General features: G+C 53.7%; 53 protein-coding genes and 1 pseudogene (2 of these 54 running past the window's edge). 35 read left to right on the top strand and 19 right to left on the bottom strand.

Going from position 1 to position 57,671, the window contains the following annotated elements; all coding sequences use genetic code 11:
* From fliP to fliF, 11 genes and pseudogenes are all read right to left on the bottom strand, one after another.
* Positions 1 to 686 (bottom strand): annotated as a pseudogene (gene fliP, locus HVE01_RS06670) (flagellar type III secretion system pore protein FliP); it reaches 83 nt to the left of the window's first position.
* Between the two features lie 8 nt (positions 687 to 694).
* Positions 695 to 1,147 carry a flagellar biosynthetic protein FliO gene (fliO, locus tag HVE01_RS06665; RefSeq protein ID WP_125744797.1) on the bottom strand — a complete coding sequence of 151 codons (453 nt, stop codon included), beginning with the start codon at positions 1,145 to 1,147 and terminating at the stop codon, positions 695 to 697.
* A complete protein-coding gene (gene fliN, locus HVE01_RS06660) occupies positions 1,144 to 1,662 on the bottom strand; it encodes a flagellar motor switch protein FliN (protein ID WP_146943097.1) in 519 nt (172 codons plus the stop codon). The genes fliO and fliN overlap by 4 nt, the downstream gene beginning before the upstream one ends.
* Positions 1,659 to 2,714, bottom strand: coding sequence for a flagellar motor switch protein FliM (gene fliM / locus HVE01_RS06655; RefSeq protein ID WP_125744801.1), 1,056 nt, complete (start codon positions 2,712 to 2,714; stop codon positions 1,659 to 1,661). Before fliM ends, fliN begins: the two co-directional genes overlap by 4 nt.
* A 20-nt stretch (positions 2,715 to 2,734) precedes the next feature.
* A complete protein-coding gene (gene fliL / locus HVE01_RS06650; RefSeq protein WP_125744803.1) occupies positions 2,735 to 3,211 on the bottom strand; it encodes a flagellar basal body-associated protein FliL in 477 nt (158 codons plus the stop codon).
* Between the two features lie 168 nt (positions 3,212 to 3,379).
* Positions 3,380 to 5,002, bottom strand: coding sequence for a flagellar hook-length control protein FliK (locus HVE01_RS06645; protein WP_146943095.1), 1,623 nt, complete (start codon positions 5,000 to 5,002; stop codon positions 3,380 to 3,382).
* A gap of 23 nt (positions 5,003 to 5,025) precedes the next feature.
* The gene (gene fliJ, locus HVE01_RS06640) at positions 5,026 to 5,478 is read right to left on the bottom strand and encodes a flagellar export protein FliJ (RefSeq protein WP_146943093.1); all 453 of its coding nucleotides are present in this window, start codon (positions 5,476 to 5,478) and stop codon (positions 5,026 to 5,028) included.
* Between the two features lie 2 nt (positions 5,479 to 5,480).
* Positions 5,481 to 6,869 carry a flagellar protein export ATPase FliI gene (gene fliI / locus HVE01_RS06635; RefSeq protein WP_146943091.1) on the bottom strand — a complete coding sequence of 463 codons (1,389 nt, stop codon included), beginning with the start codon at positions 6,867 to 6,869 and terminating at the stop codon, positions 5,481 to 5,483.
* Positions 6,870 to 6,926: 57 nt separating this feature from the next.
* Positions 6,927 to 7,697: a flagellar assembly protein FliH gene (locus HVE01_RS06630; RefSeq protein WP_146943089.1), complete on the bottom strand. Its 771-nt coding sequence runs from the start codon at positions 7,695 to 7,697 to the stop codon at positions 6,927 to 6,929.
* The gene (gene fliG / locus HVE01_RS06625; protein ID WP_089040071.1) at positions 7,690 to 8,697 is read right to left on the bottom strand and encodes a flagellar motor switch protein FliG; all 1,008 of its coding nucleotides are present in this window, start codon (positions 8,695 to 8,697) and stop codon (positions 7,690 to 7,692) included. The genes HVE01_RS06630 and fliG overlap by 8 nt, the downstream gene beginning before the upstream one ends.
* The gene (fliF, locus tag HVE01_RS06620; RefSeq protein ID WP_146943087.1) at positions 8,690 to 10,453 is read right to left on the bottom strand and encodes a flagellar basal-body MS-ring/collar protein FliF; all 1,764 of its coding nucleotides are present in this window, start codon (positions 10,451 to 10,453) and stop codon (positions 8,690 to 8,692) included. Before fliF ends, fliG begins: the two co-directional genes overlap by 8 nt.
* 257 nt (positions 10,454 to 10,710) lie before the next feature.
* Here fliF and fliE point away from each other — a divergent pair, with 257 nt between their 5' ends.
* Positions 10,711 to 11,037 carry a flagellar hook-basal body complex protein FliE gene (fliE, locus tag HVE01_RS06615; protein WP_125744815.1) on the top strand — a complete coding sequence of 109 codons (327 nt, stop codon included), beginning with the start codon at positions 10,711 to 10,713 and terminating at the stop codon, positions 11,035 to 11,037.
* Between the two features lie 129 nt (positions 11,038 to 11,166).
* Here fliE and HVE01_RS06610 read toward each other — a convergent pair whose 3' ends face one another.
* Complete coding sequence (locus HVE01_RS06610) at positions 11,167 to 11,535, bottom strand: flagellar protein FlaG (RefSeq protein ID WP_125744817.1); 369 nt, start codon at positions 11,533 to 11,535, stop codon at positions 11,167 to 11,169.
* A 230-nt stretch (positions 11,536 to 11,765) separates the two neighbouring features.
* Here HVE01_RS06610 and HVE01_RS06605 point away from each other — a divergent pair, with 230 nt between their 5' ends.
* The 27 genes from HVE01_RS06605 (at position 11,766) to HVE01_RS06475 (ending at position 41,274) form a co-directional block, all read left to right on the top strand.
* Complete coding sequence (locus HVE01_RS06605; RefSeq protein WP_146943085.1) at positions 11,766 to 13,457, top strand: HD domain-containing phosphohydrolase; 1,692 nt, start codon at positions 11,766 to 11,768, stop codon at positions 13,455 to 13,457.
* A gap of 196 nt (positions 13,458 to 13,653) precedes the next feature.
* Positions 13,654 to 14,070 carry a flagellar export chaperone FliS gene (fliS, locus tag HVE01_RS06600; protein ID WP_125744821.1) on the top strand — a complete coding sequence of 139 codons (417 nt, stop codon included), beginning with the start codon at positions 13,654 to 13,656 and terminating at the stop codon, positions 14,068 to 14,070.
* Positions 14,071 to 14,078: 8 nt separating this feature from the next.
* A complete protein-coding gene (fliT, locus tag HVE01_RS06595) occupies positions 14,079 to 14,480 on the top strand; it encodes a flagellar protein FliT (RefSeq protein WP_146943083.1) in 402 nt (133 codons plus the stop codon).
* A gap of 758 nt (positions 14,481 to 15,238) precedes the next feature.
* A complete protein-coding gene (gene fliK / locus HVE01_RS20155) occupies positions 15,239 to 15,691 on the top strand; it encodes a flagellar hook-length control protein FliK (RefSeq protein ID WP_422822483.1) in 453 nt (150 codons plus the stop codon).
* A complete protein-coding gene (locus HVE01_RS06585; RefSeq protein WP_125753376.1) occupies positions 15,675 to 15,968 on the top strand; it encodes an EscU/YscU/HrcU family type III secretion system export apparatus switch protein in 294 nt (97 codons plus the stop codon). Before fliK ends, HVE01_RS06585 begins: the two co-directional genes overlap by 17 nt.
* A gap of 103 nt (positions 15,969 to 16,071) precedes the next feature.
* Positions 16,072 to 16,404, top strand: coding sequence for a flagellar transcriptional regulator FlhD (gene flhD / locus HVE01_RS06580; RefSeq protein WP_125744828.1), 333 nt, complete (start codon positions 16,072 to 16,074; stop codon positions 16,402 to 16,404).
* The gene (gene flhC / locus HVE01_RS06575; RefSeq protein WP_125744830.1) at positions 16,401 to 16,925 is read left to right on the top strand and encodes a flagellar transcriptional regulator FlhC; all 525 of its coding nucleotides are present in this window, start codon (positions 16,401 to 16,403) and stop codon (positions 16,923 to 16,925) included. Before flhD ends, flhC begins: the two co-directional genes overlap by 4 nt.
* A 226-nt stretch (positions 16,926 to 17,151) precedes the next feature.
* A complete protein-coding gene (gene motA / locus HVE01_RS06570; RefSeq protein ID WP_125744832.1) occupies positions 17,152 to 18,021 on the top strand; it encodes a flagellar motor stator protein MotA in 870 nt (289 codons plus the stop codon).
* Positions 18,018 to 18,938 (top strand): flagellar motor protein MotB, encoded by a 921-nt coding sequence (motB, locus tag HVE01_RS06565; RefSeq protein WP_125744834.1) that lies wholly within the window; start codon positions 18,018 to 18,020, stop codon positions 18,936 to 18,938. Before motA ends, motB begins: the two co-directional genes overlap by 4 nt.
* A 43-nt stretch (positions 18,939 to 18,981) precedes the next feature.
* Positions 18,982 to 21,102 (top strand): chemotaxis protein CheA, encoded by a 2,121-nt coding sequence (cheA, locus tag HVE01_RS06560; RefSeq protein ID WP_146943079.1) that lies wholly within the window; start codon positions 18,982 to 18,984, stop codon positions 21,100 to 21,102.
* Positions 21,099 to 21,605: a chemotaxis protein CheW gene (gene cheW, locus HVE01_RS06555; RefSeq protein ID WP_146943077.1), complete on the top strand. Its 507-nt coding sequence runs from the start codon at positions 21,099 to 21,101 to the stop codon at positions 21,603 to 21,605. Before cheA ends, cheW begins: the two co-directional genes overlap by 4 nt.
* Before the next feature lie 102 nt (positions 21,606 to 21,707).
* Positions 21,708 to 23,021 (top strand): methyl-accepting chemotaxis protein, encoded by a 1,314-nt coding sequence (locus HVE01_RS06550; RefSeq protein ID WP_125744841.1) that lies wholly within the window; start codon positions 21,708 to 21,710, stop codon positions 23,019 to 23,021.
* Between the two features lie 58 nt (positions 23,022 to 23,079).
* Entirely contained in the window at positions 23,080 to 25,242 is a 2,163-nt protein-coding gene (locus tag HVE01_RS06545; protein ID WP_146943076.1) for a methyl-accepting chemotaxis protein, read from the top strand.
* Positions 25,239 to 26,111, top strand: a complete 873-nt coding sequence (locus tag HVE01_RS06540; RefSeq protein ID WP_125744845.1) for a CheR family methyltransferase — start codon at positions 25,239 to 25,241, stop codon at positions 26,109 to 26,111. Before HVE01_RS06545 ends, HVE01_RS06540 begins: the two co-directional genes overlap by 4 nt.
* A gap of 88 nt (positions 26,112 to 26,199) precedes the next feature.
* Positions 26,200 to 27,261 (top strand): protein-glutamate methylesterase/protein-glutamine glutaminase, encoded by a 1,062-nt coding sequence (locus HVE01_RS06535; RefSeq protein ID WP_089040054.1) that lies wholly within the window; start codon positions 26,200 to 26,202, stop codon positions 27,259 to 27,261.
* A gap of 38 nt (positions 27,262 to 27,299) precedes the next feature.
* A complete protein-coding gene (locus HVE01_RS06530) occupies positions 27,300 to 28,985 on the top strand; it encodes a methyl-accepting chemotaxis protein (protein ID WP_125744847.1) in 1,686 nt (561 codons plus the stop codon).
* Positions 28,986 to 29,116: 131 nt separating this feature from the next.
* On the top strand, positions 29,117 to 29,506 hold the full coding sequence (cheY, locus tag HVE01_RS06525; protein ID WP_125744849.1) for a chemotaxis response regulator CheY: 390 nt from the start codon (positions 29,117 to 29,119) through the stop codon (positions 29,504 to 29,506).
* A gap of 42 nt (positions 29,507 to 29,548) precedes the next feature.
* Positions 29,549 to 30,244, top strand: a complete 696-nt coding sequence (cheZ, locus tag HVE01_RS06520) for a protein phosphatase CheZ (RefSeq protein WP_125744851.1) — start codon at positions 29,549 to 29,551, stop codon at positions 30,242 to 30,244.
* 117 nt (positions 30,245 to 30,361) lie between these two features.
* Positions 30,362 to 31,528: a flagellar biosynthesis protein FlhB gene (gene flhB, locus HVE01_RS06515; protein ID WP_146943075.1), complete on the top strand. Its 1,167-nt coding sequence runs from the start codon at positions 30,362 to 30,364 to the stop codon at positions 31,526 to 31,528.
* A complete protein-coding gene (flhA, locus tag HVE01_RS06510; RefSeq protein WP_125744854.1) occupies positions 31,525 to 33,609 on the top strand; it encodes a flagellar biosynthesis protein FlhA in 2,085 nt (694 codons plus the stop codon). Before flhB ends, flhA begins: the two co-directional genes overlap by 4 nt.
* Before the next feature lie 52 nt (positions 33,610 to 33,661).
* Positions 33,662 to 35,866 (top strand): flagellar biosynthesis GTPase FlhF, encoded by a 2,205-nt coding sequence (gene flhF / locus HVE01_RS06505; protein WP_146943074.1) that lies wholly within the window; start codon positions 33,662 to 33,664, stop codon positions 35,864 to 35,866.
* Positions 35,863 to 36,441 carry a hypothetical protein gene (locus HVE01_RS06500; RefSeq protein ID WP_146943073.1) on the top strand — a complete coding sequence of 193 codons (579 nt, stop codon included), beginning with the start codon at positions 35,863 to 35,865 and terminating at the stop codon, positions 36,439 to 36,441. Before flhF ends, HVE01_RS06500 begins: the two co-directional genes overlap by 4 nt.
* Positions 36,442 to 36,508: 67 nt before the next feature.
* Complete coding sequence (locus tag HVE01_RS06495; RefSeq protein ID WP_146943072.1) at positions 36,509 to 36,949, top strand: flagellar protein FlhE; 441 nt, start codon at positions 36,509 to 36,511, stop codon at positions 36,947 to 36,949.
* Between the two features lie 26 nt (positions 36,950 to 36,975).
* Positions 36,976 to 37,677: an RNA polymerase sigma factor FliA gene (locus HVE01_RS06490; protein ID WP_125744861.1), complete on the top strand. Its 702-nt coding sequence runs from the start codon at positions 36,976 to 36,978 to the stop codon at positions 37,675 to 37,677.
* Positions 37,678 to 37,716: 39 nt separating this feature from the next.
* Positions 37,717 to 38,532, top strand: coding sequence for a motility protein A (locus HVE01_RS06485; protein ID WP_089040047.1), 816 nt, complete (start codon positions 37,717 to 37,719; stop codon positions 38,530 to 38,532).
* A 4-nt stretch (positions 38,533 to 38,536) separates the two neighbouring features.
* A complete protein-coding gene (locus HVE01_RS06480; protein ID WP_125744863.1) occupies positions 38,537 to 39,208 on the top strand; it encodes an OmpA/MotB family protein in 672 nt (223 codons plus the stop codon).
* Positions 39,209 to 39,231: 23 nt separating this feature from the next.
* Positions 39,232 to 41,274, top strand: a complete 2,043-nt coding sequence (locus tag HVE01_RS06475; protein ID WP_146943071.1) for a sensor domain-containing diguanylate cyclase — start codon at positions 39,232 to 39,234, stop codon at positions 41,272 to 41,274.
* Positions 41,275 to 41,283: 9 nt separating this feature from the next.
* Here the strand turns inward: HVE01_RS06475 and HVE01_RS06470 are convergent, their stop codons facing one another.
* The gene (locus tag HVE01_RS06470) at positions 41,284 to 41,772 is read right to left on the bottom strand and encodes an invasion associated locus B family protein (protein WP_240645184.1); all 489 of its coding nucleotides are present in this window, start codon (positions 41,770 to 41,772) and stop codon (positions 41,284 to 41,286) included.
* Between the two features lie 277 nt (positions 41,773 to 42,049).
* On the opposite strand from HVE01_RS06470, the gene HVE01_RS06465 reads away from it, so the two are divergent.
* Positions 42,050 to 44,161: an adenosylcobalamin-dependent ribonucleoside-diphosphate reductase gene (locus HVE01_RS06465; protein ID WP_146943070.1), complete on the top strand. Its 2,112-nt coding sequence runs from the start codon at positions 42,050 to 42,052 to the stop codon at positions 44,159 to 44,161.
* 74 nt (positions 44,162 to 44,235) lie between these two features.
* A complete protein-coding gene (locus HVE01_RS06460; RefSeq protein WP_125744869.1) occupies positions 44,236 to 45,033 on the top strand; it encodes a ribonucleoside-diphosphate reductase in 798 nt (265 codons plus the stop codon).
* A 127-nt stretch (positions 45,034 to 45,160) separates the two neighbouring features.
* Here the strand turns inward: HVE01_RS06460 and HVE01_RS06455 are convergent, their stop codons facing one another.
* The gene (locus HVE01_RS06455) at positions 45,161 to 45,901 is read right to left on the bottom strand and encodes a Crp/Fnr family transcriptional regulator (protein WP_125744871.1); all 741 of its coding nucleotides are present in this window, start codon (positions 45,899 to 45,901) and stop codon (positions 45,161 to 45,163) included.
* A gap of 185 nt (positions 45,902 to 46,086) precedes the next feature.
* Complete coding sequence (gene uvrA / locus HVE01_RS06450) at positions 46,087 to 48,936, bottom strand: excinuclease ABC subunit UvrA (RefSeq protein ID WP_146943069.1); 2,850 nt, start codon at positions 48,934 to 48,936, stop codon at positions 46,087 to 46,089.
* 171 nt (positions 48,937 to 49,107) lie between these two features.
* Here uvrA and HVE01_RS06445 point away from each other — a divergent pair, with 171 nt between their 5' ends.
* From HVE01_RS06445 to HVE01_RS06430, 4 genes are all read left to right on the top strand, one after another.
* Complete coding sequence (locus tag HVE01_RS06445) at positions 49,108 to 50,487, top strand: MFS transporter (protein ID WP_146943121.1); 1,380 nt, start codon at positions 49,108 to 49,110, stop codon at positions 50,485 to 50,487.
* 169 nt (positions 50,488 to 50,656) lie between these two features.
* A complete protein-coding gene (locus HVE01_RS06440; RefSeq protein WP_125744875.1) occupies positions 50,657 to 51,316 on the top strand; it encodes a single-stranded DNA-binding protein in 660 nt (219 codons plus the stop codon).
* Positions 51,317 to 51,374: 58 nt separating this feature from the next.
* Positions 51,375 to 52,265: a sugar nucleotide-binding protein gene (locus tag HVE01_RS06435; protein ID WP_146943068.1), complete on the top strand. Its 891-nt coding sequence runs from the start codon at positions 51,375 to 51,377 to the stop codon at positions 52,263 to 52,265.
* A complete protein-coding gene (locus tag HVE01_RS06430; protein ID WP_125744879.1) occupies positions 52,262 to 52,996 on the top strand; it encodes a lysophospholipid acyltransferase family protein in 735 nt (244 codons plus the stop codon). The genes HVE01_RS06435 and HVE01_RS06430 overlap by 4 nt, the downstream gene beginning before the upstream one ends.
* Positions 52,997 to 53,086: 90 nt before the next feature.
* Here the strand turns inward: HVE01_RS06430 and fabB are convergent, their stop codons facing one another.
* Together fabB and fabA are read right to left on the bottom strand one after the other, a co-directional pair.
* Positions 53,087 to 54,304, bottom strand: a complete 1,218-nt coding sequence (gene fabB, locus HVE01_RS06425) for a beta-ketoacyl-ACP synthase I (protein ID WP_125744881.1) — start codon at positions 54,302 to 54,304, stop codon at positions 53,087 to 53,089.
* Between the two features lie 12 nt (positions 54,305 to 54,316).
* Positions 54,317 to 54,832: a 3-hydroxyacyl-[acyl-carrier-protein] dehydratase FabA gene (gene fabA, locus HVE01_RS06420; protein ID WP_038480285.1), complete on the bottom strand. Its 516-nt coding sequence runs from the start codon at positions 54,830 to 54,832 to the stop codon at positions 54,317 to 54,319.
* A gap of 274 nt (positions 54,833 to 55,106) precedes the next feature.
* Here fabA and HVE01_RS06415 point away from each other — a divergent pair, with 274 nt between their 5' ends.
* A complete protein-coding gene (locus HVE01_RS06415) occupies positions 55,107 to 56,948 on the top strand; it encodes a putative bifunctional diguanylate cyclase/phosphodiesterase (protein WP_146943067.1) in 1,842 nt (613 codons plus the stop codon).
* Positions 56,949 to 56,964: 16 nt separating this feature from the next.
* Here HVE01_RS06415 and HVE01_RS06410 read toward each other — a convergent pair whose 3' ends face one another.
* Both HVE01_RS06410 and HVE01_RS06405 read right to left on the bottom strand, forming a co-directional pair.
* A complete protein-coding gene (locus tag HVE01_RS06410) occupies positions 56,965 to 57,483 on the bottom strand; it encodes a DUF2878 family protein (protein ID WP_146943066.1) in 519 nt (172 codons plus the stop codon).
* Positions 57,484 to 57,671, bottom strand: the end of a protein-coding gene (locus tag HVE01_RS06405; protein ID WP_125744887.1) for an SAM-dependent methyltransferase. It continues 1,081 nt past the right edge of the window; the window shows 188 of its 1,269 coding nt (coding positions 1,082-1,269); its start codon lies off the right edge, out of view — the gene reads right to left on this strand; the stop codon is at positions 57,484 to 57,486. It abuts the gene before it with no gap.

The following is a 57,671-nucleotide window of genomic DNA, read 5'->3' as shown; positions in this document are numbered from 1 at the left end:
GCAGTGAAATCGTGATCGGTGGCACCATCATCATGCCGAGCGCCATCAGCGTGCTAGCGACCACTAAGTCGATAATCAGAAAAGGAATAAAAATAGTAAAACCAATCTGAAAGGCAGTTTTAAGCTCACTGGTAACTAAAGGCAGGCAGTAAGACCCGCATAGGTAGCTCTTCGGGGCCTTGCATGGGGCCTACCTCCGCAAGACGCACAAAAAGCGCTAAATCAGGCTCGCGGGTCTGGGCGAGCATGAATTCACGAAATGGTTGCTGAGCCTGCAGTAAGAACTCTTCAAAATTGATCGTTTCATTAGTAAGCGGCACCCAAGCGATGTCGTACACTTGGTTTAAGACAGGCGACATAATAAAAAACGTCAAGAACAACGCGATACCTAATAAAACTTGGTTTGGCGGCGTGGCCTGGGTACCCATGGCTGTTCTGAGCAAACTAAGAACAATAATAATGCGCGTAAAGCTGGTCATCATGAGCAGCATGGCTGGCAGAAAAGCCAGAGAGCTTAAAAATAGCAGCGTTTGTAACGACAGCGACCACTGCTGACCACCATTATCTAAAGGTTGAGATACCAGTCCAGGAAGCTGCTGCGCATGAGCAGGTAGAACAAATAAGCAGCAGGCGATCGTGGCAAGTATTAGCCACCAACGCCGCCCATAAGGCCAAGCGAAGTGCATCTCGAATCTCATGGTGTGTGGTTTGAATCGGAAGCGGTGGGGGGCTCGGCATCGCGTTTGCCCTGGCTGGTGGCTAGGGCCTGGGCTAAACGCTGAGAAAACCGCGAAGGCGCCTCGGCGGGTGACGCAGTGGGGCGATCTGTCGGCGCAGGACGTTCGTGCAGTTTGGTGATCCGCCCATTGCTAACGCCGACGACCAGCCACGTATCCTCTATCTCAACCACGACGATACGCTCGCGATTGCCTACCGCGGTATTGCCCACAATTTTTAAGTGAGCACCATGTTGATAGCGGGCGGTTTGCCAGCGTTTGAGTACCGCTGTGCATAGCAGAATAATGGCAATGACCAGAGCGAGTGCCGCGGCCGTTTTGCCGAGTGCTGCCATGCCGATTAAGGCATCACCGCTACCGCTAATGGCATCCAGTGAGGTGCTCGATGAAGAAGAGGAAGCGACGCTCATCGGTTGAGTTTATGAATGCGCTCAGAGGGGGTAATAATCTCTGTGATGCGAATGCCGTATTTATCTTCCACCACAACTACTTCCCCTTGGGCAATTAAATAGCCATTGATCAAAATATCCATGGGCTCACCAGCGAGGCCTTCCAACTCAATCACTGACCCCTGGGCAAGTTCAAGTAGTTGTTTGATGGTTAGCTTGGTGCGGCCTAACTCCACCGTAAGCTTGACCGGGATATCCATGATCATTTCCAAGTCGCGAGACTTGGCATGGCCACTTTCAGCACTTAGCGGGCGAAATACTTCATCGCTTGCTGGTTTAGCAGCAGGGGCTTCTGGCTCAGGCTTGCTGCTTGAGTCGTCTGCTTCCTCGGCGGCTTCTTGCTCGGCCATGGCCGCTGCCCATGGGTCTTCCTCGCCTGCGGCATCGGCACTCGAACTGGGCTCTTCTTGCTCTGACATGGCGTCCGCCCAATCATCATCAGAGACCTTTTGATCGGGTTTATTTGGATCAGTCATGCTTTGGGTTCCTTGGCTTTCTGTCGCGTTGAACCTTTAATAAAGTCCTTGGACGATAGGTTATTCATAGCGGCATGGTCGATCATACGTAGCACGCGTAATGCGCGTTGCTGCTGTTGGCTCCCGTACTCGCACTCCATCACCGGGACACCGTCGACGCGAGCGGTGATCGTATTGGGAATATCCATGGGCAACACATCGCCCTTTTTAAGCCCCATTACTTGGGCAATGCGGCTGGGTATTTGGGCAAATTCAGCGACTAACTCAACTTCTGATTGGCGAAGCTCGTTCGCCATGCGCCGTGACCATGTGCCATCGTGGTCATGGTTGCTGTCATTAATCGGATTGGCGAGCAAATCCCTAAGCGGCTCAATCATGGCGTAGGGCATACAAATCTGAAAGTTGCTCGACAGGTTGCCCACTTCAATATTGAACTTGGTGTTCACCACAATCTCATTGGGCGAGTTGGTGATGTTGGCAAACTTGGATTGCACTTCGGAACGTAAAAAAAACACCTCTAACGGATAAACAACCTTCCACGCCTCTTGGTAGGCATCAATGGCCAAGTTGAGCAGGCGCTGGATAATACGCTGCTCGGTATTAGTGAATTCGCGGCCATCCGATTTGGTTACGAAACGACCATCGCCACCAAACAAGTTATCCACCACCATAAACACCAGGTTAGGTGGAAAGACCACGAGTGCTGATCCGCGCAGCGGCTTCATTGATACAAGGTTCAAGTTGGTGGGTACTGGAACATTGCGCGAAAAGTCGCTAAAGCTCTGATAACGCACCGACTCAACGGTGATATCGGCACTGCGCCGTATCAAGTTGAATAGACCATTGCGGAAGTAGCGTGCAAAACGCTCATTGATAAAGTCTAACGCGTGTAAGCGCTCACGAATCACTCGATGCTGTGTCGCGGGATCGTAGGGGCGAACGCGCGCTTCCTCTTGGGTGGACGATGACGGAGCCGCAGGCTCATCATCGCCACTGACGCCCTTTAGTAAGGCATCAATTTCTTCCTGGGACAGTAGATCGTCCTGTGACATGAACGGCTCCAGTTCCCGGGTTATTGCACAATGAATTCGGTAAACAGCACTTCCCGTAAGTCTAGTGGAGGCTGGTTTTCGGTAAGCGGGACGTTCAAGCGGTTGATAATTGCTTGGGCCAGCGCTTCTTTCCCCTCAGTGGAGGTTAGCTCATTCGCCTGTTTGCCGGATAATAAAATCAGCAAGCGGCTACGTACCTGGGGCATGTGTTCTTCAATAATCGCCTTACTTTGCTCGTCGCCAACCCGAAGCGTAATGCCGGTATAAAGCAAACGGGAGCCATAGCGATCATCTGCCAGGTTGACAGTAAATGGGTCAATACGTGTAAAGACAGGCGGTACATGCTCAATTTTTTGCAGTGTTTCGTCGTGTTCAGCATTGCCGCCGCGCTGATCCAGCACCAAATAGATAGCTGCCGCTGCACCCGCTGACGAAAGCAGTACCAATACAATCATTATCCAAAGCAGTTTTTTAGACCCGCCGCTTGCTTCTGCCATTTGCTGTTCCCATAAATTTCACCCGTAACACTAGCCAAGCATTATGCCTAACGCTGTTACAGGTGATGAAATGAACAAGCTCATTGGATGAGCCTATCTTTTGGTTTAGTTACCTGATGGCGTGAGTATCAGAGCCGTCACACTCAACGCTAATGTCGGAATTAAGCATTAAGCATAGAGATCGACACGGCCATCTTGGCTACTTTGGTCATTCACCTCGGTAAGTGAAGGGGCGCTATCGTTACCTGACTCACCGCCTCGATTACCAGCGGATTTTCCTGGCGTTTGCTGGGCAAAAGCCTGTTCGTTCGGGGTCTGCTGCTCACCTACAGAGGTCTCACCGAGTGAAATGCCCTGTTCAGCAAGTGCTTCACGTAGTTGAGGAATGGCTTGCTCAAGGGCCTGACGAACAGGGGCATGTGACGATAAAAAGTGTGCCTGTGTGCCCTGTTCGGTCACCTTAAGCGTGATCGATAATGGCCCTAGCTCAGCAGGGTGAAGCTGCATTTTAACTTGGTGTTCGCCGCCACGCTGAGCAAACTGAATTAACTGCTGCCCTAACTGGGAAGGCCAAGCGGGGCTGGTCAGCGGCGTATTTAAGGTCGCTGTCGCTGGGCTATTAGGCATGGCTTGGCTTTGTGATGTCAGCGCTGCAGGTAATACCTGCTCACTGCCTTTGCTTGCACTACTGGTGACACTCACCGTCTCTGCCTCAGCGAACAAGCTGGCCACCGCGTCAGCATTCACCGTTGGCGTCAGTGCAGTATTTAGCGGGGACAGCGCATGCATGCCTGGCTGCATGGTCGTAAACGGTTGGGCAGGAATGGTTTCCAGCGATGCCGCAAGTGTCGGGGTGTTAACAGGCGTGGTCGCTGCTTCTGCTGGCAACGCCTTAGCACTTGATGCCGTTGGGCGCGAGGCGCCAATCGCTTGCTGTGCTGTGGCTGCCAATGCACTGGTTAGCGAGGGGCCAACCGCTGACTGAGCCAGCTCACCCGTATTGTTGGGTGGAGCCGTGGCTGAACCAGTGGTAGGCAGCAGCGCTATTGTTGATGCAGCAGCGTTAGCTGGCGTTTGTGTTGCTGTTCGTGGTGTTTCTGCAACCGCTCTTTCGCCGGCTAGCGCTACCTGCCCATCAGGTGGTGCAGCGCTAGCGAGGGCCGTGCTTGCAAGTAAAGCGACGGTGGCAGGAGAAGCGTTGCTGGGCGCAAGGTTACCGGGTGGTGTTTGGACCGTTGCCTGACTTAAGCTTGCTGCTGAGGGCGTCGCAGGGTGTGCACCGGAGCCCGCAGGGTTTGCGGTTGACGGCGTAGAATATGACGCGATGAGGGCTAAACGCGACGCGACTTCTGCGATAGTCATCTGCGTGGTTGTCTCGACCGTCTCAGTGCCTTCAGCAGGCGACGAAGAAGCCTGTTCTGGTGCCCAGGCTGGTTCTCGCGCTGCTGATGCCGTTTCTAGCGTTTGAGCAAGCGCAACGCTATCAGTACCAGAAGAGAGCATGTCGGTAGCCTGCCCCTGAGCGCTTACGGTGGCCACTATGCTCGACAGTGTTTCCTCATCCAGCTCACCATCAAGTGATGCTAATTGTTCAACAATATCGCTCAGTGAAAGTTTGGGGGCGCTTTCTGCCTGGGCGCTAGTGAAGGGGCGGGCCTGCTGGCTGGCAGCCTGCGTAAACGCCTGTAGGAACATGCCTTGCGCTGCACGCGGAGAGCCTGGGGCTGCAGAAGAGCTTGATGACGAGTTAGCTCCCTGGCCCTGCATTGTTAGCAATAGCTCAATAGTCATAAATACAGCTCCTCGGCGTGGCGCTAATGCGCCTTATCATTCGGCTGGCGGGCTAAACGGTTCGTTACAAAGTCATCGCTTGATTTTTGCTCGTAACGTTCTTGGCGGCGATGCTCTTCGGATAAACGTCGTGATGTCAGCGTATCGTAGGAGGAGAGCTTGCGCTGTTCCTGTTGCCAATGCTGTTGGCTTTGCTGTACACGTTTTTGCTGGGCTACAAGCGCCTGCCGTGCCCGGCTGAGGGCGGCATCCAGCGATGCCAGAAACTGCTGATAGTTGTACATGGTGGCGGGGTCGATGCCGTCGCGCATCGCCTTCTGTAAACGCTCGGCATACTCCACGCGATAGCGGCTAAGTGATTGCAGCTGCGCTTCTGTTTGTTGCTGCGTTTGTCGTTCTTCTGCCAATAATTTCCCGGCTTTATCCCGCGCATCACGGGCTAAGCCTGTCAGCATGTCGAGCTGTGAATGACTCATCGCTAACCTCCCACTACCGCGTGCAGTGCTTGGCGTGATGCTTCAAGCGTTGCACACTCATCAATGTTTTGCTGAAGGAACCGTTCCAATGACGGGAAGCGGTTCACCGCCTCGTCCAGTCTTGGGTCGTGCCCTGGGCTATAAGCCCCTACGCTGATCAAGTCACGATTGCGCTGATAGCGTGAAAAAAGCTGTTTAAAGGTGCGGGCTTCTTGAAGCTGTTCAGGAGAGCTAATGGCAGTCATCGCACGACTGATTGAGGCTTCAATATCAATGGCCGGGTAGTGGCCCGCTTCGGCCAGCGTGCGTGAGAGCACGATATGGCCATCAAGAATTGCCCTGGCTGAGTCGGCAATAGGATCCTGTTGATCATCGCCTTCGGTCAGCACCGTATAAAAAGCGGTGATTGAGCCGCCGCCGCGCTCAGCGTTTCCAGCACGCTCGACAAGCCCGGGTAGCTTAGCGAACACCGAAGGTGGATAACCTTTGGTGGCGGGCGGTTCACCAATTGCGAGCGCAATCTCACGCTGTGCCATGGCGTAGCGGGTCAGTGAATCCATAATCAGCAGAACGTCACGCCCTGCATCGCGAAAACCTTCGGCCAACCGCGTCGCGTAAGCGGCTCCTTGTAAGCGCTGGAGTGGTGAGGTATCCGCGGGCGCTGCCACGACCACAGCACGCCTGCGTCCCTCAGGCCCCAAGATGTTGTCGATGAAGTCCTGTACCTCACGACCACGTTCGCCGATGAGTCCCACTACGATGACATCCGCCTGGGTATAGCGAGCCATCATGCCGAGCAGTACGGATTTACCTACCCCAGAGCCAGCAAAAAGCCCCATGCGCTGCCCCCGGCCAACGCTCAGTAATGCGTTGATGGCGCGGATGCCAACGTCAATCTGGGCATCAATAGGCGCTCGGGAAAGCGGATTAAGTGGCGTCGCATTAAGGGTTGCGCGAGGCGTATCCTCAACACTTTCACGGTCATCTAACGGGTTGCCATTGCCATCGAGCACACGCCCCAGCAACTCATCGCCAATTGGAAAGCGTCGGGCGCTGTGGCCACTGCCATCACTAAGTGGAGAGACTCTGGCCCCCGGCATCAGGCCCGAAATTTCTTCTAGCGGCATAAGAAACAGCTTGTCGCCAGCAAAGCCAACCACTTCGGCTTCCGCATGTTTGTCGCTATCGTTCAGCCGCCCATCTGCACCAGGTAATTCAATGCGGCAAGCACTCCCCACCGCTACGCGTAACCCCACTACCTCAATGACCATGCCCGTGGCGCGTATCACACGGCCACTGGTGCGGTAGTTAGGCAACTGACTAACGCGCTGCGTTGTACGGTGCAGTGCTTTGCGCCAGCGGTAGAGGTGCGGACAGGTCGCCTCGCTCATTGGATTACCTGTTTCATCGCATTACCTGTTTCATCAACGTGTGCATTTACCTTTGTGTTACTGGGTAGAGGATGGTGAGTCACTGTTGTGATGGCGTTTGCGTAACTGGGCAACAGCTGCCTGCCAGCGACTTTCAAACGTCGCGTCCAGCTCTCCTTGAGCGCTGGTGATCCGGCATCCACCACGTGCGAGCTGATCATCTGGCTGCAGTGACCAACTGGCTGCTTGTAGCTCGCTACCGAGATGCTCTTTAACCAGCGCGTGGTCTTGCGGATTAAGCCAAAGACGTTGCTGGCCTACGAGCGGTGGCTCGGTGTGGAGCAGCTCACGAACGACCTCAAGAATTTGCTCAGGACGCTCTTGTAGCGCATCTGCGGCTAACTGCTTGCCGGTTGCCAGCGCGAGTTCGGCGAGGTCATGTGCCACCGTCTCATCAATACGCTCTAGTGCATCAGAAAACTGTTTTGCCAGTGAGCGTAAGGGCGCCACGGTTTTGCGTATGTGTTGTTCAAGCTCGCTCTCTGCTTGGGCACGCCCTTCGCGAAGGCCTTGTTCAAGACCTTCTTGATGGCCTCGGGCCAAACCATCCTGATAGCCCGCTTCCTCAGCTTCTTGGCGAACGCGTTCGTAAAGCGCCTGGCGTTCCTGCTCTTCACGTTGGCGTGCCTGCTCGGCTGCTTTTTTGGCTGCCGCGACTTTGCGTTGCTGGGCGGAAGGCGTTGGTATGCCGTCCGCTTGTGAGCCGCTGGTCTGCTCAGCTAACTCATCCATTTGCCAGCGTCGCCAACTACCGTGACGGTCAAATTCAGGCGTTTTGGCGTTAGACATACTCATCGTCCCCGCCAGCTAAGACGATTTCACCGGAATCCGCTAAGCGGCGCACCACCTGCAAAATAGCTTTCTGCTCGGTTTCTACCTGTGAAACGCGAATAGGGCCTCGGGCTTCCATGTCTTCGCGAACAAGATCGGCAGCTCGCTGGGACATATTGCGTAGGAACTTGTCGACCAACGCCTCCTGAGCACCCTTGAGGGCCACCACCAGAGAGTTGGTTTCGACTTCTTGAAGCACCATCTGAATAGCGCGGTTGTCCAGGTCGAGTAGGTTCTCGAATAGGAACATTTCGTCGATAATTTTTTGCGCCAAGTCTTCGCTGTGAGAGCGCACGGTTTCGATGGCGACTTCTTCTTGAGACGAATTCATTAAGTTGAGAATTTCGGCGGCCGTTCTTACGCCACCCATCTTGCTGCGCTTGAGGTTTTGGCCATCCAGCATGCTGGTCAGCACTTCTGTTAACTCTTGCAGTGCGGCTGGCTGAACGCCGCTGAACGTCGCGATACGCAATACCACATCGTTACGCAGCTTCTCTTCAAACAGCTCAAGAATATCGGCCGCCTGGTGCCGATCCAGATGAACCAGAATAGTGGCGATAATCTGCGGATGTTCGTCACGAATCAGCTCAGACACCATGGAGGCTTCCATGAGATTCAGTGCATCAATGCCGGAGTTGCCGCCCGTGGTCTCGAGAATATCTTCGATAAGGCTGGTGGCACGTTCGCTCCCCAGCGCTTTGGTAAGTACCGAACGAATATGCTCACTAGAGTTGAGGTTTAGCGCCACAAACTCTTCGCTTTCTTTATGGAAGGCTTCCAGCACTGCTTTCATGTCTTCGTGTGAGACTTGATGCAAGCGAGCCATTTCCAGACTGATGTCTTGTACTTCGCTGGCGCTGAGGTACTTAAAGACCTCCGCCGCGCTATCTTCGTCCAGCGCAAGCAAGAGAATGGCGCTTTTGCGTGCACCGGTCATCTCGGCAATCGGGCTACTCATGAGTGTTCATCCAGCTGCGGATAATCATTGCGACCATACGGGGATCTTCCTGGGCCATTTCACGCAGGTCGTTAAGATTGTGTTCGTACAGCGAGGTTTTGCGCCGCCGTTTGGGCTTATTGCTGTAGGTATCGTCGTCTTCACCAGACGCAGATGCCTCGTTCTCTTGCTCATCTTCTTCGCTTTCGCCTCCAACGCTGGCGCTAAACGTACTGCCAGGCATGGCGGCAGCCATCACCGGTGGCTGGGTATAGCGTTTGATCAGTGGCCGTAGAATCAGCAAATAGAGCAATAGCGTTGCCAGGGCGACAAGCAGATAGCGGCCCAAGGTTGATGCAATCGACAGCGTCTCCGGCTGTTGCCACCAAGCGACGTCAGACGCGCTGTCATCGACACTGACGAACGGCGTGTTGACGACTTCCACCTGATCGCCACGCGCTTGCGAAAAGCCCATGGCCTGTTGAACCAAGCGCTCCAACTGAGCAACCTCTTCTGGGCTTAGGGCGACTTGCTCTGCTTCGCCCTCGTCATTGATAACCTGACGGAAGTTCACGACAACCGCTGCCGATAGGCGCTCTACCTGGCCAAGGCGGTGCTGAATATGTTCAATGCTGCGGTCAACTTCATAGTTCACCACGTCATCTTGACGCAGGTTCTGCAAGGCGTTGTCAGGTACTTCGGCATCCTCTTCATCCGCGTCGGGCTGATTGATTGGTGATGGCGCAACACCGGGCGGGGTATTGCTTAATGCCCCTGGAATACCTGTCGCCAGAGGATCCTCACCATCGTACGACAGGCTAAGCTGACGGCTGCGAACCGCGGACTCATTGGGGGCTTGGTTGGGGGCGTAGCGCTCAGAGGTCTGTTCACGACGAGAAAAGTCGATCTGTGCCGCTACCTGGGCGCGTACGTTGTCATTGCCAAGGATGGGGGTCAGGATATTTTCGATACGGCGCTGATAGGAGCGTTCGACTTCTGCGATGTAGGCCAGTTGAGAGCCGTCCAGGTCGTTGCCTTGTGACGCTGTAGACGAAAGCAGGCGACCATTTTGATCCACAATGGTGACGTCTTCCGGAGCTAGCTCAGGAACACTGCTGGATACCATATGGACAATAGCGCTAACTTGCCCCTCGCCCAGCACACGTCCAGGCAACATCGTTAGTACAACGGACGCTTTGGCTGGCTCACGATCACGAATAAAGACTGACGGCTTGGCCATCGAAAGATGAACGCGAACCTTATCGACGGGGCCTAGTGATTCAATGGAGCGAGACAGCTCGCCTTCAAGGCCGCGCTGAAAGTTAACTTGTTCAGCAAACTGGCTGATACCAAAGGCTTGATTCTCCATCAACTCAAAGCCCAGGTTACCGCCACGGGGGAGCCCTTGCTCAGCAAGTTGTAACCTTAGCGTGTGCACCTGATCGCTGGGTATTAACAGCGCTTGGCCGCCCTGGCTGAATTGATAGGGAACGCCGCGGCTATCCAGCTCCGCAATGATACGCCCACCATCGGCTTCATTCAGGTTGCTATACAGAACCCGATACTCAGGGCTGCTAGCCCACATGAAAAGCGCAGCAACAATCGCAATAGACGCTGCAGCCGCGATCAGCAGCACAACCAACGGGTTGCCACGTAGCTGTTTTAACGTGCGCTGAGCCGTTGAGAGGCCTTTGGTGTCATTGTCTGCCGTTCCGCTGCGGGGGGCATTTTGTGTCGTACTGTTCTGACGGCCTGCCGTAGCACCAGTTTCGCTCATGCGTGCCCCCACGAGGACAGGCAAAACTGATGACGGCTCAGGCGCATCACCAAAGAAGGCATAGGCTAATATCCGTCAATCGCGATTATCCGCTAAAAAGATGAAGCGGAATTGTGATGGACGCCATTATCCTGGGGCAGGTCGAGCATAAATGAACGAACAGGTTGGCTTTTAATGCGTATTTGTACGTATGAGTGTTGTACTACCAGTGATAGGCTTTTGGTATTACTCCACTTTCCTCCGGACGAGTCGTACTTATGAGTTCACCTGCCATACAGTCAACGCTGCAGCAAATGCAAGGTTTAGCTACCCAGGCAGCCCAGCCAATCAAGGGTGAGCATATTGCCACGGCGGTGGGTCAGGGCAGTTTTGGTAGTGAGTTGCAGGCGTCTATTCAGCGTATCAATCGCTTACAACAGGCTGCTAACGCAAAAGCGACGGCTTTTCAGGCAGGTGAGCCGAATGTTGAACTGAACGACGTGATGGTCGACATGCAGAAAGCGAGCGTTGCTTTTCAGATGGGCCTTCAAGTGCGTAACCGCCTGGTAACGGCCTATCGCGACGTAATGAATATGCAGGTCTAGATAGCATTATTCGTTGGCGTCGAAAAAATGAGCCACAAGCGCTAGTGAGAATAGTGAAGAATTGACTGGCTAGTAGTGTAAGCAAGAGAGATCACTGGTCATGACGAAGTAACCTCTCCTATCGCTCGATCAGGCTTCTAGAGAAATAATTCGTCCTTGTAACTCTCCCAGTCGCTCTGCGACGAGCAACACCTCTTCGGCGGGTATTTGACGAATAACATCACCGGTTTCGCGGTCGATGACTTTCGTAATGACGCGCCCGGATTGCTCGCTTAGCTCAAACTCCAACCCCCGTGGCCGAAAGGCTTCGTTGATCCGCTGTATCGGTGCCGTAAGTGACTCTTTGCTTACGCTGAGGAGTTCGGGCTGTTCTCCGTCAACGCCTGCGACGCCAGGTGCCTGCGGTGACGATGTGTTTGGGGTGGCTGATTGGGAAAGTGTTGGTGGGTAGGGAGTTGTTGCTATCGAGATTAGCTCATCAATTAACAAGGGGCCCATAGACGGAATCCTTTAGAAAAAAGCCACGCGGCGTGGTGGCAATAAGATGGTAAGGCCATCGAATCGTAGCTATAGGCCTCTTCACTGTTATCGGCAAGGGGGCTAAAAACTTTATTGTTGTATAGCGAAGGGGTGTGGTCGTTAAAACGGCAGCCCAAAAGCTGCTGATAGGCTCTGTTGCCTTTTTTTGGGTGTGACGTAATAACAACGTGGTAGCGAGCGAGACGAGAATGTCAGTCCAACAAGATGAATATGAAAGAGTTACCAGTCCAACCGCAGTAAGCTCCCTGTTAAATACCATGATCGAAGGTGGCGGAGTGTCGCTTTGTTTGGCCTCCGCTGATGCGCGCCCAGAACCTATCGTGTTGATGGAGCAGTACGCCGGCAAGACGTTAGTGATGGACTTATCCTCGGTCGATCATTTGCTAGATTGCTTACAGCAAGGTGAGCTTTTTTTCCTGCGCGGCTACTCCCAGGGCAAAGTGGTGCGCACGCCGTTTCTGTCATTAACCGAAACCCGCCATGTGGGTGGGCGCTTTTTATGTTGTAGCGACTATCCGGCGACTCTGGAGGTGCTCCAGCGTCGCGAATCGTTTCGCGCTGAGCTGCGTTTAGGCATGGTCGTGCCCGCTTCAATATGTGGCGAAGGCGAGGATAGGGTTTACGGAGAGCTGCGCGATCTTTCCCAGGATGGCTGCCAGATAGAGCTGCCGCTGACTGCTAGTGGGGTGTTGGCTGATGCTGACCTGCCGCTAACGCTGGCTTTTACGTTTCCAGATGGCACGTATTTTGAAGTGCAGGGCGTTCCGCGCCATCAAAAAACCGATCCTGAGCGGCACCTATTGCGCGTAGGCTTCCGTTTTATGAACTGCGCCTCGGAGCAAGAGCGGCAAATTTGGTATTTTGTCTGTGAAATCGAGCGCGAAGCCGCCCGTTATAAAAAAGAAGTGCAGGATGATCGTCAGCCATCGCCGCTATTCGAGCAGCCTGGCAAACGTACGGCAGGGGGGGAGCATGTTGGGCGGCGTGATATTCGGCGCTATGCAACACCCATGGCGCGGCGCTTGGTGAAAGTAGCGGCTTATTTGGATGCTCAACTGCTGCTTTTGCAGCAAGGCAGCGACATCGATTCTCGCCAACTATCGCGTAATGCCGACCGCCTTTTGCTGCTTCATGAAGAGGACCGTGAAGCACTGCTATTTGCGACACGCTGCATGTCGCCGGAGCCGCTTCTCGTTCGCCATGGGATTGCAGTCGCCGTGCACTTGCTCGATTTAGTGGGTGCCAATATGCCCCGTGATGTGCGCAAAGCGATTGTAGCGAGTGGTTTAGTGCATGATCTTGGTAAAGCCCTCGTTCCGCAAATACTGTTCAAAGCGCCGCAATTCGAAGCCGTTCATCGCCAAGCTATGAGCGAGCATGTGGCGTTGTTGTTAGATCGTCTTCAGCACTGTCAGTGGCTTTCTACTGCCGTTGCCCAAGCGGTGATTGGCGGTATTAACGAACGGCTGGATGGGAGTGGCTACCCTGATGGCTTAACCGGTAGTGATATTAACGAGCTAGCCAAGGCGAGTGCTGTGGTCGATGTGATAGAGGCGATGCGCCGTGATCGAGCTGACCGGCCCGCTAAAACGGTGCAGCAAATTTATCGTCACTTGTTGAGCCATCCTCATCAATTTGATCCCCGCTGGACCAAGCGTTACATCGAGCATTTCAAGCCCCTGCCGGTGGGGGCGCTGGCGCATTTTTCCAGCGAGCAAATGGCTTGGATTGTTCGCCTTGATGCACAGGGGGCGCCGGCTGAAGTCGTGCTGACTCACCAGGCGACGTCACCCATGCGTGAAACGTTGGGCGATACGCTGCGGGGTGACGTTCTAGAAAGGCTGGGTAAGCCAATGCGTGAAGTAGCGGTGTCTACATAGCCATTTACTGCTTGGCAAAGAGAGCGAAACTTTCTGAGCGAAAAGTAAGTTAAACATTAAAGTCTATTAGTCAGGCGCCGATAATAGTTATAGCCGAGCCAATAAACTCGATTTTGAACGCGAAACAGTTAACGTGGAACAGCGCGCGTCGCTGCTTGTGTGGCTGTTACTCACATTAATAAAGGAGAGCCCGCTTATGACATACTCTCGCGGTGGCGCCGCTTATGGCCGAGGTGCCAATGCCTACGCCCGCGTTGGCGTGGAAAGCGGCGTTATGTCAGCTGATCCTCATCAGCTTATTGTAATGCTGTTTGATGGTGCTCAGGCGGCCATCCGTGCGGCGCGTATTCATATGCAGGCAGGTCACACGGCCGAAAAAGGAAAGTCGATTTCCAAGGCGCTGGATATTATTAACAACGGCTTGGTTGCTGCGCTGGATCAAGAGAAGGGCGGTGATATTGCTGAGCGCTTGGCTTCTCTCTATGACTACATTTCCCGTTTATTGTTAGCCGCAAACCTTCGAAATGATGAAGACAGCCTCAACCAAGCAGAACGTTTGCTTGAAGACATCGCCTCTGCATGGCGTGAAATCGGTCAACAGCAAAGTGCGTGAGGCAAAGCATGTCGGCTTCTGAAACTGCTCGTGAAAATGCCCAGCAAGCGCTTATTGAAGCGTACGCCAAGCTACTCATCTGTGTGACAAAAATGCACGAGCTCGCGAATGCGGAGCAGTGGGCAGAGCTTATCGAACAACGTACTCACTATGTGATGTCCGTTGAAGCGTTGCGTAAACATGATGAAGAGACCGTGCTTGATGATGATGGCCGGAGGCAAAAAACAGAGTTACTGGAAAGCATTCTTGAGCACGATGTTGAAATTCGTCGCCGTTTGGTGGCTAGGCGAGATGAGCTAGGCAAGCTGATAGGTGTTTCTCAACGTCAACGAAGTTTGCATCGTGCTTATGCGCCTCAGCAAGCGAATGCGACGCTTTTCGATAACGATCAGGAAGAGGAAGCTACGTGAGTGGCATTACGCCACTTATTGATACGCTCATGCACCAAGTGCTTGGGCGTAAGGGCGAGCTGTCCCAGCGTCCTCTTAACGCGCCCGTGCAGCCAGTGCCACCGGGTGAGGGGCCGCGCGCACTGCAAGGCGATGCAAGCCTGGATGGGCGCCCGCTATCGTCACCTCTTGATGACCTTAGGCGTCTGCCATCTACGCTTGATGGGCAACGGCTGCCCGCCGCTAAGGGAGAGACAGCCAATCCACTACTAGGCTCAACGCAAACTCACTTTAGCCCAGCGGCGCGCACCATCGCCGATGTCTTGTTGCGTTTTCCTGCGCCACCAGCAATGGTGCGCCCCCAGGCGCCGCTGATGGGATCGGCGGAAGCGCCCTCTGCGACGGCACTGGCGAGTCGGTTAGAAGGCAGCATTCGGGATAGCGGGCTGTTTTACGAGTCGCATTTGAAGCGATGGTTTCAAGGCGAGTTTTCCCGGCAGCAGTTGCTGCGAGAACCGCAGATGCAGACAGGTTCGCGAGTAATGTTGCCTGCCAGTATGGCCTCGTTTGTAATGCCTCCTTTTGCGCCAAGTGCCGCATTAGGGAAAAGTCATACAAACGTTGCCATATTGCCGAATTCGCTGCTGATACCTGTGGCAAGTGAGCAAGCTAATTTGATCCGCCCTGCCGCGCTTATGCCAGGTAATACCCTGCCAACAGGCGCACAGCCTGAGCGTGTGTCTGCCAATGTCTCTGCAAGCGCTGCCGTCAGCATTGATATGGCGATGGAAGAGAGTTCGCTAGCGCGCGGTGGCCGTGAGATTGTGCATGAAAGTTTGCAGAGCTTAGTGCGTCAGCAGCTCGATATGCTTGTGATGCCGGTTCTTCGCTGGGAAGGGGATGTGTGGGCCGGTATTTTCATGGCATTAGTCATTCATATGCCCACTCGGGAAGGGGAGCGCGAAAGCGCCCAGCAAGAGGCGGAGGAGGATGGTGTCTGGCAGTCAGATATGCAGCTCGACGTGCCTAACCTGGGAGCGTTCAGCGCCTCCATCAGGCTTTACCAGTCAGCGTTAAGCATCGATCTAACCACAGATACGGCGTCGACATACCAGTCTTTAGAGCTGGGCAGTGAGCGATTAGAAAAACGTCTGCAGGCGTTAGATTTTCGCAGTGTTCAGGTGCGAGCACATTATGCCGCCTTGGAGGGCCATGATGACGACCTCGGGTGAACATCGTCGCCAAGCTGTCGCGCTAGCCTATCAAGACAGAGATCAGGCACCGAGAGTGATCGCAAAGGGTTACGGCGAGCTGGCGGAGCGGATTATGGCGGAGGCTCAGCGCCAAGGTATTTATGTGCACGATGCACCTGAGCTTGTAGCACTGCTGATGCAGTTAGATCTCGATGCCGAGGTTCCGGCAAATTTATATCAGGTGATTGCAGAGCTTCTTGTATGGGTTTTTGAGTTATCCGAAGAAGGGTTAATTCCTCGTCAAGAGCGCTGGTAGCCAATACAAACGTTGTATGTAACCATGACAGAGGAATGTTAAAAACCTTTAAGGCGTCAGTATAAAGCCATAACGAAACGCCCATGTCGTTCGATGGAACACTATGAGTCAAACAAGCTTTCTCGATGAAATTCAAGAAATTAATTTAGCGTATTTACTTCTCGCGCAGCGTTTGTTGGTCGAAGACCGAGAGGCAGCGATGTTTCGCCTAAAGGTAGACAGCGAGCTTGCTGATCTGCTGGTGTCTCTGAATGCTCGGCAGTTGACGAAACTGGCGCGCAATAACCAGCTGATCTGCCGGCTAAGCCAAACGAGCGTCCATCAACTGCGCAAAATTACTCATAACCCTCGGGATCAAGGTCTTTCAGGGTTACATGCTTCTTTGTTGTCGGCTTGTGAAGAGTTTGAGGTGTTTCCGGTAGGAGAGTCAGAGTGAGTCAGAAAAGCTTGGTTGATGAAATGCACCAAGTGCAACTGGCCATTGAGCTGATTGAATTGGGTGCACGTTTACAAGTACTAGAGACCGAAACAGACCTAAGTCGCACGCGCTTGATTAAGTTGTACAAAGAAGTGCGGGGGATGTCGCCGCCTAAGGGGATGCTGCCTTTTTCAGCGGACTGGTTCGTGACGTGGCTGCCAAACGTGCATTCGTCGCTGTTTTATAACATTTATAACAGTATTCAAAATAATACCTGTTGCGAGCGTATTGATGCCTTTGTCAAAGCCTACCGCCTGTATGAAGAGCAGATAAACCTCGAAAACGTTGAGCCGGTGCTTGGGCTTACTCGGGCGTGGACACTGGTACGGTTTTTTGAAAGTGACTTGTTGCAACTCAACAGGTGCACGCGCTGTGGGGGGCACTTTGTCGCGCATGCGCATAGCCCCACTCATGATTATGTTTGTGGTATTTGTCAGCCTCCCTCGCGAGCCGGCAAAACGCGCAAGGCGCGGCTATGAAAGATTAAAACTGTCTTACCCACAGCGGGTAAGCATATAACCAAAAAAGTGCGTCTTTAACGCATAGATAGCACCAAAAGGGGTGGGTACTTTTTCATTAGAACTGCCTACGCCTGCGTATGCTATGGCTAAGAAACGCGTGGAGCGGGACTTTTCTGTGTCTTCTTTTTGAAACACGGCAATCGCGCTCCTATGAGATAAAACTGATACCGCAAGGACACTGCTTGTGCTGATTCCTCTGGGTTATTTGGTCGTACTGCTATCTGTCTTTGGCGGTTATGTGATGGCAGGCGGTAGCTTGGGCCCCTTGTTCCAACCCCTGGAGCTGCTGATTATTGGCGGTGCAGGCGTTGGCGCTTTTATTGCTGCCAATAACGGCAAAGCGATTAAAGCCACGTTTAAAATACTTCCCCGGCTCAAGCGCACCAAAAAATATAATAAAGCACTGTATATGGAGTTAATGGCGCTGCAATACAAGATCCTCTCTAAAGTGCGTCGTGAGGGGATGTTGGGCATTGAGCGTGACATTGACAACCCCCAGGACAGCCCGCTGTTTCAAGAGCATCCCACGGTGCTTGCAGACCCTCATATTATGGATTTTTTAACCGATTATCTGCGGTTGATGGTGAGTGGTGGCATGGAACCGATGGAAATCGATGAATTAATGCTTCACGAAATCGAAGTATTTGAGCAGGAAGCCCATATTCCCGTTGATGCGATTGCCAAAGTAGGTGATGCAATGCCTGCGTTCGGGATCGTCGCCGCGGTAATGGGGGTTATTAAAGCATTGACCTACGCAGATGCCAGCCCTGAACAAATGGGACAAATGATTGCCATGGCACTGGTAGGTACCTTCCTGGGGATTTTAATGGGCTATGGGTTTATCAGCCCAATTGCGAGCTATGCCGAGCGGCAAGCCAAAGAAGCAGAAAAAATGCTCCAGTGTATCCGTGTCACGCTACTGGCGAGCCTGCATGGTTATGCTCCCCAGTTAGCTGTCGAATTTGGTCGGAAGGCATTACACAGCACCGAACGTCCCAGCTTCGCAGAGCTTGAAGAGTACGTTCGCGACGCTAAAAAGGGCGGTAATGCATGAGTAAGGGGGGCGATAAGCGTCCGATTGTTATTCGGCGCAAAAAAGTGGTGCATGCCCACCATGGCGGTGCGTGGAAGATCGCCCTTGCTGACTTTATGACAGCTCTGATGGCGCTGTTTTTGGTCATGTGGATTTTAAGTGTTTCCGACGAAGAAACCCGTCGCAGTGTTGCAGAGTACTTCAGTACGCCATTGATCTCGGCAATGACCAGTGGCGATCGGTCAGGAAGCACCCAGGTGATTCCAGGCGGCGGCCCAGACCCGACCCACACCGATGGCGAACGAGCTCGGATTGATATCCTGCAGCATAGCCGTCCCAGTGTTCAGGAGCGGCGTTTCTTTAACGATTTGCAAGAGCGCATTGAGCGGGCCATTGAGCAAGACCCGGAGCTGCGCCACCTACGTAGCCAAATGCGCTTTGATTTAACCCGTGAAGGGCTACGGATTCAGCTGCTCGATACGGAGCAGCGGCCTATGTTCGAGTTAGGCAGTGACCAAGTGGCTCCCTACATGCGCAACCTGCTCCGTACGATGGCACCGCTACTTAACGAATTACCCAATGACTTAAGCATCAGCGGCCACACCGACAGCGTGCCTTATGCAGGTGGCTATCGAGGCTACAGCAACTGGGAGCTGTCCAACGACCGAGCGAATGCCTCTCGGCGTGAATTGGTTGCGGGTGGACTTGATCCCGATCAACTGCTGCGCGTATCGGGCTTTGCCGATCGTGTCAGGCTGCCTGACACTGCGCCGACAGACCCGGTTAATCGTCGCATTGAGCTTGTTGTCTTATTGCCAGAAATCGCTGAAGCGATTCGTAATCCAGGCGTTATGAGTTTTGATTCCTCATTGCCTGAGGAAGATGCGCTTTTAGAAGCGCTGCCACAAAGCGCGTCTCAGAGCGATGAAAGCGAATGAGCAGGGCTTATCACAACACTAAGACGTTTATGTGGAGCGGTGCATGGATATAGCGGATTTTTTTGACACCTTTTTTGAAGAAGCTGAAGAGCTGCTGGCCGATATGGAGCAGCACCTGCTGGAGCTGGATGTCGATGATCCGGATAGCGAGCAGCTAAACGCTATCTTCCGCGCTGCCCACTCAATAAAAGGCGGCGCGGGTACCTTCGGCTTCAGTGTGTTGCAGAAAACGACGCACATCTTTGAGAACTTGTTAGATCACGCACGCAAAGGTGAGCTGACATTGCGAGCCGACCTCGTTGATACTTTTTTAGAGGCAAAAGACATCATGCATGAGCAACTCGATGCCTATCGCAACGAGGAAGAGCCCAACCAAGAAGCCTACGAGCGGATCTGCCAGACACTGCAGCAGATCGCGCTAGAAGAAATTGGCCAGACGTTGGATGCACCAGCGCCCCCCGCGCCAGCGGTTGAAAAAAAACCATCAGCCAGCGCCGTGGCTGCCGAATCCCCCGCGCCAAGCGAGCGCCATCTGTTGGTTGCGCTACTGAATGTTAACGAAAAAGATCGCACGCTGCTGGTAGAAGAGCTTGAGCAACTGGGTGATGTCCAGTCCCACTCGGGTGATGAAAAACGTTATGAAGTCACGCTGACGGGTGACGTCAGTGCGGACGATATTGAAGCGGTGATGTGCTTCATTATCGAGCCTGAGCAGATCGAAATTAGCCAGACAGCGGTTGAAAAAGGCCAAGGTGCCAGCGCTGCGTTAGACGCGCCAGCAGCCGTGTCGACTGATGTTGTTGAGTCTACTGCTAGTGTTGAGCCTCCTAATAGTGTTGAGCCAGCGGCGCCAGCGGTGGCTAAACCTGCTGACAAAACACCCTCGCCAGAAAAGCCAGCCAAATCCGCCCCCAAAAAAGCGGCCGCCGAGTCTGCCTCGATCCGTGTGTCGGTAGATAAAGTCGACCAGATCATCAATTTGGTGGGCGAGCTGATTATTACCCAGTCGATGCTGGACCAAACGGTCAGCGACCTTGGTGATCAATCTGTTGGCAATAGCTCGCTGCAAAATGGCATGAGCCTGCTCCAGCGTAACGCACGCGATCTTCAAGAAGCGGTAATGTCGATCCGCATGATTCCGATGGAATTTGTGTTTAGCCGATTCCCCCGTGTTGTACGTGATACCGCCGGTAAATTGGGCAAAGAAATTGAGCTGATTACCGAAGGCAAGTCCACCGAGCTGGATAAAAGTCTGGTTGAGCGCATTACCGATCCGCTAACGCACTTGGTACGTAATAGTTTGGATCACGGCATCGAAATGCCGGATGAGCGGGAAGCGGTAGGTAAGCCCCGTGTTGGCAAGCTCGTGTTATCAGCACGCCATCAGGGCGGCAATATTCTGATTGAAGTGCGTGACGATGGCGCGGGCATGGATCGTGATCGGTTGTTGGCCAAGGCGCGTGAGAACGGCTTGAGCGTTTCCGACAACATGCCTGACGAAGAAGTCTTCCAGCTGATTTTTGCACCGGGTTTCTCCACCGCAAAAGAAGTCACCGACGTTTCTGGCCGTGGTGTTGGCATGGATGTGGTCAAGCGGAATATTCAAGGCATGGGCGGCCGGGTTGAAATCCAGTCCAAGAAAGGTGAAGGCACCAATACGCGCATCGTGTTGCCGCTGACACTGGCCATTCTTGACGGTATGTCGATCAAGGTAGGTGGTGAAACCTTTATTTTGCCACTCTCCACAGTACTTGAATCGTTGCAGCCTGCCAAAGGCGATATGTATGCCATGGCGGGTGATGATGTGGTGCTTAAAGTGCGCGATGAGTACCTGCCGGTCATTGCGATCCATGAAGTGCTCGATGTGGAAAATGCCATTACCGACCCAACCAAGAGTATTGCCGTGATCGTGCAGGGGGAGGGGCGCCGTTATGCCATGTTGGTCGATGAACTGATTGGCCAGCAACAGGTGGTTGTCAAGAACTTAGAAGATAACTACCGCAAAGTGCCGGGGGTTTCGGCGGCGACCATCCTGGGTGACGGTAGCGTCGCGCTAATTCTCGATATTACAGGTTTACATCGGTTAAGCCGTGCCAAGAAAGAAGCCGGAAAACAGGTGAGTTATCCCCATCTCTCTTATTACCAGGAGGCCGAGCCGTCATGAGCCAGGCAAACAATGGTGCGGTGCTGTCCGCCGCAGAAGCCGATAATCGCGAATTTTTGGTGTTCTCTTTGGGAGAAGAAGAGTATGCCATTGATATTCTTAAGGTTCAGGAAATACGCGGCTATGAAAACGTCACGCGTATTGCCAATGCCCCTGATTTTATTAAAGGGGTGACCAATTTGCGTGGCGTCATTGTGCCCATTGTCGATCTACGCATTAAATTTCACCTAGACAGCGTGGAGTACGGTGGTCAAACCGTTGTGATCGTGGTCAATGTCGCCGATCGCGTGGTTGGTATTGTGGTGGACGGCGTTTCCGATGTCATGACGCTAACACCCGAGCAAATCAAGCCAGCGCCTGAGTTTGGCGTCACGCTCTCCTCTGATTTCTTGAGCGGCTTAGGCAGTCTTGAAGACCGCATGTTGGTGTTGGTTGATATCGATAAGCTGCTGACCAGCGAAGAAATGGCCTTGGTCGATAGCACCAGCAACCGCAACCGCTAACACCTGTGTGACTGGGCACAGGGAGAGTGCCTTCTTAAGCCAAAAAAACAGCCCTCTCTGGTGCTACGGATAGCATCGGCTACTACGGTTGTGTTTGGAGTAATGCGTGTGACACCGCTACTGCGTCAAATGATGAGCAATATGACCGTGCGTCTCAGTTGGGGGCTGGTATTAGCCACTTTCTCAACCTTGGTGGTGGTGGCCTGTGGTATAGGCCTTTATGCACTCCACCACGGTGCCGCTATTGTGCAGGCATCGAGTGATTTGCAGGCGCAGCAAGCGGCGTTTAGTGAGTTTGCGACGCGCATTCGCTGGGTGCTGATTGGCGTGGTCATTATGACCGGCGTAACGGTCGCGGTGGTGGTATGGGGGGTGACCGTTAATGTGTTGCGCCCCTTGGATCGTCTGGTCGGTTACTTTGAGAAAATGGCCCAGGGCGATCTAAGTCAGCAAATAACCTCACCGGGCAATAATGAAATTGGCAGGCTGTATAGTGCAATGGCGCATATGCAGTCTTCACTGTCTGAAACGGTTGGCGTAGTACGCCAAAGCGGTGCGTCGATTTTTGAGCGCTCTCAACATATCGCCAGTGGCAATAACGACCTCTCCTCACGCACTGAACAGCAGGCCTCTTCGCTAGAAGAGACGGCCTCAAGCATGGAGCAATTGGCCTCTACCGTTGGACACAATGCAGACAATGCACAACAAGCCAGTCAGCTCGCCAATGAAGTAACGCTAACCGCCAGACGCAGTGGCGAAGAAGTTGCCAATATTGTTGAAACCATGCAGGACATTAGCGCCAGCTCCCACCAGGTTGCCGACATTATTACGGTGATCGATAAGATTGCCTTTCAAACCAATATTCTCGCCTTAAATGCCTCGGTAGAAGCCGCCCGTGCGGGTGAGCATGGCAAAGGGTTTGCGGTTGTCGCGCAGGAAGTTCGCAGTCTCGCTAGCCGCAGTGCGAATGCAGCTAAAGAAATTCGCACGCTGATCGATACATCGCTTGGCAAAGTGGATGCGGGTACCCAACGGGTGAACCACGCGGGAAAAACCATGCAGGACCTTGTCGCCGCGGTGCAGCGGGTCAACGACATTATGGATGAGATTGCGGCTGCCTCCGAAGAGCAAAGCAACGGGATTGGGCAAGTGAATCAAGCGGTTGCCCAAATGGATCAGGTTGTTCAACAAAATGCCCAGTTGGTTCAGCAGGCGGCACGCAGCGCCAACGAATTAGAGAGCGAAGCGGCACGTCTTAGGGAAGCGGTTGAGCGCTTCCAGGTGACGCCTGCCCTGGCAGAGAAAAAGTTTGCCATGCGGCCTCAAGCGCTTCAGCCAGTACCTATCGCCCACAGCACGGCGACCAAAAAAACACCTGCGCGCAACACGGCAGTCGATGAGTGGGAAGCGTTTTAGGTCTTGCGGTTTAGGCTCATGACTTCCTCGGCTTCAATACTAAAAATAAGGTAGGCGGATGCGTAATAACCAGCCAGTCACTCAGCGTGAAATTGAACTACAGAGCGATGATTTCCTCGTTTCGCGCACGGATCTTAAAGGGCGCATTACCTATGCCAACCCAGCGTTTATCGAGATCAGTGGTTTTCAGTACGAAGAGCTGATAGGTGCGCCCCATAACCTGATTCGACATCCGGATATGCCGCCAGCAGCATTTGAAAACCTGTGGCAGACCGTGAAAAGCGGTGAAACATGGCGAGGACTGGTTAAAAACCGTTGCAAGAATGGTGACCACTACTGGGTGAGTGCCAGCGTAACGCCGATTATTGAAGACGACCAGGTCGTTGGCTATGCCTCGGTCAGGGTACAGGCAACCCGAGAGGCGATCGCCCAAGCGGAACAGGCCTACGCTGAAATCCGTGAAGGCCGTAACAAACAGCTCTATTTAGACAAGGGGAAGTTGCGCAAGAAAGGCTTAACTCAAGGTTTAAAGCGGATACGACTGGATACTCTGCGCGCTAAATTGGTTGGCATGATTGTCGTCGCTGGCGCACTGCTGCTGGTGAGTGGAGGCCTTGGGTTGTATGGCCTTAATGTCGCAGGAGAGCGGCTAGCGACGCTAAATCATGATGGCCTGCAAGATGTTATTCGCTTACAGCAAATTGACCAGACCATTGCGCAAACACGCCAGGCCATGATTGAACCAGAGCGCATGGAGCTGATTCAACAGCGCTTCGAGATGGGCGACATGATTGCCAATAGCGCGGCGACGATCGAGTCCGCTTGGCAGCAATACTACTCCCGAGATGTCAATACGACAGCGCTAGCCAGCTCCTTCAATACTCAGCTGCAAAGCTTTTTAGACAATGGCATGTTCCAGGCGGAAACCGTCTTGCAAGCAGAAGACACGTATCAAGTGTTTACCGGTTTGGACGCAGTCATCAGTGTGATGAATAACGAAGGGCGCGAACTCTCAACGATGGTGAACCAGCTCATCGCTGAAAAACAGGTGGCTGCGGAGGTAATGGCTGCTGATGCTGAGCAAGGTCAAACCCGCATGCTAAGCGCTCAGGCCGCTGTACTAGGTGTTGGCGTGCTGGCGCTTATCCTGCTTGGGGGGCTGATGTTACGTTCGATTGTTCGGCCGCTTAAAAGCGCGTCTCGCTTTACCTTGCAAATTGCGGGCGGAAACCTAGCCGCAAAAGTGCCCCCCCACCAGCGGGATGAAGTTGGGATGCTGATGGAGTCGCTGAACACTATGCGGAAAAGTTTGAGCAGCATTATCAGCGATGTAAAAGGCGGTATTAATGTGGTTACCCCAGCCGCTCGAGATATTGCCAGCGGCAATGAGGCGCTATCGTCTCGTACCGAGCAACAGGCCGCGTCGCTCCAGCAAACCGCATCCAGCATGGAAGAAATGACCACGACTGTGCGTCAAAACAGCGATAACGCTCAAGAAGCGCGTCGTCTTGCCGATAATAATGCTAAGCAAGTCACCCAGACTGGGGAGCTAATGTCGCAATTGGTCGAGAATATGCAGCGAATTACCCAAAGCTCGCAAAAAATGACTGACATCATCAATGTAATTGACTCGATTGCTTTCCAAACCAATATTCTGGCGCTCAACGCATCCGTTGAAGCCGCCAGGGCTGGTGAGCATGGGCGTGGGTTTGCGGTGGTTGCGGAAGAAGTGCGCAAGCTAGCCGGCAGAAGCGCAAGCGCCTCTCAAGAGATTCGCGTGTTGATTGATGGTTCTAATCAAGAAGTCAATGTGGGCGCTGGGCTGGTCAAACGAGCCGAAGTAGCAATTAGTGAGGTGGCCGACGCGGCGCGCAATGTTACCCAGATCATGCATGACATTTCGTCAGCGTCAGCAGAACAGAGCCACGGTATCGCTGAAGTGAACCAAGCCGTTGCCGAAATGGATCAAGCGACACAGCAGAATGCCGTTCGTGTTCAGGAAACAGCGCGCGCCGCCGTGGCATTGGAGCAGCAAGCGAGCCTATTGGCCCTGTCGGTTGAAGCGTTTCGTTTGAATCATCAGAACTCGCCAAAAGCAGCGCTTAGCCCAGCACCGACTGCTTCTCGGTCGCCAGCACTGCTCCCAGATAGCCCAACTAAACCGCCTTCATCGCCAACCACGCGGCAGTTGGCCGCAGTAGAGGAGTGGGAAGAATTTTGATCGACCAACGCGAGCGGGGAGTTGACGTCGGCCAGTGGGCATCGGGAGGGCAGATCGAACGTGATCTGGTGCTAACCGATGCTGACTTTGCGCGTATACGAGAATTGATTTACCAGCGCGCCGGAATAGTGCTTGCGGAGCATAAGCGTGAAATGGTCTACAGCCGCTTAGCCAAGCGACTGCGTCACCACGGTATTACGCGTTTTACCGACTATTTATCTCGGTTGGAGCGCCAGCCGGACGCTAGAGAGTGGGAGGCGTTTACCAACGCTTTAACCACCAACCTCACTGCTTTTTTTCGTGAGGCGCACCACTTTCCGCTATTAGCTGAGCACATTAAGAAACAGCAAAGTCCGGTGACTATTTGGTGCTCAGCGGCGTCCACCGGGGAAGAGCCCTACTCGATTGCCATGACGCTGCTAGAAACCTTGGGGCCAAAAGCCGCCCAGGCCAAAGTCATTGCCACCGATATTGACACCGATGCACTCAGTAAAGCGCGTGCCGGTATCTATCCGCTTGAGCAGGTACGTAAATTAGATGAAGGGCGGGTTAAGCGATTTTTCCAGAAAGGCACCGGTGGTCATGCCGGCTTGGCACGTATAAGGCCGGAAGTATCATCGTTGGTGGAGTTTTTGCCGCTTAATTTGCTGGCGCCCCAATGGCCGGTAAAAGGCCCTTTCGATGCCGTTTTTTGCCGTAATATTATGATTTATTTCGATAAAGATACCCAGGCCAAGATACTAAAACGGTTTGCCCCGCTAATGAAGTCAGACGCCTTACTGTTTGCGGGACACTCGGAAAATTTTTCGTATATCAGCGATGCATTCAAGCTGCGTGGGCAAACGGTTTATACCCTCGCAAAAAAATAAATCGGTTACGTGCGTTGACTCCTTTTGGCAATCGCCTTAGCGGAGTGGGATGGCACACAGGTGGCTACCGTCATAAAGGAGGCGTGCTTTGAGCGCAGCCAAAATCAAAGTGTTGTGCGTTGATGACTCGGCGCTGATTCGTGATTTGTTAACGGAAATAATCAACTCTCAGCCGGATATGGAAGTCGTCGCCGTCGCGCCAGACCCGATTGCTGCAAGGGATCTGATCAAACAACACAATCCTGATGTGCTGACATTGGACGTAGAAATGCCGCGGATGGATGGTCTTGATTTTCTGGAACGGTTAATGCGGCTGCGTCCCATGCCGGTACTTATGGTGTCATCGCTGACCCAGAGCGGCTCAGAGATTACTCTGCGTGCATTAGAGTTAGGCGCATTGGATTTTGTGGCCAAGCCCAGCTTGGGTATTCGCAGTGGCATGATGGAGTATGCAACTGAAATTACCGACAAGCTGCGCGCTGCTGCCCGCTCGCGTCCTCGCCAGGCCCGTCATAAAAATGCGCCGCCACCCACACAGCTAAAAGCACCCATGGTGTCGAGTGAGAAGCTGATTATCATTGGCGCTTCTACCGGCGGCACAGAGGCAATTCGCTCAGTGCTCGAGCCACTGCCGGCCAATGCACCGGCCATCTTGATTACTCAGCATATGCCCGGTGGCTTTACCCGCTCTTTCGCCGAGCGGCTAGATCGGCTGTGCCGAATTAGCGTAAAAGAAGCCACCGATGGCGAGCGGGTCTTACCGGGCCATGCCTATATCGCGCCGGGCGATCAACATCTAGAGCTTGTCCGTAGTGGTGCCAACTATGTTGTGCGCTTAAATGATGGCCCGCCGGTGAATCGTCACCGTCCCTCTGTCGATGTGCTGTTTCACTCTGCTTCCAAGCATGCGGGTAAAAACGCCATTGGTGTGATTTTGACCGGCATGGGCAAGGATGGCGCTGCAGGTCTTCTTGAGATGCGTGAAGCCGGGGCAGCCACCATTGCGCAAAATGAGCAAAGCTGTGTGGTGTTTGGTATGCCAAGAGAAGCCATCGCCGTCGGGGGAGCAGTCGAAGTGGTTGCGTTAGATGATATTCCATCGCGGTTGATGGCCTTAATTGCCGCTTCAGGGCGTGCTCAGCGGGTGTAACACCCCGTTACGCATCAATAAGAAAGGGGAACAAAAAAATGACACGCTCATTGCGTCATATCAGTATTCACTCTGCCGTTATTGCCGCGTTGGCTAGCTTTGTCATGCTGATAGTGGTGTTAGCTGGTATTAGCTTTATGGCAGACCGTAATGCCCAGGCTAACCTGGCAACCTATAGCCTCATCAGCAATAGCCAGCTCAACGAGATTAATCGCGCTGACTCGTTGCTTAACCAAGCGATGCTGGCCATGGAAACAGCGTCCAACTTTTTGATGGTCGGCCAAACACGCCAATCCAATGACCAGGTCGACATTGCGCTGGATCGCATTGGCCGTGCCGAACAGCGTTTTGAACGCTTCGCTGCGACGACAAACGACGCATTGGGCGAGGCATTGATAGACGACTTTCGCGCAGTGCTGGCCTTGGTCAAACAGCAGCATGCGACGTTCGAAACCATGGACATTAATGCTTTTAATCGGCTTCGCGGCGAGCTGGTTGAGCCTTTGAGCAATTTAGCCAATAGCGCCACTGCTTTTGTGCAGCATGGTTTTCAGCAGGTAGATAGCATTCGTGGCGACGCTGAAGCGCAAGGCGATCTGTTTATGCTAGTCAATGCGATTGCCGTGGCAATTGCGCTATTGGTGACGGTGCTAATTTATATCGCTCTACGCCGTACGGTCATCGCGCCGTTGAATGATGCCGTAAGACGACTGGACAAAATATCTCAGGCTGACTTAACGGAGCCTGTTCCCGCATCAGGCAAAAACGAAGTGGGGCGTCTTTTTGCAGCGATGGGCACGATGCAGCAAAACCTGACGGCGATTGTGACGCGGGTTCGTGAAGGCAGTAGTGAAATCCATTACGGCACGCGAGAGATAGCCAGTGGTAATGCGGATCTGTCATCACGCACTGAGCAGCAGGCTGCCTCGATCGAAGAAACGGCCGCCAGCATGGAACAAATGACGGCCACGGTTAAACAAAATGCCGACAATGCGCGTCAGGCAAGCACGCTGGCAGCAGATGCTTCCACTACTGCCGAGCAGGGAGGCCAAGTGGTTGAGCAGGTAGTACAGACCATGCACGGTATTTCTACCAGCTCCCAGAAAGTGGCCGATATCACCAGTGTGATCGACTCTATCGCTTTTCAAACCAATATTTTGGCGCTCAATGCCTCAGTCGAAGCGGCACGCGCTGGCGAGCAAGGGCGTGGCTTTGCCGTTGTCGCTGGTGAGGTGCGCAACTTGGCTAGCCGCAGCGCAGATGCGGCAAAAGAGATTAAAACACTGATTGATGCCTCTGTTGCACAAATCAAGCAAGGCTCTACCCTGGTAGAGCAAGCGGGCACCACTATGTCTGATGTGGTGACGGCTGTCCGTCGGGTGACCGATATTATGGATGAGATTTCTGCAGCGTCTCAGGAGCAGAGCGATGGCATTGAACAGGTCAGCCAAGCGGTAGGGCAGATGGATGAAGTGACCCAGCAAAATGCAGCGCTGGTTCAGCAAGCCTCCGCGGCGGCTATGTCGCTCGAAGAGCAAGCAAACAAGTTAGAAGAGGCGGTGGCTGTCTTTGCTTTGTTAACTAGCCAAGAGGGCGTGCAGCGTCAAGCACTGCCTGCGAGTAGCCAAGTAAACGTGCCGGCTGCTAGGCCGCAGGCAGCCACTGCGCCCAGCCCTCGCCGGTCCCCAGAGCCTAGCCACCACGAAGAGTGGGAAGCGTTCTAGGCGTTTGAGGGGGTAAGAGCTGTTTTAAGAACTGTTTAAAAACTGTTTTTAAGAGCTGTTCTAAGGACGGTTTTAAGGACGGTTTTATAAGTATCATTATGTTAGAAATAATTTGATTGAGAGGATAACCAATGGCCGATAAGAACATGAGTTTTCTGGTAGTGGACGATTTTCCCACCATGCGTCGGATCGTTCGCAGCTTGTTGAAAGAGCTTGGCTTTACCAATGTTGATGAGGCAGAAGATGGTCAGGACGCGCTGAATAAGCTGCGTGCGGGTAACTTCGAGTTCGTCGTATCTGATTGGAATATGCCAAACCTGGACGGCTTGGAAATGCTTAAAGAGATCCGCCAGGATGAAGCACTGAAAGAGCTACCCGTATTGATGGTGACCGCGGAAGCCAAAAAAGAGAACATCATCGCGGCCGCCCAAGCGGGCGCTAATGGCTACGTCGTCAAGCCGTTTACAGCAGCCACACTCGAAGAAAAGCTAAATAAGATCTTCGATAAGATGGGTAAATGAAGCGGCTGCGCCTGAATGCTCGGTTAACGAGGAGACAACACGATGAGTCAGCATGAGCAGGATAGCGCTACCCAGCTATCTGAAGAAGCCGCTGAAGACCTGATCTTTCGCATCGGCAAACTGACCCGCATGTTGCGCGACAACATGCGAGAGCTGGGTCTGGACAAAGAGATCGAGAAAGCAGCGGAAGCAATTCCTGACGCGCGTGACCGATTGCATTACGTCGCTACCATGACTGAGCAGGCAGCTGAACGTGCATTAAATGCCATTGATCGCGCTCAGCCATTACAAGACCAACTCTCTGACCGTGCTGAAGCGCTTGATAAGCGCTGGGCTGAGTGGTTTGAAGCACCCCAAGAGTTGGACGATGCCAAAGCTCTGGTAAAAGAGACACGCACCTACCTAAGCGATGTGCCAACCATTGCGGCCGCGACCAATAAAGAGCTGCTCGATATTATGATGGCTCAGGATTTTCAAGATCTTACTGGCCAAGTCATCAAAAAGATGATGGATGTCATTCGAGAAATTGAGCATCAGTTGGTGCAAGTGCTGATCGATAACGTGCCGGGAGCTCATGCCCGTGAGTCGATGCAGCGTAAGGCAGAAGATCAATGGAAAAATGACAATGCACGCCGTAATGAAGAGCTGTTGAATGGTCCACAGGTGAAGGACAATGCGCCTGATATCGTCACGGGTCAGGATCAGGTCGACGACTTATTGGACGAATTAGGCTTTTAATGCGTTGTTATTAAGACATTGTGAAAGGCAGTATCTGGCACTATAGGCATTTGTTCAGCCGCCCCACGGGGCGGCTGAATTTATGATAAGCCACGCAAGATACCGCCGGATGGCCGCATGGCAGATAACGACAGCGATCAGGAAAAGACGGAAGAGGCCACGCCCCGACGCTTAGAAAAAGCTCGGGAAGAGGGCCAAGTGCCCCGGTCTCGAGAACTGGCGACCTTTTTGCTGCTATTCGGCGGTGTGCTTGGACTGTGGAGCATGGGGCAAATGCTCTATGACCAGTTGGGCATGGTGATGGAGCAAGCCTTCTTGTTCGAGCGCCGTCACGCCATGGAAAGTACCCCGATGCTGGTCAATGCGCTGGATCTGGGGCAGCGTACGCTATTTGCAATGCTGCCGCTGTTCTTACTGTTGACGGTGATCGCACTGGTTGCTCCGGCATTACTTGGGGGATGGTTAGTCTCGGCAAAATCCATGCAGCCCAAACTGTCGAAGCTAAACCCTGTGAAAGGGTTAAAGCGTATTTTTTCGTCCCAGGCGTTGATTGAGTTAACCAAAGCGATTGCCAAATCAATCCTGGTCGGCGGCATTGCAGCGGCGTTTTTGTACGCCAACCTGGGTAAGTTCATGGGGCTAATGAATCAGCCCATTCAACAAGCATTGGCGACCGCATTGAATATGTCGGCGCTAGCCGCTGGCCTGATCGTTTTATCGCTAGTGGTGGTTATTTTAATTGATGTGCCTTTTCAGCTTTGGAGCAACGCCAAAAAGCTGCGTATGAGCAAGGAAGAGGTTAAGCGAGAGCACAAAGAGTCGGAAGGCGACCCCCACGTCAAGGGGCGTATTCGCCAGCAGCAGCAAGCAATGGCCAGAGGGCGGATGATGAGTAAAGTGCCTGACGCCGACGTCATTATCACCAACCCAACCCATTATGCGGTGGCCCTAGCGTACAAGGAAGGTAGTATGGGCGCCCCAAGGCTAGTGGCCAAGGGGGCCGATGCCGTGGCCGCCCGTATCCGCGAAATTGGCCTGGATGCTGGTGTGCCGAGACTGGAAGCAGCCCCTTTAGCGCGCGCTCTGTATCATCACGTGGATTTAGACGCGGAAGTGCCTGCGGAACTGTATACCGCAGTGGCTGAAGTGATGGCTTGGGCTTTCCGCTTGAAGCAGGTCGCACAACAAGGAGGCGAGGTGCCCCCAACCCCAGACAATTTATCGGTTCCCCCTGAAATGGAACGTTCCAATCGGGATACCGGTGGCAGCGAGGCGCAACCATGAAAGGCTTAAGCCAGTTGATCAATCAGCGCGATTGGATAGGCGATGTGCGCATGAAGTTGCTCGCAGGGCCGCTGCTGATTCTGATGATCTTGGGCATGATGATTCTGCCCTTGCCGCCCTTCGCGCTCGATTTGCTGTTCACGTTTAATATCGCACTGGCCATCATGGTGCTGCTGGTCAGCATGTTTGCAGAAAAGCCACTCGACTTTGCCGCTTTTCCTGCGGTGCTGTTGTTTACCACGCTATTACGGCTATCGCTCAATGTGGCCTCGACCCGTGTTGTACTGATGGAAGGCCACCAAGGTGGAGATGCGGCCGGTAAAGTCATCGAAGCGTTTGGTACTTTCCTGGTCGGCGGTAATTTTGCCGTTGGCCTGGTGGTCTTTTTGATCCTGGTGATCATCAATTTCATGGTTATTACCAAAGGGGCTGGGCGTATTGCCGAAGTGGGCGCTCGCTTTATGCTGGATGCCATGCCCGGCAAACAGATGGCGATTGATGCGGATCTTAACGCAGGCTTGATTGGTGAAGAGGACGCTAAAAAGCGGCGCGCTGAAGTCGCCCAGGAAGCAGATTTTTATGGCTCGATGGATGGTGCGAGCAAGTTTGTGCGTGGTGATGCCATGGCTGGCTTGGTCATCATGGTGGTCAATATTATCGGTGGGTTATTGATCGGTATGATGCAGCACGATATGGGGTTTGCTGATGCCGCCCGTACGTATACCTTGCTAACTATTGGCGATGGCCTAGTGGCTCAGATCCCTGCGCTGGTGATTTCAACCGCCGCCGGTGTCACTGTATCGCGCGTCAACACTGACCAAGATGTTGGTCAGCAAATGATCAGCCAGCTGTTTATTAACCCTCAGGTCATGATCCTATCTGCGATGGTGATGGGGCTGCTGGGTATGGTGCCCGGTATGCCAAACCTGGTATTTCTGATTTTCACAGCCTTACTGGCGGGCTTAGCGTGGTATTTGATTCGCCAAAAAGAGCAAGCGTTGTTAAAAGAGGAAATTTCCGCAGTACCACTGCCCCAACAAGAGTCACCAGAAGCCAGTTGGGAAGATGTGCAACTGGTTGATACGCTGGGGCTTGAGGTGGGACATCGGCTTATTCCTCTAGTGGACTCCCGCCAGAAAGGGGAGCTGTTGGCCAGAATTAAAAGTGTGCGCAAGAAATTTGCCCAAGAAGTTGGGTTCTTACCTCCTGTGGTGCATATACGCGATAACCTGGAACTGCCGCCGAATACCTACGTACTCTCTATGAAGGGGGCAGAAATAGGCCGTGCGGATGCACAGCCGGGCAAGTGGCTGGCAATCGACCCAGGTCAGGTCTCAGGAGAATTACAGGGGACGCCTACCCAAGACCCGGCCTTCGGTTTGCCCGCTATCTGGATCGATGCCAATCAGCGTGAACACGCCCAGGTGTACGGCTATACCGTGGTGGATGCCAGCACGGTCATTGCTACTCACTTGAATCACCTGCTGCATCGCCACTCGCCAGAAATGCTGGGGCGGCAAGAAGTGCAAAAGCTGCTTGATAAGCTGGGTGAGGATCAAAAGTCGCTGGTCGAAGAGGTGGTGCCGAAAGCCATTTCGCTGACTGTACTGCAGCGTATTCTGCAAAATCTGCTGGATGAAGATGTCTCGATACGCGATATGCGCACGGTGTTGGATACCCTGGCAGAGCACGCTGGTCAGCAAAAAGATGCTAATGAACTGACCGCACTGGTGCGCATTGCCTTGGGGCGTGCGATTACCCAGCAGTGGTTTGCTGGCCAGGAAACGCTCAACGTGATGGGGCTTGATGCCCAGTTAGAGCAAGTGCTTATGCAGGCCATGAATGGTAACGGTGCGATGGAGCCAGGGCTGGCTGATACGCTTATGACGCAGGCACAAGAGGCCCTGGAGCGTCATGAAGGTAGCGGTGAAGCACCGGTGCTGGTTGTACAGCACTCGCTGCGTGCTGTGCTAGCGCGTTTCTTACGTCGGCGCGTGCGTCATCTGGTGGTGATGTCTCAAGCAGAAATACCGGATGACCGTACGTTACGAGTCACTACGGTCGTAGGAGGGCGGGCGTGAGGTTGCTGCAGAACACCCGTTCCAAACCATCAAACAGAGGCGCAGGTAACACATGAGCGTGAGACGATTTGTTGGAGCAAATAGCCGCGATGTGATGCGCCAAGTGCGCGAAACATTAGGTGATGACGCTTTAATTGTCGCCAATCGCCGTATCGAGGATGGGGTTGAAATATTGGCGATGGCGGACGAGGCGGTCGATCATTTTGAACCTTCCCCAGCATCGCCACCTCCCCCAGCTGCCCAAGTTGCCTTTTCAGCGCGAGATGCAGATCCGCTGCAGGCAATGAGTGAACGCTTGCTGCGCGAGATGCAAGAAATGCGGGAGCTGCTTTCCCAGCGGCAATCAGCTGACGATGCGCCTGCCTCGGCACTCACTGACGACTCTTTCTCCCGTTTGCGCCAACAGCTGCTTAGCGTTGGGTTCAGCGAAGAGCTTAGCGACGAAGTACTGGCGGCGTTGCCGGCGCCCTTGGCTCAGCCGGATGCCGATGGCGCACTTGCGCTGGAGTGGCTGCGTGGGCAGCTAATGGCACGGTTGCCGGTACTGAAGGAAGAAACCGGATTTTTCGATCAAGCAGGAATTGTCGCGCTGGTGGGGCCTACGGGAGTGGGGAAAACCACCACCACTGCGAAACTAGCAGCACGTTTTGTGATGCGCCACGGTACGCGCCCTGTGGCCCTTGTCACCACCGATAGCTTTCGTATTGGTGCCCATGAGCAGCTACGAATTTATGCCCGCCTGCTTGATACCCCCATGTATGCCTTAGACGCCGAGCAGCCGATTGATGAGCTAGTCGGACGACTGCAGGGTAAGCAGTGGGTGATTATCGATACCGTCGGTATGAGTCAGCGTGACCAGCGAGTGATTGAGCAGATTGCCCATTTGCAGGGCGGGCAAGCGTCCGTCCGCTTAGTGCTGCTGTTGAATGCAGCCAGCCAGCCTGAAACCTTGGAAGAGGTCGTGTTGCGCTATCGCCAAGCCGCACGGGCGGCTGGCGCTGAGTTAGATGATTGCATTATTACCAAGCAGGACGAAGCTGGGCGGTTAGCCCCCGTGCTAGATATTGTCATACGCCATGGTTTACGCGTGCTGTTTGGTTCGTACGGGCAGCGTGTTCCAGAAGATATGGCGGTTGCGGACCCTGCTGCACTGATTGATCAAGCGCTTAATAGCCCATTGGGGAGAGTGCGTGAAGAGCGGCGCTCCGCCACCGTTTCGCAGTCTCACTCGGTGAGTTTGCCGCGCTGGTCGCGAGACGTGCTGGGTCAAGGGCGCCGCCTCAGCTCTGTACTGACGCGACTACGTGACAGAATTATTGGATTTTCAGCGTTAGAGTCGATATGGGATATCGCCTCCTTACCGGGCGTGCTGCAAGACAAACGCTTGGATGCACTGCTAGCTAGCGAGCCCTGCGCGGATAAGGGGCTGGGCATGGCATGGTCTCCCCGCCGTAATGAGCGAGGCTGTGACTGGTCGATGCCTGATCTTGGGCTAGATGCTGATGGCGGTTGGCTCGCGCTAACCAGCCTACAGCACCGTCAGCCCGCTGGCTGGCAGTCACGGCTGCTGCACCAGGGCGAAACGATGGGGGCCGCCGTACATCTGCTCCCCGTGTTTCCCGATCCCGCCACGTTAGCGTGGCTAGAAGCCCAACACTTGACTTGGATCACGCAAGTAGCTGCCACTCAGCGGGTATACTGTCAGGGCGAGCGTTATGCCCAGCGCCAGCTGCTCAAAGATAGCCCGCTCACTCATCACACTGATCTGCGTTTTCGTGGTCAAACGGCGCAGCTATGGCACACCCACACTGCTGTGGAGGATGCCGCTGGTACACCGCTGTTGGCATGGGTTGGTGAAGTTCGCGATCCAGAAAATGGTAAACGCATCGCGCGCCGCTACTGGTTAACACCTGCTCGATTAGGTGCAGATGTGCGCTCGCTGCTGGTTATCCAGCTGCAAAGCGATGGGGTGTCTAGCCTAACCAAACGCGCTTGGCAGCAGTTGAAAGATGCGGATGATGGCGAAGTAAGCACAGAGGTACGCTTATTAATGGCTAGCGGTGTCGCCGCTGCAGCGGGACACTTAGATAGCGCCACTGATGACGCTGCGATAGCGCTGCGTTCCGATTTGTTAAGGTTGTTGGGCACCACGCGTAAGCGGCGCGATACGGCGATGCTAGATGCGCTTGTTCACGCGTTTATGGCCCGTGACGCCATTCGCCAGCTCAGCAGCGTTAGCCGTGAGGGACTGGCATGAGTGCCCAGGATCAGGCAGCGGGCCTGCGCAAGTGGGCAGATTTACAGCGCCAGCAGCGCCAAGCAGAGTCAGTTGAGAGTGACCCCACGGGAGACGAACTTGCGGCTGAGCCACTGGCCGCTATGACCGATTCTTTAACGGTGCTGCCAACTGCTGCCCAAACGCCAACCACCGCACCGCCTTCGGTGCCGCAGAAGCCGCTTATCGTGATCGGTATGCCTAACGGTGGCGATCAGCAGGTGGCAAGAGTAAAAGGACGCCTAGCTCAATGGGCAGTATTGGGGCGACGTTGGGCGGGTGACCCGGATGATTGGGATATTCACATCGTCAATGCGGGCGCCGCTAATCTTGGTCAACTGAAAGAGCGCTTTCCGCGCTGGGCGCTATGGATTAATAGTGATGCCGATGCTTTCGCACAGATGTACTGCTCGTTGCGGCAATTGCAGGAAAACGGTGGTCCTAGACAGCTGCTGGCACTGCACGAGCCAGATTTGCCGCGCCGAGGTCTACTCGATAACCTGCGCGAAGCAGCCAGCTATTACTTGGATATAGAGCTTTTACTGCTGGCGCGATGACAGCTAGCCTGACGCTATGTAGCCGTGCTTTAACAGCCGCTATCAAGCGCCTCTATAGGGAGTAACAATGTCGATGCTCGCTGACTTCAAAGTCGCTACCTGCAAAGCCGACAGGCTGCTCAAAAGCGTGTTGATAGTGGCGCTAAGTGTCATCGCTATGCGTGTTTACGCCGCGACGGGCAGTTGGAGTAGTGAGGTGCCCAGCGTACTGGTCGCGATGAGTGATCGAGCTGTCAGTAGCCAGCCCATTCAACCACCAGCAGGGGCTCCGGTAGAGAACGCCGCGATAGAGCGTATTCATTGGCGTTTTCAAATGCCGGTCAATGCGCCGGTTAACGCCTGGCTATGCCACCCTGAGCAGTGTGTTCCTTTGACGGCTATGCGGGGATCAACCACGGCGCTAGCCGGTAAGTCGGTGAATGGGCCGCTGTACTTGCGTTTTGCGTTGACGCCAGGCCAGCGCCCGGTACGGGTACAGGGACTGCAAGTGATTGTGAATTACCAGTGAACAGAGTTCAGCCGTGAGGCACGAGGATGTATACAGCACAAGGCAGGATTAAACAGGGCGAGTTGTTAAACCAATACATGCCACTGGTAAGACGTCAGGCCTTAACGCTGCAGGTAAGACTACCCGCAAGTATTGAGTTGGATGATCTTATTCAAGCCGGCATGGTGGGCTTATTAGAAGCACTAGGGCGTTTTGATGCGACCCAGGGAGCAACGTTCGCCACGTTTGCAAGCCAGCGTATTCGCGGCGCCATGATGGATGAGCTGCGCACACGTGATTGGTTGCCACGTAGTGTACGCCGCTCTGCCAGAGCCGTGGATGATGCGGTGCGCCGCCTTGAGCAGCAGCTAGGACGTCCGCCGGAAGAGGGTGAAATCGCGCGTGATCTGGATATGCCGCTTAGCGAGTATCAGCAATTGCTCAATGATACGAACAGTGGCCAGCTGTTGCCCTTTGAAGAACTGGTGGCCGAAGGGGCCGAGTCGGTGAAAGATGAAGCCACGAATCTGCCCTTCGATCAGTTTCTAGATCAGCAGCAGCGACAGTCGTTAATTGACGCGATTGACGCCTTACCTGAGCGTGAAAAGCTACTGATGGCGCTGTATTACCAAGAAGAGCTGAACCTTAAAGAGGTTGGGGCGGTGCTGGGTGTGACCGAATCCCGTGTCTCCCAGCTTCACAGCCAGGCGATTAGCAGGCTTCGTGCTCGCTTATATGACACCGCCTAACGTCACTATTAATCACGAATAACCGGCGAGGAGCCGTTGATGAACCCATCTACGCTGATCGGTATTTTTGCCAGCATGCTGTTGCTGGTAAGCGTACTGTTTTTTACTGCAGAGTCGCCAGAAAGCTTTATCAACCTGCCGGGGCTAGCCATTGTAGTAACGGGCACCTTGGCGGCCACCTTTATCAGTTATCCGCTGAAAGAAGTGCTACGCGTGGTGCGCCTAGTGGGATTGGTGTTTCGGCGTGAAAACACTTATGTGCGCGATGATATCAACGAACTGGTGTCCATGGCGCGCTTGTGGTTTAAAGGCGATGTCAGGGCGGTTGAAAAGGAGTTAGAGCACACTCGCAACCCCTTTTTGCGCACCGGGATCCAGCTGGTCATTGCGAACACGAAAGAAGACGAAATTTTCGATATGCTGCGCTGGCGCATCGCACGATTAAAAGCACGCGAACATGCTGAGGCGCAGATATTCCGCACTATGGCCACCTACGCGCCCGCGTTTGGCATGATTGGCACCTTGGTGGGACTGGTCAATATGCTGGAAGTAATGGATGCGGGCGATCTTGACGTTATTGGCCCGCGCATGGCGGTAGCTCTGCTGACAACATTCTACGGTATTCTGCTCGCTAACTTGGTGTTCAAACCGATTGCCGTCAAGCTAGAACGGCGTACGGAAGAGCGCCTTATCACCATGAATATGGTGCTGGAAGGTATTTCGTTAATTACCAAGCGGCGACTGCCTTCTTTTATTGAAGAAACGCTCAACTCCTTCGTGGCTAACTATCATGACGAAATCCGTGACGCCGCTGTAAAACCGCGGCCTACGGTTAGCTCTGCGGCAAAAGGGTAGCGCCATGCTAGATCGTGATTCACGGCACGCGCTGGAATTGCCCACTGTGCCAGGGGAGGGCGATGAGGGGTGGCTAACGAGCTATTTAGACGTATTAACGCTGTTAATCACGCTGTTTGTCTTACTGCTTGCGTTGACGCCGCCGGGGGGAGGGGCTGCTTTTGAACGCGATAGAGTGCATTCTATAAGTGCGATCGCCTCGCTTCCGTTGGCCAGCTTGGCAACTGGTATTCATCCCCGGCACAGCGGGCTAAAGCCGCAAATGGCTGAGCTGAATATTCCTGGAGTTAGTGTCTCTCAGGGTGAAGAAGGTGTTACGCTGCGCATCGACGATAGCTTGCTTTTCCCTAGCGGTGACGCCGTGCTAACGCCCCAGGGGCAAGATGTGTTAGAAAGCCTTCTGGCAGTGCTGGCATCCTTTGAGGGGCAAATTTCAGTCGAAGGGCATACGGATAATGTTCCCATCGCTACCTCTCGCTTTCCCTCAAATTGGGATCTCTCGGTAGGACGCGCCATTGCGGTGGTCCAGTATCTTGAGCGCCAGGGAGTTGCTATTTCACGTATGCGGGCAGTCGGCTATGCCGATACCCAACCCATGGAAAGTAACGCTACACCGGAAGGCAGATCTGCCAACCGGCGCGTCGAACTGCTGCTAAGGCAGCAGGCTGAGGGGTAAAGAGATTTCTTGAGGCCATCTCTGTGTCGAAGCATCACTCGCTACTACAGTCGTTCGGTGCATTACTGGTGCTCGATGCTGACTGTCGGCGCATACAGGCATTTAGTAGCAACTTTGCGGAACTGCTGGGAGTAAGCCTTCCTGAAGGGCGTCTTCCAACGCTTTCCAGCGTTCTAGGCAAGCGCTTAAGCCAGCGCATACGCTACGAGCTACAAGGCCAACAGCGTTTGCCGGGGCCACTCACCTTTAAGTGTCCTACTCGATCAAACCGTTTCCAGTTACATGCTTACCGTGCCGGTGTGCATGTGCTGGTTGAGATAGAGCCCCTTCATACTCTCGGTAAACAGCGTCTGCTTGGCACGGTGAACGAACGCCTGATGCGCCTAGCGGAAGCGACCCATCAAGAAGAGCTACTTGATTACCTAGTGATGTCGGTACAAGAGTTAACCGGGCATGACCGGGTATCTGTATGCCATCTCGATAGTGATTGGCATGGAGTAATCGTGGCTGAGTCGTTAGCTAAGAGGCGCGCTCAGTCGAGTGTCGCAGTGGCGGCAGATCACTTACCGGCCTTGTTAGGGCAGCGCTTTCCTGCCAAAGACTTTCCTATTGCTCTAAGGCGCGCTTATGAGCGCCATTCGGTGCGACTGATCCAAGATGTCACAGCACCCGGTGAGCACCTACTGCCTGCGAGTGTAGTAAATGTAAATGTCAGTGATTGTTTCCTGCGTGCGCCGGCTCCTGAGCGGCAACAGTACTTACAACGACTGGGCGTACGCGGCGCACTAAGCGTGGCCATGCAGGGGGATACCGGTCTTTGGGGGCTGCTATTTTGCCATTCGGCAGCAGCTTACCCTGTAACACCGCCCGTGAGAGATGCGGTACGTACCTTGGTGCAAATGGCTACTCAACGGCTGCTGCTGCTGAGAGCTCGCCAAGAAGCGCGCTATTTGCAGCGCGTACAAGACAGCTTGGTGCTTTCAAGCAATAATCGCTTAAAGCCCCAGGGGCCTTATCAGCTATTTACCGAGCATGCCGACAGATGGAAGTCGCTCTTCCGTGCCAATGGCGTTGCGTTATGGGTAAAAGGTAGCATCTATCAATCAGGCAATACGCCCAAGCCGGAAGTGATTGGCCAACTGGTCACGCGGATTGAAAAATCCCACATCCATAGTGGGCCATGGTGTACCCAAGAGGCAGCCAAAGAGCCGCTAACGTGCTCTTTAGACATGCTAGAGCAGAGCGGAGTACTTGCCGTGCCGTTGCCTACCGACCCTGCTCGGCGCGGCTGGCTGATATTTTTTCGTCCTGAGCAAGTGGAAACGCTCTACTGGGCGATGCAGCCCTCTTCGGTATCCCTGCCGCCTATGGCAATGTCGCCTTCTGACGCGTGGTGTGAGGAGGTGACAGGAAAAAGCGAAGCCTGGCAACGCGTCGAACGGCTAGCTGCGATGGACTTGGGGGAAGACTTAACACTGGCGATTTCTGCTTATGAGATCAGCACGCTCAATATGCACCTGGAGCGCGAGCGTAAAGCGCTGGCAGAAGCGAATCAACGATTAGAGCAGTTGGCGCATTTTGACCCGCTCACTCAGGTGTGGAACCGTTACCGCATCGAGCAGGCTATTGATGCCGAACTAGTAGCAGCAAAACGTTACGGAGCGACTTTTGCGCTGCTGTTATTTGATGTCGATCATTTTAAACAGATTAATGACACCCTCGGCCATAGCGTGGGCGATGATGTGCTGATTTCGCTAGCCCGCATGGTGGAAAGCTCACTGCGGGGCTGTGATCATTTGGGGCGCTGGGGAGGGGAGGAGTTTGTGGTATTGGCCACCCACTCCAGTATGGAAGCCGCAGAAGGGCTTGCTGAACGCTTGCGTGGGCTAGTGGCAACACTACAGGTGAAGGGCTTGAGCCAACCGATAACGGTCAGCATTGGTGTTGCAGTATGGCATCCCTATGACAGCTGCAAAACCCTCATCGCCAGGGCCGATGCTGCGATGTACCGAGCTAAACATAATGGGCGTAACCGCGTTGAAATCGCTGAAAAAAGCGTGCAGTGACAGGTAGCATCATGGATTGTCGGCACGACCGCATAAACGCTGCATTCTCGCTATGGCAGCATCAGCGCCATCAAGACTAAAGGTCATGTACCAAGGGTCGCTATCTTGTTGATCGAAACCAATAAACAGCTGCTCTCCCTGGCTCATTTGAGCCATTAATGTTGGTAGCTCGCTTAGGTAGAAGTGCGCATAAAATCCATCATCGCCACGCTCAGTAATAAACTCAGCCATGGTATCAATGATTGGTGTGTCATCCACCCGGAGCCTAGTTGGCACTAAGTTAACCGCGCGGCTTTCGCCTTGCTGTTCCGCCAACGTGACCCGCATTTCCAGCCACGGTAAGTCGCAAACACCCTGAGTTGCGTTCAAGCTCAAGGTGGCATCTGAATAGCTATGGGTTTCCACGGCGCGAAAGTGCCGCTCACTGCCTAACGTTAGCGCCATTGACTGCCAATGCCCGTGGGGCTGTACGTCATCAATATTGAACGTTGTTGCCATGCTAGGCAGTACAGTGCTGGAAAATATGGCGCTAAAGGTCACTAACGCAAAAGGCTTGAATGTAGGCATAAAGGTGGCATCGCACAAGAAAAACATTAGCCTATCGTGTGTTGCAGATAAGCAAAAGGTAACGCGCTGATTTTTCTATATGTAGTAGTTTTTAACAAGAGAAATGCCGCATATAGTGTAAAGTCAAGTCTATACTTCATAGTCGCAGAACGTATAATCGCTCCGTTTTGAGCGCTAATTTCACCCCGTTGTGAAGGAGTTTCGCGACATGAGCACCGCAGCAAAGGCTATGAAGACTTCGAATGACGTCCCCTTACAGATTCCCTCAAAAGATATCTGGGATGCCAAATATCGGTTAAAAGATCGCCATAGCCAACCTGTTGATCAGGATGTGGGTGCTACCTTTGAGCGTGTCGCGCGAGCGTTGGCGGCGGTTGAAGGTGACAATGCTAACGAATGGCTGCCAAAATTCCACTGGGCGTTAGAAAACGGCGCGATTCCTGCCGGACGAATCCTTTCCAATGCGGGCGCTGAAGCCTACAAACCGGCGGTTAGCCTGATTAACTGCACGGTTTCCCGCACTATTCGCGACTCTATGCGCGATATTCTCGACTCCGTCGTTGATGCCGGTATGACGTTGAAGTCTGGCGCCGGTATTGGCTACGACTTTTCGACGCTGCGCCATAAGGGAGCGTTTGTGTTTGGTGCCGGGGCTGGCACTAACGGGCCGCTGGCGTTTATGGATATCTACGACAAGATGTGTTTCACCGTGGCATCCGCAGGTGGACGCCGAGGGGCTCAGATGGGCACTTTCGACGTTGGCCATCCTGATGTTCGTGAGTTTATTCAAGCTAAGCGAGAAGCCGGTCGTCTGCGCCAGTTTAACCTTAGCTTGTTGATTACCGACGAATTTATGGAAGCAGTGAAGCATAACGCCGACTGGCCGCTGGCGTTTCCATTGCACCCTGGTGAAAAAGACGATGTAAAAGCGGGCGATTTGATTTATCGCGACTGGCCCGTCATTGAAGAGGGCTATACGGTCGATGATGAAGGCCGCGTGGCTTGCCGTGTCGTTGAAGTTATTAAAGCGCGCGAGCTGTGGGACACCATTATGTCCTCGACCTATGACTACGCTGAGCCTGGGTTTATTCTGATTGATCAAGTCAATCGCATGAACAACAACTGGTTCTGCGAGGATATTCGCGCCACCAACCCGTGTGGCGAGCAGCCGCTGCCGCCAGAAGGCGCTTGTCTGCTGGGATCGGTCAACTTGACCAAATTTGTGATTGAGCCGTTCAGTGACAAGCCACGCTTTGATTGGGAACGCTATCGCAAGGTGGTAGCGATCTTTACGCGTATGCTCGATAACGTCGTGGAAATTGCTGGTCTGCCATTGCCGCAGCAACAGCGTGAGATTGAAGCCAAGCGCCGTCACGGCATGGGCTTTTTGGGGCTTGGCTCAACGATGACCATGCTTAAAATTCCCTATGGCTCCCAGGCGTCGTTGGCCTTTACCGAAGAAGTTAGCCGCCACCTCGCACTGGAAGGCTGGAAGCAAGCGCTAGAGCTGTCTAAAGAGAAAGGCATGGCGCCTGTGCTTGAGCAAGAGCATACGATTACCCCGAAGATGATGCGTGAGCGCCCCCAACTCGCTGCTGATGGTTATGAAGTGGGTGATAATGTGCCTGGACGTATTCTGCATGCCCGCTATAGCCAGTATATGGCGAAAGTGGCTGAGCTTGATCCTGAACTGGTCACCCAGTTGGCGGAACATGGGGCACGCTTTACCCACCACAGCTCGATTGCGCCCACCGGCACGATCTCGCTATCCATGGGGAATAATGCCTCCAACGGCATTGAACCCTCGTTCTCGCACCGTTATTTCCGCAATATCATTCAATCGGGTAAGAAAACCAAAGAGCAGGTGGAAGTTGTCTCGTTCGAGTTAGCCGCTTATCGTCACTTTATTGCCGCCGATGCGGTGGAAAGCGATTTACCCGACTACTTTATTACCGCCGACTCCGTGTCGCCTGAGCAGCATGTGGCCGTGCAGGCGGCCGCTCAGCAGTGGATCGACTCGGCAATCTCTAAAACAGTTAACGTGCCGACAGAGTTCCCGTTTGAGAAATTCCAGGATCTCTATCTACAGGCGTATGAGAGCCGCCTCAAAGGCTGCACGACATTCCGCTTCAACCCAGAAGCATTTCAGGGCGTTCTGGTACGTGAAGATGATTTAAAAAACACCACCTACGTGTTTGAGCTGGAAAATGGCGAGACCTTAGAACTGGCCGGCGATGAAACGGTGGTCTACGACGGTGAAGAGCATAACGCCGCCAACCTGTTTGACGCCTTAAAAGAGGGCACCTACGGCAAATGGTAAGGGCGGGCTACGCCCTGCTACGAATATCGCCCGACACCCTTTGCCCCGGCCCCCTTTGCTAAGTGGAGAACACCATGGCTGTAGAAATTACCTCAAAAATCGTTGGTTACCGTATCAAGCAGCAGGAGCCAACAGCGCCTGCTCCCGAACTTCCGGAAGAAGACCCGCTAACGGTCAGGATTCCTTCGCGTCCAGAGGGTACGTTAGAAGCGGTATCCGAAAAAATCTCTTATGTGGGGGCGGAAGGCCGTAAAAAGGTTTACCTGCTGGTCTCATTTATGCCGGTAGAAGGTGTGGTAGGTGGTCGACGTGTGATCATTGAACGCCCGGTTGAGTTCTTTTTCCCATCAGGACAGCTTTCCAGCGAGCATCAATGGATTACGGCAACGATGCGTAGCCTTTCCCTTGCTGCGCGCGGCGGATATGTTACTCAGGCGGTGGCTGACCTGCGCAAAGTAGCGTGGGATAAGGGGTTGGTACGCTGTGGTATGAACCGTTGGAACAAGCCAATGTTTCACGATTCCGAAGTGGCGGCGATTGCCTGGTCGATCCAGCAAATTCTTTATCGGCGCGGTTTTTTGGACCAGGATGGTAACCAAGTACCGGTAGAGATGTTGGTAGAGCGTTATGCGCACCGCATGCAGCATGGCCATGCTTGGCAACCTCCGGTCGATGAAGAACCAGACACCAGCCCAGCGGTTGGCGCCGTGGAGCCAATTGGTGGCGCCGCTGAGCAAGAAAATAGCCTAAAAAAGCCTGAAGGCAGTGGCCCGGCAGTCGTGGGTAACTGTCCCGAGTGTCGCGGTGAGCTTATTATGATGGATGGCTGTCCAACCTGCTATGCAGGCTGCGGCTGGTCTAAGTGCGGCTAAGCCAGCCAAACCAGCTCAAACGCTAACGAACAAGGCCGCGCGGCTTAGAGAGCCACGCGGCCTTGCTTGTTTTAAGAGCAAAACATTTTAAGAACCAAAATTCAGCCGTTGATTTAGGCGCTAAGGCTCAGACGCTCATCAGTAGCGGCCTGACGTTATCGGTTAAATAGCAGTCGTCGAACTCCCCTTCGCTAGCCAGCGCCTTCAAGTCGGGGATGGTGACGTTATGACGGTCACGGAACACCAAGCCATCTTCACTCAATGCACTAAAGGTTCGGCTCACATGAACCGGACTCAAACCGAGAATGTCGGCTAACTGTTCTTGAGAAAGCGGCAACCGGAACTGTTCACTGATGTCATGGTTCGTTTGGCGTAAACGTAGGTACATTTCATGGAGAAAGTGAGCCATTTTTTGCCGAGCACTGCGCCGCGCTAAGTTGACCAGCCGTTCCGTGAGGAGGGCCTGGTGACGGCTACCAATGGCAAACATCACCGAGGTAAGCGTTAGTGACTGACGAAATAGCTCTAGCATGCGCTTATGAGGAAAGTGGCAGACCACGCCGTCGGTTATCATGCGCACGTTTTCCAGCCGCCTGGAAAACGCAAACTCTCGCAAACCGATAATGTCGCCAGGCAAAAATACTTCCAGAATTTGCCGGTCGCCGTTTTCTAAATGTCGATAGGAGTAAGCCCAGCCACTGCGCAAGGTGCAAAACTCATTCGCGGGAGCATCAACTTCCCACAGTAGTGATCCTGCTTTGATCTCGGTAGGGCTCTCTTCCAGTTCTATTAATAGTGCTTTTTCTTCTTCAGTTAGTGAGCAGTAGTGATTGAAGTGGCTAATAATGCAGCTTTTATCCTGATCCACAGCTTCCTTCTCCTAAAAAGGTTAGCAACAATTAACCGGCCGCGTTGTTGATCAATATAAACGTTAATCAATATAAACAGAGCCGTTTTATGTTGCTTGGTCTTTTCTGCTCTCTTGGCGTCCTTGTGGGGGCAGGCATATCGCTGTCATTTTCCAGGGAGGGCAGGCCCGCCCTGGAAGTCGCTCTAGGCGGTTTTTTTGGCGCGATTACCACGCTTTAACAACGGCGCCAGGAAATGCCCTGTATGGGAAACGCTCTGCTTGGCAATCTGTTCCGGTGTTCCTTCGGCAATAATTTGTCCACCGCCAGAGCCACCTTCTGGGCCAAGATCAATAATCCAGTCAGCCGTTTTGATCACATCCAGGTTGTGCTCGATCACCACAATGGTATTGCCGTGATCACGTAACCGGTGGAGTACCGTGAGTAGCTGACGGATATCCTCAAAATGCAGGCCAGTGGTTGGCTCATCCAATATATATAACGTTTTTCCGGTGTCGCGCTTGGCTAGCTCACGGGCCAGTTTGACCCGCTGCGCTTCACCGCCAGAAAGGGTAGTGGCACTTTGCCCTAGGCGGATATAGGAAAGGCCCACATCCAACAAAGTTTGCAAACGACGAGCGATAGCAGGCACTGGACTGAAGAATTCCAAGGCGTCCTCTACCGTCATGGCCAGCACTTCGTGGATCGTTTTGCCTTTATAGTGGATATCCAACGTTTCGCGGTTGTAGCGTTTGCCTTTACACACATCGCAAGGCACATAAATATCCGGTAGGAAGTGCATCTCTACCTTAATCATGCCTTCGCCCTGACACGCTTCGCAGCGACCGCCTTTAACGTTAAAGCTGAATCGGCCTGGCTTGTAGCCCCGCGAACGTGCTTCCTGAGTGCCCGCGAACAGCTCACGAATCGGTGTGAAAATACCGGTGTAGGTGGCTGGATTGGAGCGGGGTGTCCGTCCGATAGGGCTCTGATCAATATCGATCACTTTATCAAGCTGATCTAATCCTTCGATTTTTTGATAAGGCGCGGGGGTAAGCGTGGTGGCACGGTTAAGCTCGCGGGCTGCAATCGGCATCAGCGTGCCGTTGATCAGCGTCGACTTGCCCGAGCCGGAAACCCCCGTAACGGCAATAAACAGCCCCAGCGGTAGGCTGAGCGTGACGTTTTGCAGGTTATTGCCCGTAGCGCCACGCACCACCAGCTGCTTTTCCGGATTGCCGGGAATACGGTAGGGCGGTACGGCAATTTCTCGGGTGCCGGATAAGTACTGACCCGTCAGCGAATTGGGGTTGTCCATAACGTCTTGCGGCGTACCTTGGGCGACAATTTCACCACCATGGACTCCGGCACCAGGACCGATGTCGAGGACATGATCCGCAGCGCGAATGGCGTCTTCGTCGTGCTCCACCACGATCACGGTGTTGCCCAGGTCGCGTAGGCGCTCCAGGGTTTTCAACAGACGGTCGTTATCCCGCTGGTGCAGGCCGATGGAGGGCTCGTCCAGAATGTACATCACACCCACCAGCCCCGCGCCAATTTGGCTGGCGAGACGAATACGCTGGGCTTCGCCCCCTGATAGCGTGTCAGCGCTGCGCTCCAGGTTCAGGTAGTCGAGCCCTACATTAACCAAAAACTCTAGCCGAGCATGAATTTCGTTAACGATCTTGTCGGCAATCTCGCCTTTACGGCCCGGTAGGGAAAGTTCGGCAAAGTAGCGCCACGCTTCGCCAATAGGTAAATGCACAATATCGGCAATGTTATGGTCATCGACAAACACATGGCGTGACTCTTGACGCAGCCGCGAACCGCCACAGGTGGTGCAGGGTTGCACGGCGATATACTTGGCCAAGTCGTCACGTACCATATTGGATTCGGTTTCCCGATAGCGACGCTGCATATTGGGTAGTACGCCTTCAAAGGCGTGCTCGCGCGTTACCTTGCGGCCACGATCACCCACATAGACAAAGGGAATTTGTTCGCTGCCACTGCCATTTAAAATAATCTCACGCTCATGGCTGGCCAGCTCAATCCATGGCGTTTCAAGCTCAAACTGGTAATGTTTAGCCAGCGCCTGGAGTTGGGTAAAGTAATAAATATTGCGCCGATCCCAGCCCTTAATCACGCCTTCTGCTAGCGAAAGTTCCGGATGGCTAATCAACTTGTCGGGGTCAAAATATTGCTGAACGCCTAAGCCATCACAGGTGGGGCAAGCCCCCGCTGGGTTGTTGAACGAAAACATCCGCGGCTCAAGTTCAGAAAGCGAATAGCCACATACCGGGCAGGCAAAGCGTGCCGAAAAGGCAAGATCTTGCTGGCCGCCATCCATAAAGTGGATCATCGCCGTGCCGTCGGCGAGATTAATGGCGGTTTCAAACGATTCTGCCAGACGCTGGGCAATATCATCGCGTACTTTAAAACGGTCAACCACTACGCTGATATCGTGTTTCTTGCGCTTGTCGAGCGGGGCAATATCGTCAAGCTCTAGCACTTGGCCATCAATCTGTACCCGAACGAAGCCTTGAGCCCGCAATTCTGCCAGCAGTTGCAGGTGCTCCCCTTTACGGCCTTTCACCACCGGCGCCAGCAGCATTAGCCTGGTGCCTTCGGCCAGATTCATGACTTGGTCGACCATTTGGGAAATGGTTTGTGCTTCCAGTTCTTCGCCGTGCTCTGGACAGCGTGGTGTGCCTGCCCGGGCGAACAGTAGACGCAGGTAGTCGTAAATCTCGGTAATTGTGCCGACGGTAGAGCGTGGGTTGTGGGAAGTGGATTTCTGCTCAATAGAGATCGCAGGTGAAAGCCCTTCGATGTGATCTACATCGGGCTTTTCCATCATCGAAAGGAACTGACGCGCATAGGTGGAAAGTGACTCCACATAGCGGCGTTGTCCCTCAGCGTAGAGCGTATCGAACGCCAGCGACGACTTACCTGAGCCAGAAAGGCCGGTAATGACGATAAGTTTGTCGCGGGGCAGCTCCACATCGATCTGCTTGAGGTTGTGGGTGCGTGCACCCCTGACCAGAATGCTGTCCATCAACACCTCGAATCGCGTGGCAAAAGCGTAATTATACGTTTGCTGTCCCCCTTCCGGCAAAGCTCCATCTCGATATGCTGTCAGCGCTTGGCGTTTCCAGCGTGGATACAAAGCGCTAGAATGGGCGGTTATCTCGGGCTGTTCAGCCTCTTTATTGACCACAAGGGTATTATGCGCAAGGTTTCCGCACTGCTGCTGGCCACTGAACGCCGTGCAATCAGTGGCTTAGCCGGGCTTTATGCGTCTCGTATGCTGGGGCTGTTTATGGTGCTGCCGGTGTTGGCGCTATATGCCGACACCTTAAATGGCGCTACCCCCCTGCTAATTGGTGTCGCATTAGGTGTCTATGGGCTAACTCAGGCAACGCTACAGATTCCCTTTGGCCTGCTGTCAGACCGCATTGGTCGTAAACGCGTTATTGCCATGGGCTTACTGATCTTCGCCGTAGGAAGCGTGGTCGCTGCGATGGCCGACTCCATTGGCGGGATTATTTTGGGCCGTGCGTTGCAGGGCTGTGGAGCCGTTGCTGCAGCGATTATGGCGCTATTAGCAGACCAAACCCGTGAGCAGGTGCGAACGGCAGCGATGGCCACGATTGGGCTCTCCATTGGCGTATCGTTTGCTATCGCCATGGTTCTTGGCCCCTGGCTGGCGGCCTGGGCGGGTCTGGCGGGTGTTTTTTGGTTTACGGCGCTGTTAACGCTGGTCGGTTTAGTGGTGCTTTGGCGATGGGTGCCACCCGCCCCCCGCCGTTTGCGCCACCGTGATGTGGGGATGGATCGCCAGCAGTTTAAAAGTGTTATTACGCGCCCCGATTTATGGCGGCTAGATCTGTCGATTTTTTCGCTGCATCTGGTGTTAATGGCGATTTTTGTTGCTGTTCCTTTCCGCCTGTTAAATGCAGGCGTTGCGATTGAGTATCACGGGCTGGCTTACCTGGCGATTATGGCGCTGTCATTTATTGCCATGGTGCCGCTGGTGATTGTGGCAGAGAAATACCAGCACATGAAATTAATATGCCTGCTGGCAATCGGCGCCATCGTCATTAGCTTGGGCAGCCTGGGGCTGCCATTCTCCCAAGAGAGCTGGCTATTCGCATGGCTATTTGTTTTTTTTACAGGATTTAACTTGCTCGAAGCCACGCTGCCGTCAATGCTCAGTAAGCTGGCTCCCGCGGGTGCTAAAGGCACGGCGATGGGGGTGTACTCGACCAGTCAGTTTTTGGGCGCTTTTTTAGGAGGCACGCTGGGTGGCTTGTTGTCGAACCTATGGGGGCTTGATGCGGTGTTCTTCGGCTGTGCAGGGCTGGCGCTGCTATGGTGGCTGGCAATGTGGCGCATGCCGCCACCACCGCCTCTCTCCAGTGAGGTCGTAGCACTACACGATACGCAGCCTGATGCATTAAATCTGTTGATGGAGCATCTAGCCGATGTCGTGGGTGTGGAAGATGTGATGGTGGTGCCGGAAGAGCGCTTGATGTACCTAAAAGTGAACCGCAAAGAACTCGATCAAGCAGCGCTGAGCAGGTTGCTATCACCACCTAAGACGTAACGACCATTTCTGATTATTGGTACAGCAAGCGTTTACACCTCCAGGTTTAAACACATACCGAAGCTTTTACACACATTTGCTGCATGGCATTCAGGCCTGTCAGCCGTATCAGTGATACCCTTGAGGGCACTGGTATTGATATATGACCGATTATTGAAAGGAGCGACCTATGGCGCGCGGTATTAACAAAGTCATTTTGATTGGTAATCTGGGCCAAGACCCTGAAGTACGCTTTACGCCCTCTGGAACGGCGGTAGCAAACCTGAATTTGGCGACGTCTGACACCTGGATGGACCGCCAAAGTGGACAGCGCCAAGAGCGTACCGAGTGGCACCGCATTGTGTTGTTCAATAAGACCGCTGAGATTGCCCAGCAGTACCTGAAAAAGGGCTCTAAGGTCTACATTGAAGGTCGTCTACAAACCCGTAAGTGGCAAGACCAAAACGGTCAAGATCGCTACAGCACGGAAATTGTGGCCAACGACATGCAGATGCTAGATAGTCGTGGCGGCGATTTCCAGGGTGGCGGAGCCCCTCAAGGTGGTTACGCACAAAATAACCCTGCACAAGGCGCACCAGCCCAGCAGCAACACGCGCCGCAGCACCCCGCTCCTCAGCATTCGGCCTCTCAGGGGCATCAGGGTGGCGGTATGCCTCAGCAGGGTGGTTACCCCCCCCAGGGCGGTGCTCCTCAAGGTAACTATGGCGGCGCGCCCCAGCCTGCTCGTGGGCCACAACACAGCCAGCCAGCTCCCGCCAATCAAAACAGCAATTATGGGGCTCCGGATCCAGGCAACTTCGATGATTTTGACGACGAAATTCCGTTCTGATCGCCTGAACTGAATAGTTCGCTACATTCCAGGGGTTAGGTGAGGGGGAGGTTCTGTTTTGAAGCTGCTGATACTAGATGCGGGGCACTGCTTAAGTTTGGCATTAGCCCAGGAAGCCAGTCGTCGAACGGATACAGAGCTTGTTATTGAGCAGGGGACCACGATTACCTCTGCTCAACTCCAAGCGATTACACCTGATGCGGTGATTATCCCCCCATTAGCGCACCCGCTCAGTATGGCGCCTGCCGATGTAATGGCACACGCCGATGCCGTTGATGCCTGCGTCGATGCCTGCCAAGCACAAGGCATTGCGCTGGTGTGGTGTGTTTCAGACCAACTTTACGAAGATGGTTTTGAAATTCCCATCGATGAACATGTGGTGCCTGCCCCTCGGGATGAAAGCCTGCGCCGCTTAGTGCAAGCGGGTGACCGTATTCGTGCTGGGTATCACCGGCATCTCATTGTTCGCTTAGGTCCCTTGTTTGCGCTGGAAGGTAGCCATGCGTGGCTAAACGAGATAATCGATAGCTTGATGATTGGCCAGCCTGCTCGCGCCGCTGAAGATGTTATTTTTTGCCCGACGTCTGCCGACGCTGTCGCCATGGCGTTGATCGGCATGCTACAGCAGCAAGTCTGTGGGGCCGATGCTTGGGGAGCTTACCACTTAGCGGGCACCGAGCCGGTTAGTGCGTTTACGTTTACCTCAATGGTTCGCACCCAACTGGCAACCCATCTGGAAGGCCGCGGTGAAAGCGTAGCCCTTGGCGAAGTACAAGCACTTAACCATCACCATGATGCCAAGCTGCGGCGAGTACTCAATTGCCGCCGTGTGCTTGATGTGTTTGGTGTCCATCAAAAGCCATGGCGGCTGGAGGTAGGGCGAATGCTGGATGCGTGGTGTTTGATGCGGGAACAACAGCAGGGTGAAGGGACAGGAGAGTTGGCTTGATCAATTTGGTTCGCAGCTTGGTTTTTTATGTGGGATATTTTTCTGCCATGCTGTTGATTGGCATTCTTTTTTTGCCAATTGCGCCGTTTTTGCCTTTGGCTGCCCGTTATCGTTTGCTAAACCTCTATAACCATTTTTTGATAGCGTGGTTCAAAGTTGCGTGTGGCGTGCGCTACGACATTCAGGGGCGAGAAAATATTCCAGCGGGCCCTTGTGTGATCCAGGCCAACCACCAATGCGAATGGGAAACGGTGTTTCTGCAGGTGATGAAGCCACCCGTTTGCACGGTATTAAAACAGGAGTTGTTGCGACTGCCTATATTTGGTTGGGGGTTACGCTTGTTGCGACCGATTAGTCTGGATCGCTCTAAGCCTGCCCGCGCTATGAAGCAGGTGTTGACCCAGGGCGTCGCGCGACTGGGAACTGGGCTGTCAGTGCTTATTTTTCCAGAGGGAACGCGTGTCGATCCAGGGGTTCGAAAGCGCTACAACAAGAGCGGTAGCGTGGTGGCCTGCCGAGCAGGCGTGCCAGTGCTGCCAGTGGCGCATAATGCTGGTGAACGCTGGCCTGGACGCCATTGGGTAAAGCGTCCCGGTGTTCTTCGGGTGCGTATTGGTGCGCCTATCGAGACGGCAGGCCGGACACCCGATGAGGTGCTGATGGATGTTGAAGCCTGGATAGAGGGGCAGCTGCAAGAGATTTCAGAGGTGCCGCGGCCAACGTCTCGTTAAGATCAGCAATCTTTCGATGACTATAAAAAAACGGCGCCGTAAGGCGCCGTTTTTTTATAGCGTACTGCACATGCACTGCATGACTAGGAATTAGCCATCAAAGCGCTGAAATACCAAGCAAGCGTTAGTGCCGCCAAACCCAAAGCTGTTGGAAAGCACTCGGTTGATGGTAACGCCATCACGCCGCTCTCTAACGATGTCGAATCCATCCGCCTGCTCATCGAGATGCTCAATATTCGCTGAGGCAGCGACGAAATCATGTTGCATCATGAGCAGCGAATAAATCGCTTCTTGAACACCGGTTGCGCCTAATGAGTGGCCGGTCAGCGACTTGGTTGAGCTCATCGCAGGGGTGGTATTGCCAAACACCTCACGGATTGCTTTCAACTCAGCCACATCGCCTACCGGCGTAGACGTACCGTGGGTGTTAATATAATCAATATCACCCTTAACCGTCGCCATGGCCTGGCGCATGCAACGCGTCGCACCTTCCCCAGAAGGGGCAACCATATCGTGGCCGTCGGAGGTAGCGCCGTAGCCCACCAATTCGCCGTATATCTTGGCACCGCGGGCTTTAGCATGCTCTAACTCTTCCAGCACTAGCATGCCACCGCCACCAGCAATGACAAACCCGTCACGCGCTTGATCATAAGGGCGAGAGGCTTTCTCGGGCGTATCGTTGTAATGAGTGGAAAGGGCACCCATCGCATCAAATAGGCAAGAGAGGGTCCAGTGCTCTTCTTCGCCGCCACCGGCAAACACGATATCCTGCTTACCAAGCTGGATTTGCTCCATCGCACTACCAATGCAGTGAGCAGACGTTGCGCAGGCGGATGAGATAGAAAAATTAACGCCTTTAATCTTAAATGGCGTTGCCAAGCATGCCGACACGGTGCTGCCCATCGTGCGGGTAACACGGTATGGCCCCACACGACGTAGGCCTTTTTCGCGCATGACATCGGCGGCTTCTACCTGATTCGCGCTGGAGGCCCCGCCAGACCCGGCTATAAGCCCCGTCCGTTCGTTGGACACCTGCTCTTCAGAGAGCCCCGAATCTTCAATGGCTTGTGCCATCGATACATAGGCATACGCTGCAGCGTCGCCCATAAACCGGCGAAGCTTGCGGTCAATGAGGGAATCAAGGTCGATGTCGACGCTACCCGCTACATGGCTACGGAAGCCGCGTTCGGCGTACTCTTCCTTAAAACGAATACCGCTGCACCCGTTTTTGAGTGCATCTAAGACCTGTTGCTGGTCGTTGCCTAAGCACGATACGATGCCAAGGCCGGTGACTACCACTCGTCGCATGGGAGCCTCCTGTCAGAAATTCGCAGTGGAGGTGAATAGGCCAACGCGCAGATCATTAGCCTGATATATATCGCGTCCGTCGACAGACACGGTGCCGTCGGCGATGCCTAGAATAAGCCGACGGGTAATTATGCGCTTCACATTAATGTGATATGTCACTTTTTTCGCGTCGGGTAGAATCTGGCCGCTGAATTTGACGTCGCCACAGCCCAGTGCGCGTCCACGGCCCGGATGGCCAAGCCAGCCTAGGTAGAACCCCACGAGCTGCCACATGGCATCTAGCCCCAAACAGCCGGGCATGACAGGGTCGCCGGGGAAGTGGCAATCAAAAAACCACAGGTCCGGGGTGATGTCCAGTTCGGCAATTAGCTCGCCTTTACCATGCACGCCACCTTCTTCGTGAATGTGCATGATGCGGTCAAGCATCAGCATATTGGGAGCCGGAAGCTGTGCGTTGCCTGGGCCAAATAGCTCGCCGCGGGAGCAGGCCAGCAGTTCTTCGCGATCAAAGGAATGTTGCTTGGTCACTGAATCGTTCCGAGTATCAAGATGGTAGTTGGCTCTAGTCTACTTCCCGAAACCTCTGAATGCACGTTGTTGGGCACTTATCGTGTTTTTCTACAGCTTTTTACCTGTCTGCCGATAGCCATTGTTAGTATTTCGCTATTTCAAATACGCGATTCTGCACAATAAACGCCCTATTGACGTAATATGCTGTATCCATGTTTTTTGTTAAGCGGCATGATGCCTGATCTGTAATCCATGCCCTGTTTGGCCCATTTATAGGACACACTAAACCGCCATGTGGCTGCCTGTTTCTCTTAATCGTCCGCTGGTGTGGATGGCGTTAATAGCGCTGCCCGCTTGTGTGTGGGTGCCTGACTCTGCGTTACGTATGGTGGCGGCTAGCTTGGTTGCATTTGGCATTTGGGATGCTTGGAACCAAATACGCCAACAGTTTTTACGGCTACGTCTTTCGCAAGATGCAATAGGCTTGGCGAGCGACGCCATTGTCATCAGCGATGTACATAATCGCGTCTTGTCGGTCAATCCCGCCTTTACTCAAATTACCGGCTTTGAAAGCCAGGAAATGGTTGGGCGTAAGCTAGAGACGTTAGCGGCGCAACGTCACGATAAAGCGTTTTATCAGACGTTTTGGAGCACGTTAAAGGCGACTGGCCGTTGGGAGGGCGAAATGTGGAATCGCCGCAAGCACGGTGATGAGTACCCCGAATGGCTAAAGGTCCGTGCGGTTACCGACAAACGTGGCAAAATTACTCACTTTATCAGCCTTTTTACCGATATTTCCTCTCAAAAAGCCCGCGAGCGTGATTTGCGCCGAATTGGTTATGAAGACCCGCTAACAGGATTGCCAAACCGGCGCCGCTTACACGATCTGATGTCTTCTCGGCTGCGCCATTTGCGCGCGGGTGAAAGCTTGGATATGGCGTTGATTGATATTGACGGGCTCAAATCGGTGAATGACAGCTTAGGGGTCGAGCAGGGCGACCGTTTGTTAGCACGCTTTGCCCAACGGTTAACAGGCTATATGGCGGGTAGCGTAGTGGGCAGGCTGGGTGGTGATGAATTTATGGTGATTCGCACGACCACCTTCGACGACCATGAGCAGTGGGTAGCGACCTTACGTGAGCACATGAGCCGGCCATTCGAAATAAAAGATCAATCGTTACGTCTGGGGTTAACGATTGGTAGCTGTCGAGCCCCTGAAGATGGCAGTGATTCAGGCGTACTGTTTCAGCGGCTTGAGTCTGCCTTATATAGTGCCAAGCGCTTAGGGCGTAATCTTAGCCAGCGGTTTCGCCCCGCGCTGGATAAACAAGATAACCCCCAGCTTGCTCTGGTGAGCGACTTGCGGGCGGCGTTGATTTCTGGTGATCAACTAGAGCTGCATTACCAAACGCAGCATCATCCAGGGACGGGCGATTTAGTGGGCATGGAGGCGCTGTTGCGCTGGCGTCACCCTGAGGCTGGCATGATCTCGCCGGGCGATTTTATACCGCTTGCCGAACGTCATGGGCTGATGGCCGAACTCGGTAGTTGGGTGATCGAAAAAGCCTGCGCTCAGCAAGCGCACTGGCAATATAGCGGGATGCCCAAAGTGACGGTATGGGTCAATATTTCTGCGCTGCAGCTTTTTCAGGGCGACCTGGAAACTCAGCTGTCTAGCTGTTTAGAGCGCTATCAGTTAAAAACGTCGCAAATTGGCTTAGAGTTAACGGAATCAGTATTGCTGGACGAGCGTGCCGGGGATATGGGACCTCGCCTGCAGGCGTTGCGTAGTCAAGGCTATGCAATTGCCATCGATGATTTTGGTACCGGGTATTCATCGCTTGGTTACTTGAAGCGTCTGCCGGTAGATAAAATTAAGCTAGATCGCGCGTTTATTCGTGAATTACCTCATGACCAAGCGGATGCCGCTATTGTAACGGCGGTGTTGGCGATGGCAGAAGGGATGGGGCTAGAAGTGGTGGCCGAGGGTGTAGAAACTCAGGAGCAGTGCCAGTTTCTGGTTAACGCTGGCTGTACGTTAGTGCAAGGGTTCTATTTTGCTAGGCCCTTACCTGCTGCGGAGCTTGAACAGCGTTGGGCACCGCGAATCCTGGCTGAATCAGTGTCTTCGTGAATGCTAGAAGCCGATGTTAATCAACACTAGAAGCAGCGAGCTTGTGGTTAGCGTAACGGCTAATACACAAACATAGCGCTGCCCAAATAATGGCCTGTGCCGGCAGTAACCAGGGGGCTAAGCTAACGCCAGTGAGCGCTGCACCGCCAACATAAGACAGTGGCCCGCTGACCGCGCCGCAAACCGCCGCAATCATGGGGTATTGCCACAGCCAAGCAAGCGAGTGAAATACCAGCGTTGCAAACAGCGGCCACAGCATCCAAAGCCACAGTGGTAGTAAACCAGCCACTAGGGTGTGCTCACCGAAGTCGAAACCGCCTGCCAAATGAAGGCCTCCGTCCAGCGCTAATCCCAGCAGCGCAAAAACACCAATAAAACGCCACTCCCCGGGTTTGGCACAGCGCCAGAAATGCCAACCTAGCAACGCACTCCCTATAATGGCTGCCACTCCTGAGCCACCTAGAACGCACAGCAGCCAGCCCGCTTCGAAGCGAAGTGCATTGAACAGCAAGCCGTGCCAGCGAGGGCGAGCCATTTATAGCGCGCCTGTTAACGGTGCGGGTTTAGCGGCTGGTTTGGCTAGCAATAAGTGGCACGTACCAATAGAGCGCTCAATAAAGCCGCCTTCGCAGTAGCATAAATAGTAACGCCACATACGAATAAAGCGTTCGTCGTAGCCTTGTTGCTTTATCTGCTCTAGGCTGCTTTCAAAGCGGTGGCGCC

The organism is Vreelandella venusta (genome assembly GCF_007989605.1).
Taxonomy (GTDB): Bacteria; Pseudomonadota; Gammaproteobacteria; order Pseudomonadales; family Halomonadaceae; genus Vreelandella; species Vreelandella venusta.
This window is presented reverse-complemented; position numbering and strand designations above follow the sequence as displayed.

What these genes read in the sequence shown, in the direction of transcription:
- fliO (WP_125744797.1), bottom strand. Translation starts at nt 1,147, where the DNA reads ATGAGCGTCGCTTCCTCTTCTTCATCGAGCACCTCACTGGATGCCATT.
- fliN (WP_146943097.1), bottom strand. Translation starts at nt 1,662, where the DNA reads ATGACTGATCCAAATAAACCCGATCAAAAGGTCTCTGATGATGATTGG.
- fliM (WP_125744801.1), bottom strand. Translation starts at nt 2,714, where the DNA reads ATGTCACAGGACGATCTACTGTCCCAGGAAGAAATTGATGCCTTACTA.
- fliL (WP_125744803.1), bottom strand. Translation starts at nt 3,211, where the DNA reads ATGGCAGAAGCAAGCGGCGGGTCTAAAAAACTGCTTTGGATAATGATT.
- HVE01_RS06645 (WP_146943095.1), bottom strand. Translation starts at nt 5,002, where the DNA reads ATGACTATTGAGCTATTGCTAACAATGCAGGGCCAGGGAGCTAACTCG.
- fliJ (WP_146943093.1), bottom strand. Translation starts at nt 5,478, where the DNA reads ATGAGTCATTCACAGCTCGACATGCTGACAGGCTTAGCCCGTGATGCG.
- fliI (WP_146943091.1), bottom strand. Translation starts at nt 6,869, where the DNA reads ATGAGCGAGGCGACCTGTCCGCACCTCTACCGCTGGCGCAAAGCACTG.
- HVE01_RS06630 (WP_146943089.1), bottom strand. Translation starts at nt 7,697, where the DNA reads ATGTCTAACGCCAAAACGCCTGAATTTGACCGTCACGGTAGTTGGCGA.
- fliG (WP_089040071.1), bottom strand. Translation starts at nt 8,697, where the DNA reads ATGAGTAGCCCGATTGCCGAGATGACCGGTGCACGCAAAAGCGCCATT.
- fliF (WP_146943087.1), bottom strand. Translation starts at nt 10,453, where the DNA reads ATGAGCGAAACTGGTGCTACGGCAGGCCGTCAGAACAGTACGACACAA.
- fliE (WP_125744815.1), top strand. Translation starts at nt 10,711, where the DNA reads ATGAGTTCACCTGCCATACAGTCAACGCTGCAGCAAATGCAAGGTTTA.
- HVE01_RS06610 (WP_125744817.1), bottom strand. Translation starts at nt 11,535, where the DNA reads ATGGGCCCCTTGTTAATTGATGAGCTAATCTCGATAGCAACAACTCCC.
- HVE01_RS06605 (WP_146943085.1), top strand. Translation starts at nt 11,766, where the DNA reads ATGTCAGTCCAACAAGATGAATATGAAAGAGTTACCAGTCCAACCGCA.
- fliS (WP_125744821.1), top strand. Translation starts at nt 13,654, where the DNA reads ATGACATACTCTCGCGGTGGCGCCGCTTATGGCCGAGGTGCCAATGCC.
- fliT (WP_146943083.1), top strand. Translation starts at nt 14,079, where the DNA reads ATGTCGGCTTCTGAAACTGCTCGTGAAAATGCCCAGCAAGCGCTTATT.
- fliK (WP_422822483.1), top strand. Translation starts at nt 15,239, where the DNA reads ATGGCGATGGAAGAGAGTTCGCTAGCGCGCGGTGGCCGTGAGATTGTG.
- HVE01_RS06585 (WP_125753376.1), top strand. Translation starts at nt 15,675, where the DNA reads ATGACGACCTCGGGTGAACATCGTCGCCAAGCTGTCGCGCTAGCCTAT.
- flhD (WP_125744828.1), top strand. Translation starts at nt 16,072, where the DNA reads ATGAGTCAAACAAGCTTTCTCGATGAAATTCAAGAAATTAATTTAGCG.
- motB (WP_125744834.1), top strand. Translation starts at nt 18,018, where the DNA reads ATGAGTAAGGGGGGCGATAAGCGTCCGATTGTTATTCGGCGCAAAAAA.
- cheA (WP_146943079.1), top strand. Translation starts at nt 18,982, where the DNA reads ATGGATATAGCGGATTTTTTTGACACCTTTTTTGAAGAAGCTGAAGAG.
- cheW (WP_146943077.1), top strand. Translation starts at nt 21,099, where the DNA reads ATGAGCCAGGCAAACAATGGTGCGGTGCTGTCCGCCGCAGAAGCCGAT.
- HVE01_RS06550 (WP_125744841.1), top strand. Translation starts at nt 21,708, where the DNA reads ATGCGTGTGACACCGCTACTGCGTCAAATGATGAGCAATATGACCGTG.
- HVE01_RS06545 (WP_146943076.1), top strand. Translation starts at nt 23,080, where the DNA reads ATGCGTAATAACCAGCCAGTCACTCAGCGTGAAATTGAACTACAGAGC.
- HVE01_RS06530 (WP_125744847.1), top strand. Translation starts at nt 27,300, where the DNA reads ATGACACGCTCATTGCGTCATATCAGTATTCACTCTGCCGTTATTGCC.
- cheY (WP_125744849.1), top strand. Translation starts at nt 29,117, where the DNA reads ATGGCCGATAAGAACATGAGTTTTCTGGTAGTGGACGATTTTCCCACC.
- cheZ (WP_125744851.1), top strand. Translation starts at nt 29,549, where the DNA reads ATGAGTCAGCATGAGCAGGATAGCGCTACCCAGCTATCTGAAGAAGCC.
- flhB (WP_146943075.1), top strand. Translation starts at nt 30,362, where the DNA reads ATGGCAGATAACGACAGCGATCAGGAAAAGACGGAAGAGGCCACGCCC.
- flhA (WP_125744854.1), top strand. Translation starts at nt 31,525, where the DNA reads ATGAAAGGCTTAAGCCAGTTGATCAATCAGCGCGATTGGATAGGCGAT.
- flhF (WP_146943074.1), top strand. Translation starts at nt 33,662, where the DNA reads ATGAGCGTGAGACGATTTGTTGGAGCAAATAGCCGCGATGTGATGCGC.
- HVE01_RS06500 (WP_146943073.1), top strand. Translation starts at nt 35,863, where the DNA reads ATGAGTGCCCAGGATCAGGCAGCGGGCCTGCGCAAGTGGGCAGATTTA.
- HVE01_RS06495 (WP_146943072.1), top strand. Translation starts at nt 36,509, where the DNA reads ATGTCGATGCTCGCTGACTTCAAAGTCGCTACCTGCAAAGCCGACAGG.
- HVE01_RS06490 (WP_125744861.1), top strand. Translation starts at nt 36,976, where the DNA reads ATGTATACAGCACAAGGCAGGATTAAACAGGGCGAGTTGTTAAACCAA.
- HVE01_RS06485 (WP_089040047.1), top strand. Translation starts at nt 37,717, where the DNA reads ATGAACCCATCTACGCTGATCGGTATTTTTGCCAGCATGCTGTTGCTG.
- HVE01_RS06480 (WP_125744863.1), top strand. Translation starts at nt 38,537, where the DNA reads ATGCTAGATCGTGATTCACGGCACGCGCTGGAATTGCCCACTGTGCCA.
- HVE01_RS06470 (WP_240645184.1), bottom strand. Translation starts at nt 41,772, where the DNA reads ATGGCAACAACGTTCAATATTGATGACGTACAGCCCCACGGGCATTGG.
- HVE01_RS06465 (WP_146943070.1), top strand. Translation starts at nt 42,050, where the DNA reads ATGAGCACCGCAGCAAAGGCTATGAAGACTTCGAATGACGTCCCCTTA.
- HVE01_RS06460 (WP_125744869.1), top strand. Translation starts at nt 44,236, where the DNA reads ATGGCTGTAGAAATTACCTCAAAAATCGTTGGTTACCGTATCAAGCAG.
- uvrA (WP_146943069.1), bottom strand. Translation starts at nt 48,936, where the DNA reads ATGGACAGCATTCTGGTCAGGGGTGCACGCACCCACAACCTCAAGCAG.
- HVE01_RS06445 (WP_146943121.1), top strand. Translation starts at nt 49,108, where the DNA reads ATGCGCAAGGTTTCCGCACTGCTGCTGGCCACTGAACGCCGTGCAATC.
- HVE01_RS06440 (WP_125744875.1), top strand. Translation starts at nt 50,657, where the DNA reads ATGGCGCGCGGTATTAACAAAGTCATTTTGATTGGTAATCTGGGCCAA.
- fabB (WP_125744881.1), bottom strand. Translation starts at nt 54,304, where the DNA reads ATGCGACGAGTGGTAGTCACCGGCCTTGGCATCGTATCGTGCTTAGGC.
- HVE01_RS06415 (WP_146943067.1), top strand. Translation starts at nt 55,107, where the DNA reads ATGTGGCTGCCTGTTTCTCTTAATCGTCCGCTGGTGTGGATGGCGTTA.
- HVE01_RS06410 (WP_146943066.1), bottom strand. Translation starts at nt 57,483, where the DNA reads ATGGCTCGCCCTCGCTGGCACGGCTTGCTGTTCAATGCACTTCGCTTC.